This is a genomic window from Kribbella sp. NPDC055071 (assembly GCF_053608045.1).
The window spans coordinates 1-54,149 of the sequence record NZ_JBSGUS010000007.1 but is presented as its reverse complement, the minus strand read 5'-3'; the positions used below and the strand labels follow the sequence as shown (position 1 = coordinate 54,149).

Below are 54,149 nucleotides of genomic sequence, written 5' to 3'. Positions count from 1 at the left end.
CCGGCTTGCCCGGAGTACTGACCTGTAGGCAGCACGTCGATCCGAGAGGTCTGTCCGGTCCCCAGCTCGAACACCTGAATCGTCGCAGTGCCGGGCAGACAACCCGCCGAGCAGTCTCCGGTAGCGAAGACCACCTGTTGCCCGTTCGCCGAGACCTGCGGCGAGGCATGCGCTACGCCTTCCAGAGCAGGCCGCAGGAACGTTTCAGGTAGCGGAGCCTTGGGCTGTCCCGCCGCATCCTTGAGCACATGGGCGACAACCACGTCGGGTTGCGAGGCGCCGGGAGGTTGTTCGAGCCAGGCGATCACACCGCCGTCCGCGGATAAACTCGGGGCGGTCCCGGTCGTCGGTCCCGCATCGCCCGGGGGTAAGCCGACGTACAGATAGCGGTAGTCCATCGCGCCGTCCGGCCGCTGTTCGTCGAAGATTCCGTCGCCGTCGGGATCGCGATCGCAGAGCACGACGCGGCGGCCGAAATCGAAGTAGCCGTCCTGCAGATTCGTTGCCAGGCTGTCGAAAGCGACATAGCGGCCGTCCGCCGACATCGTCGGCCGCAGGCTGTCGGCGTTGCCGCCTTCCTCCATCGACGCTGCCACCTGGTACGGCGCGGAACTCCCGCGCGAAGCGGCGAAAGCCAGCGGCAGGCCGCGGCTGATCAATACGGTCCGCCCCGGCGCCCGCCGATCCCGGACATAGATGTTGTCCGGCGGATCGTCACTCGCCCGCACCACCGGATCCAATGCGTCGCGGGACTCGAAGGCGATCTGCTGCCCGTCCGCCGAGATCGCCGGTGAGCTCGCCGTACCGACCGGGTCGGTGCCTTCCGCGCCGACGGATACGACCTCGGTGCTGCCGGGCGAGACGGCTCCGGCGCGTGGCACCGTCGTACTCAGCCCGCTGACGCCGGCCAGCACGGCAATGGTCAGGACCAGTGCCCCGGGTAGGCGACGCTTTCGTCGGTTCACGATCCCCCCTCCGGCTGCTCATCGAGCGTAGGGGTCCGACTCCGTCGGGGGCTGCCCGATCGCGGTATCCAACGGCCTCTCCGGGGTGCCCGATGAGGCAAGAATCCTGACTCGTCGGGTTAACCTGCTGACGCTGCCTGGCCGCCGGGTCAACGAGCCAGTCTGAGGGGCATGGCAGCCACGATGACCTTGTCGACGGATTCGGTCGAAGTCGAGCCGGGGGAGACCGGCGGGTGTGAGGTCACCGTGACCAACACCGGCAGTCTGGTCGACCAGTTCTCGATCGACCTCGTGGGCGGCCTGCGTGAATGGGTGACGATCGAGCCGTCCACGCTCAACCTGATGCCGGCCACCAGCGGGTCGGTGACGGTGACCTTTGCCCCGCCCCGGTCGCCCGACCTGACCGCGGGGCGGCATGCGTTCGGCGTACGGGCCGAATCCCGCGAGGACCCCGGCACCTCAGTGGTGGAGGAGGGTGCCGTCGAGGTTGCGCCGTACCAGCAGATCGTCGCCGAGCTCGTTCCGGCCAAACGCCGGGCACGGCGGCACGCGAAGTTCAAGCTGGCCGTCGACAACCTCGGCAACAACGACGCCGAGGTCGGGATCGTCCTTCGCGATCCCGACGACGAACTTCGGCTCGAGACCAGCCAGGCATCGATCGCCACGAAGCCCGGTACGGCGACGATCGTGAAGCTGCGGGTGTCACCCCATCGCCGGTTCTGGCGCGGGGAACCGAAGCTGCTCCCGTTCGAGGTGGTCGCGAGCCCGCCCGTGGACGAGCCGATCCGGAGTAGCGGGGTCGTCCAGCAGGAGCAGCTGATGCCGAAGTGGCTGCTGCCCGCGATGGCGGCTGCCGCCGTCCTGGTCGTCGCGGCGGTCGCCGCCTGGTTCGCGCTGCTGAAGCCTGCTGTGGCGTCGGTGGCGACCGAGGAGACTCAGCAACAAGTTGCCAAGGCCGAGAGCGCCGCGTCCAAGGCCAGTGGTGCTGCCTCCCAGGCGACCGAGGCCGCGACCGTCGCACAACAGGCCGCGGGGATCGATTCCTCGCCGACGCCGGGCGTCTCGAACTCGACACCGAGCCCGACGTCGGCAGCGACCGGTACTCCGTCGGTCAAGAAGCCGGCCGCTACCCCGACCGGACCGGTTCCGTTGAGCTTCCGGGTAGCGACTGATGCCAAGGTGGTGACGGACGGCACGTTCCAGGCGTTCACCTACCAGGCGCCGCCGAAGAAGAAGATCCAGATCGCCGACCTCGTCCTGCAGAATCCCCGTGGTGACAGCGGGATCCTGCGGATCTCGATCGGGAAGAACATCCAGCTGGAGACCGGGCTGGCCAACTTCCGCGACCTGGACTATCACTACCTCGAGCCGCTGTTCGCGGCGGAAGGGCAGCCGGTCGTGGTGTCGGTGAACTGCACCGCACCGGGCGCCGGGTCGGACCGATGCACACCGTCGGTCTCCTTCTCCGGACAGCTGTCCTGACCTGGCTCAGATCAGGCCTTCCTTCAGCGCGTAGGCGACCGCGTGCGACCGGTTGCGGAGCTGGAATCGGGTGGTCACGCCATGGAGAACGTTCTTGACGGTGCGCGGCGAGTAGCTCAGGCGGATGGCGATCTCGTCGGTGTCGTAGCCCTCGGCCACCAACTTGAGGATCGCGGTCTCCCGGGGTGACAGGCCGGCCAACCGCAGTCCGCGTGGGGTCAGTACGTCGTTCTGCATGTGCGAGACCTGCCGGAACAGGCGGGTCAGCAGGTCGGACGGAAGCTCCGCCTCGCCGGCGGCGGCTCGCCCGACCAAGTCCGTCAGTTTGGCCGGCGTCACCTCGGCCCGGCGGATCAGCGCGCAGACACCGGCCTCGATTACCGAGATCAGGTCGGCGTCGTTCAGCGTCGCCACGACCAGGATGAGTTTCTCCACCCCTCGGCGCCGCAGCTCGGCGAGCGAGCCGAGCGTCGCCGGATCGGGCGATTCTGCCGCCACGACCGCGACGACGCTCTCGTCCAGCCGGTCGTCCTCGACGATCCGGACCTCCGGCTGGAACCTGAGCTGGCTCTCCACCCCCGATCGCGAGATCGAATCGGCGGAATACACATAGACCGGAATACGCTGCCCCATCGTTCCTCCCCAGCAAGCTGATGTGGTCATGACCACGATCAGTGACCGGTGCGTCACGCACCCCAGGGATACTCCCTAGGGCATGCCCCAGTGCCCGAACAGACGGACCGTCGGGGCACTGGGCTGAGCCGGAGAGTCGACCTGGCATCGTGATACCTACAGCGTGTAGGGGTCTCAGTTGTTGCTCAGGTTGGGGTGGGTAGGGTCTCGCTGAGGATTTCGGGCTGAGCTAGGAGAGCAGTTGACGCACGGGATTACGACCTGGGACTCGGTCGTTCTTGGGGTTGTCGAAGGGCTGACCGAGTTTTTGCCGGTCTCCAGTACCGGGCATCTGACGATCGTGTCGAAGTTGCTCGGGTTGGCCATCGATGATCCGGCGATCACGGCGTTCACCGCGGTGATCCAGGTCGGGGCGATCGCCGCGGTGGTTCTGTACTTCTGGAAAGACATCCGGCGGATCGTCGTCGCCTGGGTCAGTGGGCTCGCGAACCGCGAGCATCGCGACGAATTCGACTACCGGATGGGCTGGTACGTGATCGTCGGCTCGCTACCGATCGGGGTGGTCGGGTTCGTTGCCAAGGGCCTGATCTCCGGTCCGCTGCGGAGCCTGTGGTGGGTGGCCGGAGCGCTGATCGTCTGGTCGTTCGTGATGGTCGCGGCCGAGCAGTTCAGCCGCAAGACGCGCGCGCTGACCGAGACCACGATGCGGGATGCGGTCGTGATGGGCCTGGTGCAGTGCATCGCGTTGATCCCCGGAGTCTCGCGTTCCGGCGCGACGATCTCGGCCGGCCTGTTCCGCGGCCTCGATCGCGTCGCGGCGACGCGGATCGCCTTCCTGCTCGGGATTCCGGCGCTGGTCGGCGCCGGGCTTTACGAGCTCAAGGACGCGCTCAACGGCACTGTCGGCGCGGCGGCGTTGATCATCGGCACGGTCATCAGCTTCGTGGTGGCGTTCGCCTCGGTGGCCTGGCTGCTGCGCTTCGTCGCCAAGCACTCGATCGAGGTCTTCGCCCTCTACCGCATCCTCCTCGGTACGGTCCTGCTCGTCCTCCTCGCAGCGGGCACCATCAGCGCGACCTGAACAGGTCAGGCGAGGCCGATGTCGTACGCGAAGATGACCGCCTGAACCCGGTCGCGGGCGCCGATCTTGGCGAGAACCCGGCCGACATGGGTCTTCACGGTGGACTCGGACAGGTGCAGCCGGTCCGCGATCTCCGGGTTGGTCCACCCGCGGGTGATCGCGACCAGGATCTCGCGTTCCCGCTCGGTGAGCGTCTGGACCAAGGTGTTGTCGTCGGCCCGCGACAGGCGAGGGAGTTGCTGCGCGTACGCGTCGAGCAGCCTCCGCGTGAGGGTCGGCGCGATAATCGCATCGCCCGAGGCAACCGCGCGGATCCCGCCGAGCAGTTCCTCCGGCCGGGCATCCTTCAGCAGGAACCCGCTCGCGCCCGCCCGAAGCGCCGCGTGGGCGTACTCGTCCAGATCGAACGTCGTCAGCACCAGGACCCGCGAACGATTGCCACTAGCAACGATCCGGCGAGTGGCTTCGATCCCGTCCATCCCGGGCATCCGGATGTCCATCAGGACGACATCGGGATGGAGCTCGGCGGTTCGACGCACGGCCTCGGATCCGGAGCCGGCCTCACCCGCGACCTGCGTCTCCGGTACGGATTCCAGCAGGATCCGCAGCCCCAGTCGCTGCAGCGGTTGATCATCCACGATCAGGACCGTGGTCATGGCGTCCTCTCCTCGGCCGGCGCAAGTCCGAGCTCGGTTCGTACTGTCCAGCCGCCGCCCGGGGTTCGCCCGCACTGTACGGTTCCGCCGTACAGTGCGGCGCGTTCGCGCATGCCGATCAACCCCTGTCCGTCGCCCGAGCCCGCGGCCGGCTGGAAGCCCACCGACGGACCGGTGTCGTCGACCTGGATCCGCAGCCGTTCATGCGCGACCTCGAGCGAGACCCGGGCCTCGGTGTCGGGTCCGGCGTACTTCAGCGCGTTGGTCAAGGCCTCCTGAACGATCCGGTACGCCGCCAACTGCAGACCCCGATCCGCGGGGATCTCGCCCATGGTGCGATAGCTCACCCGAGGCCCGGCCGCGCGGATCCGCTCGCACAAGGCGTCGACGTCGGCGATCCCGGGCTGGGGTGCGAGGTCCGCGACGGCGGCGTCGTCGCGAAGGGCGCCGAGCGTACGGCGGAGGTCGTTGAGTGCCTCGCGTCCGGTCTCGCCGATCAGCGTCAGCGCTTCGGCCGAGCGGTCGGGATTCACCCGCACCGCGTACGCCCCGCCGTCGGCGAGCCGGATGATCACCGAGAGGTTGTGTCCGAGGATGTCGTGCATCTCGCGCGCGACCCGGGCTCGCTCGCCCGCGATCGCGAGCAGGCTGCGCTGGTCGCGCTCGATCTCGAGCTGGGTCGCGCGGTCGCGCAGGGCGGCCAGTTGGGAGCGGCGGATCCGGACGACCAGGCCGAGGGCCACGGCGGCCGTTGTGGCGCAGACGAGGAAGAAGGCGATCTCCGCCACCGACGCGAAGGCCGCGATCCGGCCGACGGCCAGGGCGAGAGCCGCGACCGTGATCGTGCAGGCCCACAGCAATCGGCGCAGGGAGCTGTGCAGGGTGAGGCTGTACAGCGCAATCAGGAGGGCGACGTCCGCGCGGAGAAAGACCAGCATCGACCACTGCACGATGAAGACGGCGGCGGTGATGGCGAAGGCTGTGAAGGGAGCGCGCCGACGCAGGAAGAGCGGGAGGATCAGTCCGGCTTGCAGGGCGATCGTCGTACCGAGCGAAATCTGGGTGAACACGCCGGCGAGTTCACGCGGCCCGTCGTCGTGCAGCAGATCCGGCAGACAGAACACCAGGAACGCCCCGACCACCACCAAGGTGTCGAGGACCCAGGGTCGTGCGTGGTCAGCCTGGCGCAGCCGTCGGCCGATCCTGCCGAGTCGGACCACCCAGGGGTGCTGCCACAACGGATCGGAATTGGGGATGTCCCGCGGGTCGACCGACCCCGATCCGTTGTCGCCAGTCACAGTGCCCACCTCTCCATTGTGACCGTCGCTCAACCCGAGGCTCAGGCGTCGCTCCGGGCAAGCCGCCACGCTGCGCCTGCCAGCGCGAGCGCCGTCCAGGCCGCGAACACCACGAAGCCTGCGATCGGTGACAGGGTGTGCGCGGCTTGGTGGAGCGAGTACATGGACTCGCCCGCCACGCTGGGCAGGTAGGGCTGAATGACGTTGTGCCAGGAACTCGGCAGCAGCGAGATCAGGCCGGGGACCAGCATCAATGCGGCGACCAAGGCCGAGATCGCACCGGCGACGGAGCGCAGCAGAGCTCCCAGAGCGACGCCAATCACTCCGACCATACCGAGGTAGACGGTCGCGCCGAAGAGGCTTCTGACCACGCCGCCGCTGGAAATCGTCAGAGCAGCAGGGGTGTTGCTCAGGATCCCGCTGTCGACGAAGAAGGTGACGAACGCACCGATCACCGCGATGACCAAGGCAACAACGCCGTACGAGAAAGCCTTGGACCAGAGCACGGGGAGACGCCGGGGTACGGCGGCGAGGGTGGATCGGATCAATCCGGTCGAGTACTCACCGGCGGTGACGAGTACGCCGAGTACGCCGATCGCCAATTGTGCGAGCGACACTCCGAACAACGACAAGCTGAGTGCTGTCGCGTCGGCGAAGTCCGGGTCGAGTTGCCGGCCGGAGGTGACGCTGGAGCGGTACCGGACCGCCGCGATGATGCCGAAGGCAACCAAGAACAGCAGGCCGAGACCCAGCGTGATCCAGGTGGACCGCAACGACCACAGCTTGGCCGTCTCCGAGCGGAGCACGCGACTCCCGGTGACCCGGTAGTCCGGCTTCGGCGCCGCTGTGGATTCGCCGTCCGAACGGCGGGGTGAGGTGATGACGCTCATGCCGCACGCTCCGCAAGTTCGGTGGTGCCGTGGTAGACGACGGTGTCCCGGGTCAGGTCCATGAAGGCGGCTTCCAGCGAGACCGTCTTGGTGGTGAGCTCGTACAGCGTGATGCCGTGCTCAGCCGCGGTGATGCCGATGGAGCGTGCCGGGAGACCGGTGACGTCGAGTTCCTCGGAACCGGCGCGTCCGAGGATCTCGACGCCCGGCCCGGCCAGGGCATCACGCAACCGCGCTGGGTCGTCGGTTGCAACCCGTACGGAGTCACCGCCGGCCTGCAGGACCAGCTCGTCGACGGTGGTGTCGGCGAGCAGCCGACCGCGGCCGACGATGATCAGCCGGTCGGCCACCAGGGCCATCTCGCTCATCAGGTGCGACGAGACGAACACGGTCCGTCCTTCCGCGGCGAGCCCGATCAGCAGATTGCGGATCCACAGGACGCCCTCGGGGTCCAGGCCGTTCACGGGTTCGTCGAGCATGATCGTGGCCGGATCGCCGAGGAGTGCGGCGGCGATGCCGAGGCGCTGACCCATGCCGAGCGAGAACTGGCCGGCCCGCCGCTTCGCGACCGACTGCAGCCCGGTCAGCTCGATGACCTCGTCGACCCGTTTGCGCGGGATGCCGTGCGTGTACGCCAATCCCAGCAGGTGATTGAACGCCGACCGGCCGGGATGGGCGGACTTCGCCTCCAGCAAAGCGCCGACCTCCTGGAGCGGGGCCGCGTGCTCCCGGTAGGGCTTCCCGTTCACGGTGACCGATCCGCTGGTCGGCGCGTCCAGGCCGATGATCATTCGCATGGTCGTCGACTTGCCGGCGCCGTTCGGGCCCAGGAAGCCCGTGACGGCGCCGGGCTGGACGGTGAACTCCAGCCCGTCGACCGCTGTCGTCTCGCCGTACCGCTTGGTGAGTTGTCGTGCCTCGATCATCTGCGTCGTCCCTCGAATCCTTGCCCGGTCCTTCCGGGCCCTCGACGACCAACCTAGGAATCGAATCACGCCAGAACGTGGTACCGCGGCCCGATCTTCGCGCGACCTGTCGTACCGCGGTACTACGTCCTGTGCGGTCAGTTCGAAGTGGTCAACCCAGCGTGGTCAGCAGGGCCTGGATCGCCTGCTTCTCGGCCGCCGGGTCCTTGGTGTCGCGGACCGAGGTGAAGAGGGCGTCGTTCTGGCTGTCGATGTAGTCCCAGGCCTTGCCGTCGAGCGGTTGGAGCTTGCCCTGGTCGTCGTCCCAGGCCTTCTCGTACGCGTCGACCTTGCCGCTGAGCGCACCCTGGTCACCCTTGGCGAGATCGGCGTTCATGCCGGTGACCAGCGTGCGGAACTGGGCCACATCGGAGGTCGGGAAGTGCGCTGTCGCCTCGGCGGAGGTCAGGTGCTCGTTCGCCGCGGCCGTGTTCGGACCTTCCTTCTCGGCGGCCGCGTTTGCGTGCGGCTGCGCGGAGGCCCAGTTCAGGAGGATGCCGGCGGCAACGGCCGCTGCCAGCATGACGCCGGCGAGTGCCCACTCGCGGCGCGGCTGGTGGTACTTCGCCGTACGTTCGCTGTGCTGGTGACCCTCGATCACATCGGTCTTGGTCAGGGTCAGGTAGACGACCGTGGCCAGAATCGCGCTCAGGAAGATGAGACTGGTGACGAGCGTCCCCAAGCCGAGACCCTGGTCGGGGACCTTGGGGGAGGCCAGCCAGTCGCCCAGGTTCGCTCCGAGCGGCCGGGTCAGGATGTAGGCGAGCCAGAACGCGAGTACCGGGTTCGCGCCCATGCGCCAGCAGCCGACGATGATCGCGATCAGGGCGAGCGGAAGCAGCACGGAGACGCCCGGACTCCAGCCGGTCAGCTCGAGGGTCCAGTCGCCGGCCGCGGTGCCCAGCGCGAAGGTGACCAGAACGGCCAGCCAGTAGAAGGCTTCGCGGGGCCGGGTGACGATGCTGTGGATCGAGAGTGTGCGTTCACGCGCCCACCAGATCCCGAACACCACGGCCAGTGCGACGCTGAAGACCGTCGTACTGATCCACAGCGGGACGCCGAGTTGGTCGGTGAGGATATCCGTGTACAGCGTGCCGGTCACGCTGACGACCACGACGGTCGACCAGTACGCGGCCGGCCGGTACCGGGTCGTGCTCACCTGCCAAGCCAGGACGGCAGCGAAGACCACGGTGAAGATGATCGCGGTGGGAACGAGTCCGAATCCGAGCTGCATGTTGATCCAGTCGGCGAAGCTTTCGCCGACGGTGGTGCAGAGGATCTTGATCAGCCAGAACCAGATCGTGACCTCGGGCACCTTGTTCAGCAGCACCCGGGGCGTGGCTGTTCGGGATGCGGTGTTGGTAGTCATGCGGGCCAGGCTTGCGCGCCCCACCTGCACACAACCTGACTGCTACCTGCTCAAGCGAGGGGAAAGCGCACCTCGACGTGCCCACGGCCGTCCGCCACCGCCCGGACGCCGATCCCGGTCGCGGTGGCGATCCGCCGTACGACGGCCAACCCCAGCCCATGCCCGTCCGTGCCGCTGTGGCCGGGCGCGAAGACCCGATCCAGCTCGTCCGGCGCGAATCCCCGTCCGTCGTCCAGGACCTGGACCAGGACGTCGTCGCCACTCGTTGCTGCCTGCAACGAGACGGTTGTCCGCGCGTGCCGCGCGGCATTGTCGAGCAAGGGACCCAGGACCGCGGTGACGACCTCGGCGGGCACGGCCACCTCGAGATCTCCGGGCGCGTCGATCTGTACGTCGCGGCCCTCGGAGAGCCTCCGCAGGACCGGCGCCAGTCGGCAGCTCGCCTCGCCGCGCGTGCGCAGCCGGGCCGCATCGAGGATCGCGCTCACCGCCGCGCTGAGCCGATCCGTCTCGGCGAGGACGACCTGCGGCTCGACCTGGCTGTCCGAGAGGTCGGCCAGTTGGGCCTCACCGCGCAGTACGGCCAGCGGCGTCCGTAGCTCGTGCGCGATCTCGTCGGTCAGCCGCCGTTCGTCGGCGATGGTGTCGGAGACCCGTTCCAGGAGTCGATCGAAGGTCTGTGCCAATTCGCCGAACTCGTCCTTCGGCGGCCCGAGCCCGAACCGGCGGTCTTGGTCGTTGTCACCCCATTCATCGGCCAGCGCCGACATCTGGTGTACGACGCGCAGCGCTCGATGCACACCGACGTACGTGACGGCGCCGGCGAGCGCGACCGCGAGAGCGCCGAGCAGCAGCGACATCAGCAGACTGTGGTGCTCCGAGCGTTCGTACGGCGTGAGATCCACCAGCACGACGACCGTCACCTGATGCCCGCGCACCGGCAGCGGTTCGGCGTACAACAAGGTGCTCCCGAAGGTCCGGAACTCCGTCCGTCCGGCCGTGCCGAGTTGATCGATCGGGGTCGCAACACTCGGGTGCAGAACGCCGTCGATGAGACGTCCGTCGGCGTAGACCCACGCAACCGTGTCGAAGGCGTCGCCTGCGCCCTCGACCAGCTTGATCGTTCCGTTGCTCACTTCAACGGTCGCCGCGACGGCGTCGGCCCGCGTACGCGCCAGCGTTCGGGAGTCCGTCTCGCCCGCCCGGGTCAGCAGCACATGACTGAGTACGACGAGGACCGCGACGACCAGCGTCGCCGTCAGGACCGCGAGCGAGACGATCCGTCCCCGGAAGCCGGTCAGTCCCACCGGTAGCCGACCCCACGGACGGTGGCGACGCGGTCGGCGATCCCCAACCGATCGAGCTTCACGCGAAGCCGCCGGAGGTAGGAGTCCAGCGTGTTCTCGCTGACGGAGGCTCCGTGTGGCCAACCGGCCGCCACCAAAGAGTGCCGCCGGACAACCTTGCCGGGCACAGAGATGAGCCGACCGAGCAGTCTGAACTCGGTCGGCGTCAATGCTTCCCCGGCTTCGCCCCGGCGAACCTCATGACTGGTCGGGTCGAGCACCACCTCGTCGATGGTCACGGCAACCGTTGTCCGGCGCAACAGTGCGCGAATCCGCACCAACAGCTCCGGGATGTCGAAGGGCTTGGTGAGATAGTCATCGGCTCCGGCCTCGAACCCACTGACCTTGTGATGCATGCCACCGAGTGCGGTGAGCATCAGGACCGGCGCGTCCACCCCATGTGCCCGCAACGCCAGGCAGACATCACGCCCATCGGCATCCGGCAGACCGACATCCAAGATCACCACATGCGGCACCGGCTCGAGCTGTGCCAGCAACTCAGCACCTCGCGCGGTAGCGACGACAGAGTGCCCATCACCCTCCAGAGCCCGCCGCAGCACCCCGCGCAGCGCGCGATCGTCTTCGCACACAGCAATCCTCGCCATATCGCGACCTATCGGCCCGGAGTCTCGATAGGGCTCCGAGGCTTGGTGAAGTGGATGAACGTCGCGAGCAGGGACAGCCAGGTGAGGGCGGCGGTCCAGCCGGCCAGGACGTCGGTTGCCCAGTGGTAGCCGAGGTAGATGCGGCTGAGGCCGATGGCAAGGCTTAGCAGGAGGGCGGCCGTCGTACCGGCGATCTTGGTGGCGCGCGACGCGCTTGAATACCAGAGCAGGCCGGCGAGCAGGAGGAAGAAGACGGTCGAGCTCAGCGTATGGCCCGAGGGGAACGAGAAGCCGTTGCTGACGGCACCGAGCACGACGCTCGCGTCGGGTCGGTGCCGGCCGATGAGGACTTTGAGTCCGTAGGTGAGGCCCGCGGCGCCGGCCATGCCGACGGCCAGGATGATGGCCGGTTGCCAGCGTCGGGTGCGGAGGCGGAGCACGATGGCGATGATCACCGTGAGGGCCGTGAGCACCGGAACCTCGCCGATGAACGTGATGGCCTGTGCGATCTTGCTGACACTGGCGACCCGGTGCGCGACGACGTCCGCAGTCAGCCGGGGGTCGAAGGCCGCAAGGCCGTCACCCTCGACGGCTGCGTCTGCCTGAACGACGAACGCGATGGTCCCGAGCGCGGTTGCCAAGAGGCCGAGCAGGGTTCGTGGCACCGCGGATCAGCCGCCGTCGGGGTCGATCCGGTACCCCATGCCGCGGATGGTTTGGATCGCGTGCCGGTCGAACGGCGCGTCGAGCTTGAGCCGTAGGTACCGGACGTAGACCTCGACGACGTTCGGATCGCCGTCGAAGGCGGGGTCCCAGACGTTCTCGAGGATCACGGTCTTGCTCACGGTCTCGCCACGATGCCGCATCAGGAACTCCAGCAGACCGTACTCGCGGCGCGTCAACGTGATCTCCTGGCCGGCGCGCTCGACGTGTCGCCGAACCGGATCGAGCCGGAGGTCGCCGGCCGCCATCACGACCGGACGCTCCGGTGCGCCCCGGCGGATGAGCGCCCGCAACCGGGCCACGAGGATCAGGAAGCTGAACGGTTTGGTCAGGTAGTCGTCGGCCCCGAGGTCGAAGGCGTCGGTCTGGTCGTACTCGCCGTCCTTCGCGGTCAGCATCAGGACCGGGGTCCAGACACCGCGCTGCCGCAATTGTTCGAGCACCTTGTAGCCGTTGACCTTGGGCAACATGATGTCGAGCACGATCACGTCGTACTTGTGCTCGGTTGCCGCCCACAGCCCGTCCTCGCCGTTGTGGACCACCTCGACGACGAAGCCGTCCTCGGAGAGCCCGTGCCGAACCGTCTCGGCCAGGGGCACCTCGTCCTCAACGATCAGCACTCGCATGGTCTCAGTGTCGTCCGAGCCAGCTGAGAGCAACCTGAGAGGGTCGGATCAGGCACTCACCGCGCCTCATCAGGACAGGGGGAGGGTGACCGTCGCGATGGTGCCGCCGGCGGGGGCCGCGGTCAGGACGACTGTCCCGTGATGCGCCTTGATGATCTCTTGGACGATGGACAGGCCCAGGCCTGAACCGCCGCTGGCTCGGGCTCGGCTGGTGTCGAGGCGGACGAAGCGGTCGAAGACCCGGAGGCGGTCCGGCTCGGGGATGCCGTCGCCGTCGTCCTGGATGGTGACGATCGCGGTGCCGTCGCGTTCGGTAGTCGTGAGGCGGACTGTGCTGTGTGCTTCGCGGGCTGCGTTGTCGACCAGGTTGCGGATCAGCTGACCGAGTCGCATTGGATCGCCCACGACCCGGACGGGCTGTACGTCGCGGACGATCGTGAGGTTGGTCCCGCCTTCGCGGAGCCGCAGGGCCTCGGTGTCGACCAGGTCGTCGAGGTCGACGTCGGTCCGTCGCATCGGCAACGCCGCGTCGTCGGCCTTCGCGAGCAGGAGCAGGTTCTCGACCAGGTGCCGCATCCGCTCGGCTTCGCCCTTCATCAACCGGTGCAGGTCCTGCCACGCCTGCCCGCGGGCGCTCGGCTCGATGACGTCCAGTCCGGCGGCGACCGTCGCGAGTGGTGACCGCAGCTCGTGGCTGGCGTCGGCGACGAACCTGCGCTGGTTCGCCTGGCCGGCCTGGAGCCGGTCGAGCATCTCGTTCATGGTCGCCGCCAGCCGGGCGATCTCGTCGTTCGTCTGCGGGACCGGGACCCGCTCGGTGAGGTCCTTGGACTCGATGCCCTGCACGCGGGTCCGGATCCGCTCGACCGGCCCGAGCGCCCGTCCCACCAGCATCCAGCTCGCGATCCCGACCACGACGAGGAGAGCCGGGAAGCCGATGGCGAGGTACTTCGTCACCGTCGCCACGGTCGCCCGTTGGGTCTCGACCGACGATGCGACCACCACGGTGTAGGTCTGACCGCCGTACTCCGCTCCGCGCGCGACGATGAGGTAGTCGTGATCGTCGTCCAGCAGCGGCATCTCGCCGACCTCGGCCCGCTCGATCGTGCCGTCCGCGGGACGCAGCGTGGTCAAGACCGTGTTGTCGGCTCGCGGCGACGACGCCGCGACGATGCGCCCTGAGGCGTCCAGGATCTGGATGATCTGGCTCGCTCGCGTCGATTCGGCCAGATCGGTGTTCAGGCTGGCGACGCCTTCCTCGCTGACCTGGTTGGCGATGTCCGATGCGCGCCCGTCGGCGGCGTCGGAGACGGTGGTGATCAGCGCCCGCTGGAGAAGAAGCAGGAGTACGGCGGCGCCCAGAGCCATGGCCACCGCGACCACGACGACGGCGGCCGCGGTCGACCGACTCCGCACGCTGGCCCGGCGCAGTCTCAAGCTCATCGCGCGCAATCCGGACACCATGCGCTCCTTCCCGCCTCAGCGAAGTGTCGCGAATATATCGTCCAACGGCGCTCCGGGAGCCCTGCCGTGCTCGACATACCACTCCCGTCCGAGCATCAGGGTGAACAGCCGTCGCGGCAGCTTGAGCAGGAGCCCAAGGGTCCGAGCGCCGTCGTCCGAGCTCGCCTGGCTGGCGTGGGCCTCGAACGACCGCCGCTTCTGATCGATGTACGCGCGAACGTCGACGCGGTGCGTGATCGCCGTCGTGGCGGAGTAGGCCTCGTCGTAGTCGCCGGCCCGGACCGCGGGCAGGATCCGGGGAATCCGCTCGACGACACGGACCAGTTGCTGGATCCGCCGCCGGTCGATTGTTGCCTCAAGCACCAACTTCGTGCCCGCCCGGGACGCAGCATAGGTCCCGGCGGTGTGGACCTGCCGATGATCGGGGTGACCGTAGCCGCCGGCCGGGTCGTAGATCGTCAGCGCGTCGGCGTGTTCTTCCCGCAGCAACGCGATCAGCGGTGCGGCCGCGGTGTCGACCGGGAGCGTGCTGAAACCGCCCGCCGCCGGCGATCCGGACGAGCCGGAGTCGGCGAATCCGAACCGTACAACGCGCGCACACCCCAGCGCCGCGGCAGACCGGTCGAGCTCGTCGCGCCGGTACGACGCGAGCCCGCCGTCAGTCTGGTACGACGCCGCAGCCGCGCCGGCCTCGCCGTCGGTGGCGACAGCGAGCACGACCCGGTGACCTTCCGCGGCGAGCCGGGCCAACGTACCGCCCATCAGCAGGGCCTCGTCGTCCGGATGCGCATGGAAGGCCACGAGCGTGAACCGGTCCTCCATGCGTTCAGCATCGCACGCCGGTCAACGACCGCACCGCGAACACCAAAGAAGACAGCGCAGAGAAGAAGCCTCAAAGAAGAAAGCAAGAGAAAGGAAGGCAGGGAGAGAAAAGATAGAGTTGCTGGGCGCGTGGCGGGCTCGGTGCGTAGGTGTGGGCGGCCTGTGGTTGGCGTGTCGGGACTGCGACGACCGCGGCGCGTGAGGGATCGGGGCCGTCGAGGACCAGTGGCTGAGTGAGCGGTCCTGCAGCCCCGGGTGCGGATGCCTTGCGTGCCCGCTGCGTGGTTCGAGTCGTGGATTATGGCGCGGTGGGGCGTGTCTGACCGACCGCGATCCACGACTCGATGCCTGCACATACTCTGACCCGCCGTCCACCACCGGCCAGCCCAGCCAGGCACCCAACACCCTCTCTATTTTCCCTTTCCTGCCTTTTTAACGCTCTTGCTCTTGTTCTTTGCTCTGGGTCTTCAGAACTTCTGAATAACCCTCAAGCCCTCCGCGAATCGTCCGTTCCACGCCCAGAAACCCGCCACCCGGACAACACCGTCCACCTGCTGATCCGTCGGCCTGGAACAGTCAGGTTCGGGGATGATCTCTTCCCTGATCAGGCGCGATATCCTCCCGAACCTCCTGCCCGCCGCCGACCTCAGCCAGGACCCAGTTGTTCTCAGCATGCTCTCAGCGTGTGCCTTCCAGGCTGGGGTGCGATGAGAGATCTCGACTGTGGCCGGGAGTGAGGATGGATCGGGTACGACGGCGGCGGCTGGTGACGTCTGTCCTGAGTGGGTTGCTCACCGCGGCGCTGGTGGTGTTCCTGCCACTGGCGGTCGGCTCCAGTTGGAGTCAGGTCGGAGTTGTCCTCGGCCGGGTGTCGGTGGGTTCGTTGGTGTTGCTGGCGGTCGTGTGGATCGCCGGACTGTGGGCGCACTCGTTCGTCCTGGCGGCGTCGCTGCCGGGGCTCACGAAACGACGCGGTCTGACCCTCAGCTTGACCGGTAGTGCGGTTGCCAACGTGCTGCCGCTCGGCGGTGCGGCCGGCACCGCGCTGAACTTCGCGATGGTGCGCCGATGGGGCTTCAGCCCTGGCGCGTTCGGCGGGTTCATTGCGGTGACGACACTGCTCAACGTCGTGTCGAAGCTCGGCGTGATCGCGGTGGCGCTCGGTCTGGTACCGCTTCTGCACAGCGCGTCGGCCTTCGGGTCGACGAGTTTGCTGTTCCTGCCGGTTCCCGTCGCCGTCGCGGTCGGCGTGTGGATTCTCGTCGACGAGCGTGCGGCCGTTGCCGTTGGCGGCGTACTCGATCGGCTGATCCGGCGGACTCGACTGCGGGAGCAGTTGCCCCGCCTGCGACGTTCGATGCTCGGCGTACTGAGGACCGGATGGCGTCCGATGAGCGTCGGGATGGTCGCGTACCTCGCGTTGCAGCTCGCGCTGCTGTGGCTCTGCTTCCAGGTTTTGCACGTGCCGTTGGCTCTGCCGGTGCTCTTCACGGCCCTGGCGGTGGAACGGCTCTTGACCCTCGTGCCGATCACCCCCGGCAGCGCGGGCGTCGTCGAGGTCGGGACCACCGCGGCGTTGGTCGCCCTCGGCGGCGATCCGGCCGGAGTCGCGGCGGGTCTGCTGCTGTTCCGCGGATTCACGTACTTGATGGAGATTCCGGTCGGTGGCGTCATGCTCGCGATCTGGTCCGGGCTCCAGCGTCGTACCAGCCGGCTCGAGGCGGTGTCGGGATGAGGATCGCAATGGTCAGCGATTGCTACCTGCCACGACTCGGCGGCATCGAACTCCAGGTCCACGATCTTGCGCTGCAGCTGATCCGGGCCGGGCACGACGTCACGGTCTTCACGATTACGGACGGTCCGTCACCAGTTGACGCCGTACGGGTGGTGCGACTGCCGGCTGTTGCAGGCGTTCCGTTGCGGTCGGCGGTCGACCGACTACGGGCAGAGCTGCCGCACTTCGACGTCGTGCACTGTCATTCGTCGCTGCTCTCTCCGCTGGCCTGGCGGGCGGCTCGACTGATCGAGGGAGCCATCGTCACGCTGCACTCGCTGCCGAGCTCGTCGACGCCGTGGCCGGTGGAGCGCATCGATCGGTACCTCGGTGCCGTCCAGTGGACTGCGGTCAGTGAAGCGGTTGCCGGCGTACTGCGGCGGATGTTGCCCGATCGTTCGGTCGAGGTCCTGCACAACGGGGTCGATCCGGTCAGGTGGCGCTCGCCGCGTCGGGCCGACCATCCGCTGACCATCGTGAGCACGATGCGGCTGGCGCGGCGGAAGCGTCCGATGGCCTTGCTGCGAACGCTGCGGCAGATCCGCGAACTCGTACCGGCCGAAGTCCCGCTCAGGGCGGTGATCGTCGGAAGTGGGCCGCAGGCGAGTGCAGTGGCCAGGACCGCTCGGCGCTGGGGACTGAGCGAGTGGGTCGACCTGCCGGGACGGCTGACGCGGTTCGAGATCCAGCAGTTGTACGCCACTGCGGACGTGTACCTGGCGCCGGCGGAGCTCGAGTCGTTCGGGGTTGCGGCGCTCGAAGCGCGCTGCGCAGGCCTGCCCGTTGTGGCGATGGCCTCTGGCGGGGTCGGCGAGTTCATCCGGCCAGGGCTCGAGGGATATCTGGTCGACAGCGACGCGCAGATGGCCGCCACGGTGGTCGCCCTGCTCACCGACGGTACGACGCTGGCGCGACTGCAGGCGTTCAACCAGGCGACGGATCCGGTGATGACGTGGGACCACGTGATCCGGCAGCATCTCGCGGCGTACCGGACTCAGCATGCTCTCAGTGCCCAGTCCTTAGCGTCGGCATCATGACCCTCGAAGATCCCGGTACACAGGACTTGTCAGGCTGGGGGAGGACGGTACGTCGCACCACGCGGGTACGGCGACCGACGTTCGACGGCGGCCTGGTCGAGGCAGTACTGGCCGAGCCGAGGATCACCGTGCGCGGCGCCGGCCGGAGCTACGGCGATGCGGCCTTGCCCGGTGGCGGGGTCGTGCTCGACATGACCGCTCGCGATCGCATCGTCTCGTTCGACGAGGGCAACGGCGTGCTCGTGGTGGAATCGGGCGCGCTGCTCAAGGACATCATCGACCAAACCCTTCCACTCGGGTGGAAGCTTCCCGTGGTTCCCGGCACCGAACGCATCACGGTCGGTGGCGCGATCGCCGGCGACGTGCACGGCAAGAATCATCCGGGTGCCGGATCCTTCGGCCAGCACATCGTGTGGCTCGCATTGCTCCGATCGGACGGGACCATCGTCCAGCTGTCGGCAGGGCAGGACGCCGACGGATTCTGGGCGACGATCGGCGGCATGGGCCTGACCGGCGTCATCCTCCAAGCGGCCATCCAGCTGCACCGGGTCGATACCGGGTGGATGATCCGGAATCGGCGTCGCACCCACTCGTTCGACGGGACGGTCGAGGCGATGCGGTGGCTGGCGACGCGACAAGAGCTGGATCCAGGACAGTATTCGATTGCCTGGCTGGACGCGCATGCACAGGGAAGCCGACTCGGTCGCGGGGTCGTCGACGAGTACTACGGTGCCTCGACGCTCGATCTCCCCACCGCAGTCGGGCCGTTCCCCGCGGCACGGGTCGCGAGTACGCGCCACCTGCGGTCCCTGCCGGGCCCAGGCGTGGTGTCCAAGGCAACGATCGCCGCTGCGTCCGCGACTCGTTGGCATCTGAGCAGATCGGGGAACTCACACCTCGTCCCGCTGCGATCCGCGCTGTGCCCGTTGGACCGCGCCGAGGCGTGGCCGGCGGCGTTCGGGCGACGGGGATTGGTTCAGTACCAGTTCGCCGTACCGTCGGACGAAGTCGGCGTGGTGCTCGAGGTGCTGGAGTTCCTCGGCCGGCACGGCATCGTGCCGGCGCTGGCGACGCTGAAGAACTTCGGCTTCGGTACGGCGGGTCCGCTGTCGTTCCCGATCCCGGGCTGGACGCTGGCGGTGGATCTGCCGGCTCGCTGGCTGCACCACCGCGATACGTTGCGGCCGGTCGACAAGATGGTCGCCGGTGCGCGGGGGCGGGTCTACCTGGCCAAGGACGCGGTGACCGATCCGGAACTGATACCGCTGATGTACCCGCGGCTGTCGACGTGGCAGCGAACCCAGCGGCGACTGGACCCGGTCGGACGCTGGACGTCCGGACTCGCGGAGCGACTGGGCCTGCTGCCATGACCCCGGGTTCGGTTCTGCTCGTGGGTGGATCGTCGGAGCTCGGCATCGCCGTACTGCTACAACTTCTCGGGCCGCTGCCGCGTCGCGTCATCCTCGCCGGCCGCCCGAGTGGTGAGCTCTGGCTGAATGCCGAACGACTCCGTGACGCGGGCTACTCCGTCACCACCACGCAGTACGACGCGGGCCTCAACGTCGACGAGATCGACGGGATGCTCGCCCATGCGAGCGCGGAGCATCCGCTGGAGCTCGCGATCGTCGCGGTCGGATCGATGTCCTCGAAGACCTTCGAAGAAGGCGTTGTCGTGAACGGACTGGCGGTCTCGTTGCTCTTGCGGGCCTTGGTACAGCGGAAGCCCGAGCAGATCGTGTTGTTGTCGTCCGCGGCCGCGCTCCGCCCACGGCAGTCGATCGCGGCGTACTCGCTCGGGAAGCAGTTGGCCGACTCCACGGCTGTGCTCCTCGCTCGGCAGGCGGCGGAGACCGGGGTGCGAATCCTTGTCGTGCGTCCGGGATTCGTCGCGACTCGGATGACCGCGGGTCTGCGCGTGCCGCCACTGGCGACGAGTCCCGAACGAGTAGCCCGAAAGGTCGCGGCGGCTGTGGAGAGGCGGAAGACGGTCGTGTGGGTGCCGAGCGTGATGGGCGTGGTCCTACGGGTTCTGGGGTTGATTCCCCGCCGCCTCCTGCCGGCGGTGTGGCGATGAGTCTCCGACGGCGCCGAGTGCGGAAGCGCTGGATCGCCTTGGTGTGTTGTCTGTTGCTGGTCGTGCCGGTGGTGTCGTACGTTCGGGCGCTGCTCTATCCGGGCAACGCGAGCTTTGCGGTGCGCACGGTCGAGTGGTTCCGCGATCACGGCGGCGGAGCGGTGATCGACACCGTCGAGACGTGGAAGTACTCCCACCAACAGCCGCCCGCGACCGGCCAACCGAGCGACACCACGGCTCCGAGCACTGCGCAGTCACCGAACATCGCGCCGCCGAGCGTTCGTCCGGCTGCAACCGGGCTGCCCGCGGTGCAACTGCTTCCGGGAATCACGCCGTTGCCGGCGGAAGGCACTTGGTCGATCGCTCGACAGACGAAGGCCGGAACGCCGTTGCTGTGGACGAGCTGGTTCCGGGCCGATTCCGCGCACCTCCCGGTCTCGGTCGCAGCAGCGCTGATACCGCGCGACACGTATCGCCTGCACCTGATGCCCGGGACCCGGGAGCCGGTCGTCGGAATGTCATCCAGCAACGGATACTCCGTGCCGAGCGCGGATCGTGCCGCGCTGGTCGCGACCTTCAACGCCGGCTTCAAGCTGAACGACTCGCACGGTGGCTGGTGGACGACCGCCTCTCCGGCTGTGCCGCTGGTGGACGGCCGAGCGTCGGTCGTCATCCTCCGCGACGGTTCGGCGCAGGTGGGGACCTGGAACCAGACAGTCCGGATGAGCCCCGACGTCGTCGCGGTCCGGCAGAACCTGGATCCGGTGATCGTCAACGGCCGCGTCGTCGACGGGTTGACCACGAACGCGAACGGCCGGTGGGGAACGGTCCGCAGTCAGTTCCAGTACACCTGGCGGTCCGGCCTCGGAACCGATGCCCACGGCAACCTTGTGTACGTCGCCGGCAACAAACTGACCCTGGCGACGCTGGCCAGTGCGATGCATCAGGCCGGCATCGTGCAGGGGATGGAGCTGGACATCCACGCCGCGATGGTCAGCTTCACCATCGAGACGCCCACCACTGCCGGCGTCAGCAGCAAACGACTGCTCGACTCGATGAACTCGCCGACCGATCGCTACCTGGTCGACGATCAGCGCGACTTCTTCTACCTGACCAGCAAATGACGGCCAGCAAATGACGGCCGGCAAATGACGGACCTGCAGACGTCGACGGCCGTCGTACCCCGGGAGGCGGTGGGGCGCGCGCTGCTCCGGCTCAGCCGGCCGAGGCAATGGCACAAGGCGGTCATGGTGTTCGCCGCGCCGGCCGCGGCCGGGGTACTCGCGTCGCCGGCGGTGCTGTTGCGGGCGACGATCGCGGCCGTGGGCTTCACTTTGTTGTCGGTGGCGATCTACGCGTTCAATGACATCCGGGATGCTCCCGATGACCGGCGGCATCCACGCAAGCGCCTCCGGCCGGTCGCGTCGGGAGCACTTCATCCGGTCGTTGCCGCGGTCTTCGGTATCGCGGCGGCTGTGCTCGGTCTCGTCGTCACGGGTCTGCTGGGATGGTCGACGTTCGGGCTCGGGATCGCTTACCTGGTGGCACAGGTGCTGTACGTCTTCGGTCTGAAGCATGTTGCGGTGGTTGACCTGATCATCGTTGCTCTTGGCTTCGTACTGCGTGCAGCCGCCGGTGGGACCGCCACCGGTCTGCCGGTGTCCCACTGGTTCCTGCTCGTTTCCCTGTTCGGGGCGATGTTCTTGGTGACCGGCAAGCGAAAGGCCGAGCACACCAGGGCTGGGAATGCGGTCAGCCGGCCGGTCCTCGCGGCGTACCCGTCGTCCTGGCTGGACCAGGTCATGACGGTGGCTCTGCTGGGCTCGGCGCTGTCCTACGGGATGTGGGCGTTCCAGTATCTCGGCCACGACGCCTACCGGGAGCTTCTCGCCGTTTCGTTCCTGCCATTCCTCACCGGTCTCCTGCGGTACGCCCTGCTGGTCTCGACCGGCCGCGGCGAGGAACCCGAGCACGAGATCTTCCGCGATCGCGTCCTCCTGGTCGCCGGCCTCACCTGGGTCGGCCTGCTCGGAGTCGGCTTGTACTGCGCCTGATCCAACCGGCGACCCAGATAGGCTTCGGCTGTGACGCGAAAGGGCGCTGGCGAGCTGGAAGCCGAGGTGATGGCCGCGCTGTGGGCCGCGGGCACTCCGATGACCACGGCCGAGGTTGCCGCGCAGCTCGAGAACGACCTGGCGTACAACACTGTCCAGACGATCCTCACCAGGTTGACCGCAAAGGGTGTGCTGCAGCGCACCGAGCGTGGTCGAGCGCATGCGTACTGGCCGACGACGGATGAGGCGTCGTCCGTCGCGCAGCGCCTCCGCTCCACGCTGAGCGGGGTTCAGGACCGGGCGCGGGTGCTGCGTGAGTTCGCGGCGACGCTTGACGAGGACGAGGCGCAGGTCCTGCAGCGATGGCTTTCCGCGCGGTCAGGGGACTGAGATGACCGTCTGGGTCTACCTGCCGTTCCTGCTGAGTCTGCTGCTCCCGTGGGCGGCAACCTGGACGGCTCGGCTGGTCCAACCGGCCGTGGCGACGGGGGTCGTGGTGGTGGCCACGGTCGTCACGACGTCGGCGTACGTGTGCAGTCTGACCGTGCTGTCGCTCACGCTGTTCGATGATCTGCCTCCGCTGTCGGCCTTGGATCACCGTCCCGGGCTGGGTCTGCCGGAGCCTGTGCCCGACTGGCTCGCGGTGATCGCCGTGGTGGTTCTCCTGGTCGGCGGCACCCGGCTTGTGCACAGGCTGGCCGGTCGGCAGCGCGTTGTTCGCGAGCTTCGCGCCGGCGGTACTCCACGCGGCGGGCTCGCGGTGGCGGATCTCCCGGAACCCTTCGCGATCGCCGTTCCGGGACGGCCCGGTCATGTGCTCGTGACGTCCGGGATGCTGCGCCTGCTGACCGGACCCGAGCGGAAGGTGATGCTTGCGCACGAGCGATCACACCTGAACCGTGGGCACCATCGACTGGTTGGCGCGGTGGACTGCGCCGCCGCGATGAATCCCTTGTTGTCGAGGCTGGTGGACCTGACGGCGTATCTGGTCGAGCGTGCCGCCGACGAGGACGCGGCCGAACAAGTCGGCGACAGGGAGGTGGTCGCCCGCGCGGTGGCGCGGGCGTCCTTGGCAACCGCCGGCGCGACGCCGGCACGCGGCCTTGGCTTTCACGGCACGCACGCGATGGAGCGAGTCTCGGCGATCGCCGAGCCCCGCGGCGACACCCACTGGCGCGGACTCATCGGTGTCTCAGCCCTGAGCTGTGGACAGCTTCTGGTCGCAACAGTCGCCGTGGTGAAGTTCATCGACGTCGCCCACGCCTGGCTCGCGCACTCTCGCTAGGCCGTTGGCTGCGAGACTGTCGGGTATGGAACCCGAAGTCTGGCTGCTGCTGATCTACAAGGTGCCGAGCGATTCGTCGCGGGCGCGGGTGGCGGTGTGGCGGGACCTGAAACGGCTTGGGGGGTTCTACGTGCAGCAGGCGGTCTGCGTGTTGCCGGACCGCGAGGAGCTGCGAGCGGGGTTGGTGAGGGTTCGCGAGCGGATCGTGGAGCTGGGCGGCTCGAGTGTGTTCCTGACCTTGACCGACGTCGAGGACGAGGCGCGCGCGCAGTTCGTCGAGGGGTTCCGGAGTCAGTCGGCCAAGGAGTACGACGAGATCGTCGAGGAGTGCGAGACCAAGTTCTTCAAGGAGATCGAGTTCGAGCGGTTCCGGGAGAACTACACCTTCGAGGAGGCCGAGGAGATCCGGCAGGATCTGGAGAAGCTCCGGCGCTGGCTGGCCAAGGTCGAGGAGCGCGACTGGTTAGGTGCCGACGGCAAGGAACTGGCCAGGTCGAAGGTGGCCGAGTGCGAACGCCAGCTCGAGGACTTCGAGGCCGACGTCTACGAGCGGACGCAGGGCAGCCTCTGACCGGGGACGTTGACACCTGGGTCCTATGTAACTAGCGTTACATGCAACAGATGTTTCTCCCAGCTCGAGGATGTCGGCGATGGATGCGGCAACGTGGGGTGTGCTCGTCGCGGCGTTCGCCGCGTGTTTCGTGGAGATGGTCGAGGCCACGACCATCGTGATGGCGATGGGCTTCACCCGCGGCTGGCGCTCGGCGCTGGCGGGGACGGCCGCGGCGCTGGCCGTGCTCGCGGTCGTGACGGTGCTGGCGGGCTACGCGCTGTCGACCTGGCTCCCGGAGTCGGCGCTGCAGCTCGTGATCGGGACCCTGCTGCTGATCTTCGGCCTGCAGTGGCTTCGGAAGGCGATCCTGAGATCGTCCGGGCGCAAGGCGACGCACGACGAGGACGCGATCTACCGCGAGGAGGTCGAGACCGCGAAGGCGGCCGGCGAAGCCTCGCGGAGCGGGATCGACCTGTTCGGTTTCATGATCTCGTTCAAGGGCGTGTTCCTGGAGGGCATGGAGGTCGTGTTCATCGTGCTGACCTTCGGGCTGAACGCGAACAACATCCCCGTCGCTGCGCTCGGCGCGGCCGCCGCGGTGGTCGTCGTACTCGCCATCGCGGTCGCCTTGCGCCGGCCGCTGTCGATGATCAACGAGAACCTGCTCAAGTACGGCGTCGGCCTGATGCTCGCCTCGTTCGGTACCTACTGGTCGGTCGAGGGCATCGGCATCTTCCGCGCCGGCCGCGAGAGCCTCGGCTGGCCGGGACATGACCTGATGATCCTGGTCCTGCTGGCGGTCTGGTTCCTGGTCAGCCGGATCTTCATCGCCGCCCTGCGGCGACCGGCGGCCGAGGCGACGGAGGTGCGCGCATGAAGTACGTCAAGGCATTCGGCCGCTTTTGGTACGACTTCATCATCGGCGACGACTGGAAGATCGCCGCGGCTGTCCTCGTCGCCCTGATCATCCTGTTCGCCGCGATGACCACCGGCCTCTTCAGTGACACCGCCCTCACCCTGCTCGGCGCCGCCCTAGTCATCGCCGCCTTCACCATCAGCCTCCTCCTGGACATACGCCCCAAACGCTGATCAGACGTCCCGGCGCCGGAGGACTACCAGGGCGACCGCGAGTGGTGTCACGGCGTACGCGACGCAGCTGAGCAGTGCCTGGGTGAGGGACGGGGAGTTCGCCGGAAGCGGTTGGGTGGTGATGAGCGCATTGCCTGCGGACCAGAGGTTCCACTTGGTTGGCCAGGTCGCCCAGCTGGAGAGGTTGGCGGCGACGACCGGGAGGATGAAGACGATGGCGAGCAGGGTGCTGATCGCTCCCGCGGTGTGGCGGATCAACGCGCCGAGGCCGACGCCGAGGAGGGTGACGGTCAGCAAGTACAGGCTCGCGCCGGCGACGGCTCGCAGTGCGCCGGGCGAGCCGAGCGAGACGTTGACGTGTGCACTTCTCAGTCCGGCTTGAGCGACGAAGAAGCAGGCGAAGGCCAAGATGCCACCAACCACGACGGTGACGACCGCGCTGACCGCGGCTTTGGCCAGGAGGACCGTCGTACGACGAGGCACGGCGGTGAACGTCGTACGGATCTGGCCCGTGGTGTACTCCGCGCTCATCGCCAGCACCCCGAGAACCCCGAAGGCGAGTTGCGCGAAGGCCAGCCCGTCGAAGCTCAGATTGACCGGGTCGAACGCGAGTTTGTCGGCGGCCGAGAGGTTGGCGTAGTCGTGGGCGCGGCCCGTCGCCGAGAACAACGCGCCGGCCACCGAGACCCCGACCGCGGCGATCAGGCTGAGAGCTGTCGAGCGGACGGACCGGAGCTTGGTCCATTCCGAGGTGAGCACAGGAATCATCAGTGGCTCCCGAAGTCCGAGTCGGCGAGGTCGAGGTAGACGTCTTCCAGCGAGCGCCCGTCGCGGGTGAACTCCGCGAGCGGGCCGTCGGCGACCAGCCGGCCGCGGCCGATCACGACGAGGTGGTCGGCGACGAGTGCCATCTCGCTCATCAGATGGCTCGAGACGAAGACCGTGCGGCCGTCGTCGGCCAGTCCCCGCAGCAGTCCCCGGATCCAGCGGATGCCCTCCGGATCGAGTCCGTTCATCGGTTCGTCCAGGAGCAGGACGGCGGGGTCACCGAGCAGCGCGGTCGCGATCCCGAGTCGCTGCCGCATCCCGAGCGAGAACCCACCGACTCGGCGACGCGACACCTGCCCCAGCCCGACGCGTTCCAGGACTTCGTCGACCCGGGACCGCGGGATCCGGCCAGTCTGGGCGACGGACAGGACATGGTCGTACGCCGAACGCCCGCCATGGACTCCATTGGCGTCGAGCAAAGCCCCGACTTCCCGCAGCGGATCGCGGAGTTCGGCGTACGCGGATCCTTGGACGTGCGCCGTACCGGCGTCAGGCCGGTCGAGACCGAGGAGCAGACGGAACGTGGTGGACTTGCCGGCGCCGTTCGGACCGAGGAACGCGGTCACCCGGCCGGGGTGGACCGTGAGTGTCAGGTCGTCGACGGCGCGCACGGATCGGTACTGCTTGCTGAGGTTGCTGAGTTCGATCATGGCTTCACCTTCCAGGCAGGGCCTGGGCTACCGCGTCTGTCCGCGGAGAGATCTTCCGGCTACGACTTCTGTCTGCGGATATCTGTCTGGAGGATGACGACGCGGGCGGGTCTGACCGCCTAGCGTCGGTGTCATGTTCATGCGCCTCCGGCTTGTTGCCGTCGAATGGTTCGGCGCGGTCCTGTACGGCGTGCTCACCTGGACGATGTTCGCCCACATAGGCCCGATGCCGGCGGCTGCGCTGGGGACGGTGCTGGCTGCTGGTGGTCTTGGCCTCGTGCGCCGGCGACCTCAGGCAGCGGTCGTTCTTTGCCTCGGACCGCTGGCGTTGTCACCGTTCCTGCCGTCCTTGGGATTCATCGCGATCCCGGTCGTCTGTCTGGCAATCTTCCGGCTTGCGGATCACCGTCGGGCGACGGTCCTGGTCGTCGTGGCCGAGATCGGCGTACTCGCAACCGCGTTGCCGGACTTCCGGCATGCCGGGGCCGTTGTTCCGTTCGGTCTGCTCGTGGTGGGAGCGTCGATCGCGGGCCGGGTGGCGGTGCAGTACCGGCGGCAGACCGAGGAGCTTGCGGTGCAGCGCGAGCGGATCCGGATCGCCCGGGAGCTGCACGACATCGTTGCCCACAGCATGGGTGTGATCACGGTCCAGGCCGGGTACGGCGGGCTGGTGATCGATCAGCAACCGGATGAGGCCCGGTCGGCGCTGGCGACGATCGAGCAGACCGGTCGCCGGACTCTCGGGGAGTTGCGCCGGCTCCTCGACGTACTGCGCTCCGACGAGGCCGACCTCGCGCCCACGCCCGGACTGGCTCAGCTCGACGACCTGGTGGTGCAGACGGCCAAGGCGGGGGTGAGGGTGGATCTCGCGATCACCGGGTCACCTGCCGAGATTCCAGCAGGTATTGAGCTTTCGGCGTACCGCATCGTTCAGGAGGCACTGACGAACGTGGTGAAGCACGCGTCGACCGGCTTTGCCGAGGCCAGCATCGACTGCCGGCCCGACGCCTTGTCGGTCCAGGTTGTCGACCACGGGACCGGTTGTCCCGGAACACCTCGACCCGGCCATGGATTGACGGGACTCCGCGAGCGAGTCGCCCTGTACGGCGGGGTCCTGGAGGCAGGACCCCTTCCGGGCAAGGGCTTTCGCGTACGCGCCGAGCTGCCGCTGACCGGGGCTCGGGCATGACGGTCAAGGTGCTCATCGCCGAGGACCAGGTGCTGGTGCGGGCCGGGTTGAAAGGGATCGTCGGCACTGCGGCCGACCTGCACGTGGTCGGTGCGGCCGGCGACGGTGCAACTGCCATTGAACTCGCCGCCCAGACCCAGCCCGACGTCGTCCTGATGGACATCAGGATGCCTGGCGTGGACGGTCTTCAGGCGACTCGGGTCATCACCGGATGCTCCGCTGCCCGCGTCCTGATCCTGACCACCTTCGATCTCGACGAGTACGTGTACGCCGCTCTCCGCGGCGGCGCGAGTGGGTTCCTGCTGAAGGACACGCCACCGACCGACCTCCTCGCCGGGATCAGGGTGGTCGCCGCCGGCGACGCGTTACTCGGCCCGTCCATCACTCGCCGGCTCATCGACGAGTTCACGACCAGGGCGCCGGCTCCCGTCGTACGGCGGTTGCCGGCGATCACCGAACGCGAACGCGACGTCCTGCTCCTGGTCGCCGACGGACTCTCGAACGCCGAGATCGCCCAGGCCCTCCACATCGAGATCGGAACCGTGAAGACGCACATAGCCCACCTCCTCACCAAACTGGACGCCCGCGACCGCGTCCAACTGGTAATCCTCGCCTTCCGAACCGGCCTGGTCAGAACCGCTTGAGCTTGACTGGTTGTCAAGCGGCTGCTTGAGTAGTTGGGTGAGCGCAGGTCGAGTGGATCAGCGGCGTGAGACGGGGCGGCGGACCCGTGAACGGTTGTTGGCGGCTGCGCTCGAGTTGCTGGCGCAGCGGGGTGCGAGCGGGGTGACGCTGCGGGAGATCACGGATGCCGCGGACGCCAATGTCGCGGCGGTGAGTTACCACTTCGGCTCGCTCGGATCGTTGTGTGATGCGGCGATCGCGTCTGCGCTCGAGCAGTACCTGGACGCTCAGATTCAGTCGATGAGCACGCTTGCGCCCGGGTCATCGATCGAGCAACTGGCGGCTGCGTTCGCTCGTCCGATGGTGCGCGCGCTGTCGGCGGACGGGGACGAGCTGGCGATCATGCGCACCGTTGCGCGGGTCGCGGCGGACCCGCCTGAGGGTTGGGATCGGCTGGCGGGCAAGTTCGACCGGACGCGCAAGGACGCGGTTGCGGTGCTGGCGGTGAAGCTCCCGGGTGTCGGACGGGCCGAGCTGAACTTCCGGACGCGGTGCGCGGCCGGTCTGTTGAACTGGCTTGCCCTGGCTCCGCTCGGTGCCGAGATCGCCGGCAGGTCGGAGCGGCAGATCGAGAACCTCTTGCTCCCGGTCGTGCTCGGCGCGTTTCGCGGCGGCTCCGACGCCCGCTGACGCGGTTTCCTGAATCACGGACTTGATAGTCAAGCTGCTGCTTGACAACTTCGGCGCGACCTCCTCATGCTGTTAATCAAGCATCGGATTAACTTCTTTGAGGAGTCGAGGCAATGTCTACCGACGTCGAAGCTGTCGTTCGCGCCGCTTACCACGCGGCCGAAGGCAGTGTGCTGGATGTTCAAGGGTTCATCGAGCTGTTCACCGAGGACGGCGTATTCAACAATGTCGTCGCGCAGGAGAGCTACCGCGGCGAGCACCTGGGAGACCTGGTCGTCTTCATGGCCAGTTTCGCGCCGGACGTCCATCGGGAGTTCCACAAGTTCCACGTGATGGGGAACGTCGTCGCGGTCGAACTCTCGATCCAGGGAACGTTCACCGGGCCGTTCCCGAGTCCGGACGGGGTGATCCAGCCGACCGGAGCCAAGCTCGACATCCCGACCGCCGACTTCTGGTACGTCGAGAACGGCAAGATCAAGGAGTTCAACTGCTACGTGGGCCTCAGCATCATGCTCGCCCAACTCGGCGTCACCCCCGACTTCACATCCGCCGTCACGACCCCCGCAGCCGCCGGCTGAACGGATTTCAGGTCACCTTGAACGACAGCAGCGAGGCTTGTGCGCGGGCGCGGAGGGCCGGGAAGCTTGCGGCGGTGCTGGTGAAGGTGACTGTGTACTGCTTACCGCTGGTGATGAGGAAGAGTTGCAGATTCTCCAGGTGACCCGACTCGGTCCGGTCGTAGGTACCGCCGAGGAAGTGAGCATCCTGCCCGTCCGCGGTGGCCGGCTCGTCGATCACCACGCGGTAGTGCGTCAAGGCGGTGGGAAGTGCCCGCTTCGTCTCCGCGATCGTCGTGCCGAGGTCACTGCGATTCTTGGTGATCACCACGTTGATGTTGTCGACGAACTTCGCGGCCGGATCAAGACTCGGCGCGATCAGTACCCCGGACAACACGCCCACCTCACCGTCGGGGTACTCCCTCCATCCAGCCGGCGGAACGAGCGAGTACCCATCGGGTGAGGTGAACCGGGCCGACGTGGTAGATGCCGACTCCGACGGTGTGGCGGAGGTCTCGGGCGCATGGGTGGTGGTAGGCGCCGAGCTGCTCGTGCCCGCGGTCGAGTGCGCCGAGCAGCCGATCAGTGCGGCGCTCAGGGCGGAGGTGGCGAGGAGAAGCGCCAGGTGACGCATATTCAGGTTTATACCAGATCTGTGATCTCAGCACAGGGGTGAAGGCGGTTCAGGGTGTGGTTGACGCCTGATTGCGGCGGGTTGGTGGTCGGTGGCGGGGATGCCAGGTGCCTTCGGCCCGGAGGGTCAGGTAGGTGAGGCCGGCGACCGGGACCGGGGCCCAGAACTGGATGAGGCGCCAGGAGAGGACAGCCAGGACGGCGGTCGGGCCGGGGACGCCGAAGCCCAGCAGGGTGGAGATTGCTACCCCTTCGATGAAGCCGAGGCCGCCTGGGGTGAGCGGGATGACGCCGGCGAGGTTGGCGGCGCAGTAGGCGAGGAGGAGGGGGACCGGGTTGATCGTCTCGCCGAAGGCGGCCAGGAAGAGCCAGAGGACGGCGGCGTCGAAGAGCCAGTTCAGGGTCGCCCAGATGAGGAACGCCTTGCGCACCTGCTGGTCGGCGAGCAGGTCGCGCATCCGGATCGCGACCGCGGTGATCCACGGCCGGACGCGCTGGGGGAGTCGCCGTACGGCCGCCTGCACCAGACGTGCGGACAGCCGGGCGATCCAGGAACGCCGGCGGCCCGCGAGCGCGCCGACGACCAGGGCCACCAGGCCGATCAGGAACATCAGCAGATAGGCCGGCCGGGCCTCGCGGAACAGCACGGCCGGTATCAAGGTCACCCAGCCCACCAGCGCCAGTGCGAGCGGCGAGCCGATACCTTCCGCGGTCACGGTCGCCGTCACGTCGCTCGTCCGCGCGCCACCTTGTACGAGCAGGCGGAACCGGACCGCGGTCGCCGTCGCCGCGCCACCGGGGATGACGTGGCTGACGCCGTACCCGGTGAGGTCGGAGCGCAGGATCCAGGAGAACCGGACCCGATCGCTGGCCAGCAGAGCGCGGCTGAAGAGCGAGTAGGCGACCAGGCTGCAAGCCTCCAGGACGACGGCCCCGATGACCCAGACCGGGTTGAGCTCGGTCACGCGCTGGAGCGACTCCCGGGCGAGCGTGAGCTTCGGGAGTACGACGTACTCGACGACGCCGATCAGGATGAGTAACGAGACGACCGCCCACAGTCGCCGGTACCACGCGGGCCTGGACCCGGTCGTGGGTCCCGACCGGGATGTCTCCATGCGGTCGCACTCCTTTCACCTCCAAGCTTGCCTCACCGATCCGAACGCACCGGATCCGGGGATACAAGAGGGGGCCGAAGGCACCGTTCAGTCGGCCTGCGGAAGGCGGCGGGTGTCGATCAGCTCCTGGGCGACGTCACGGAGTTTGCGGTTGTTGTGCTGTGAGTAGCGCTTGAGGACTTCGAAGGCGCGATCGCCGTCGAGGTCGTAGCGCTCCATCAGGATGCCCATCGCCTGGCCGACCAGCTTGCGGGCGTCGACCGCCTGGGCCATGGTGGCCTCGTGGCGCGCCGACGCGATCGCGACGGTGGCGTGGCGGGCCAGGATGTGGGCGACGGCGATGTCATCGGCGTCGAAACCGCCGGGATGTTCGCCGTACAGGTTCAGGACCGCTTGGGGCCGGTTGCCGAGCATCAGCGGCAGATGCAGCGCGGAGCGGATCCCGGCGCCGAGGACCTGCTCGACCCACTGCCGCGACCATCGGGTCTCGGCGGCGACATCCGGGATCAGGACGACTTGTTGCTGCTCGATCGTGGTCAGCAGCGGCCCGGCGCCGACGTCGATCTGCTGCTGGTAGAGGTTGGCGAGTGCCGGGGCGGTCACCGCCAGCACTTCGGGGCGTCGACCTTGAGCGATCAGTACGACGGATGCTTGCTTGCACCGGACCGCCTGGAGCGCGAACTGAACGACGGCGTCGACCGTCTCCTCGACGCCGTCCAGACCGGACAGCTCGATGGCGAACCGGCCGAAGGTCTCGGCCAGGGGGTCGAACGGCATGGGTAGCTCCAGGGGTCGCCAAAGAGGTGCGAACCCACTGGTTGGAGCCAACGCGAGACTCATGATGCACCAGATCGCGGTCCGGTGCGAGATCAGGCCGATTTCTCCTCGGCGCCGCAGTCGTGAACGTCGACGAACAGCTCGTCGCTCACTCGTCGCTCACTCGTCGCTCACCGGTGGTCGCCGCGGAGCTTCCGGGTGTCGACCAGTTCCTGGGCGACATCCCTCAGCTTGGTGTTCGTCGACTGCGAGTACCGCCGGAGCATCTCGAAGGCGCGAGTGTCGTCGAGGTCGTAGCGCTCCATCAGGATGCCCATCGCTTGACCGATCAGCTTACGGGCGTCGATGGCCGCGGCCATGGTCTCGTCGGCCCGCGCCGAGGCGACCGCGACGGAGGCGTGACGGGCCAGGATGTGCGCGATCGCCACATCGTCGGCCGTGAACGCATTCGGCTCGCGATGGTAGAGCGACAGGACGCCGAGCAGCTCTTCGCGAGCCCACATCGGCACGTGCAGCACGGACCGGACATCGTGGGTCGCCACGAGGTGCGCCCAGGCAGTCCAGCGGGTCTCGGCCTCGACATCCGGGACCTCGACGACGGTTCCTTCGGTCAGAGCTTCCAGCAAAGGACCTTCGCCGGAGTCGAACTGCAACTGATACAGCTCGGCGACCAGCGGATCGGTCACCGCCGCGATTTCGCGCTGACCACGCAGCGTCAGGGCCACTCCGGCGTACACACAGGCCTCCGCCTGCAAGGCGAATTGCACCACGGCCTCGACGGTCTCCTGCATGGTGTCCGCGTCGTGAAGCTCGAGCGCCAGTTGAGCGAAGGTGTCGGCGCCGACCTGTTCCATGGCCACATCATGCACTGGCATGACCCGACTGGGCAGTGAATCCTCGCAGTCGGCCGCGACAATCTGGTCGGGAGCAGCGGTTCCGGGTGCTGGCAGTCTCAACACCCGGAACCTCGGACCGCTCCGACCCTCGAGAACCCGGGCCGTCCTGCCACTCCAGTGCCCCATCGGTAGTTGCCTAACCCCTTGATCTCGGGCTCGTTCCACCCATCCGCCGGCGGGTGGTCAACGAAGCTTCGATGGTGGGTCGAATCTCGGAGTGAACGATGAGTGTTGAAGTGAGATTGCGCGAACACGTGGAGCGGTTGGGAGCACAACATCCGCCGATCCCGGTGGACAGCGCCGACTATTCGATGGCGCGGCCTGCCCTGCTGGCGGAGCGGTTCGGGCCGGTGCTGACGTACATGTCCCGGGTCGAGCTCGAGGTCGAGCGGAACGTGCTCGAGCTGAATCTGCTGCTGCCGGACCCGCCGGAAGTGGATCGCTTGTTCTATGCCGATGTGTGGCTGCCGCAGGAGATCCATCACGGCCTGCTCCTGGACCGGCTGCAACTGTTGGTCGGGCTGCCGGCCTCGACCCCGGATCTGACCACCATCGACATCCGGTTGCGGTTGCTGGGCGTGCTCGGCCGGACGAGTGCGGTGCAGGACATCAGCCGGATGCTCTACTACCTGACCGGCGCGGCAACCGAGCAGTCGGCGATCCTGGCGTACAACAGGCTGCACAGCGGCCTGCTGGAGCTGGGGGAGAAGGCGATCGCGGAAACGGTCGTCGGCCCGATCAGACGGCAGGAGCCAGGACACTTCGCGTACTACAAGATCGCCGCGCAAGGCCTGTGGGCCGAGTTGGCGGCTTGGCAGAAGTGGCTGGTTCGGGTGATCCGGCGCTGGTCGTTCGAGCCCGTCGGCGCGTACGACGAGACCCAGCGCGGCGACTTCGGAGTCGTGATGGAACGGCTCGAGATCACCTCGGACGGTGATGTGGGTCTGCGGAAGTACGCGGAGCAGATCGGACGCGTCGAGACCGAGTTGCTGTGGGCTCAACGCCAGGGTCTGCGGGTTCCGTCGTACGTCGTCAACAGCCTCCGCCACGCCGCGTCCCTCGCCGGCCGGCGCTGACGGCTCAGCTGTAGTGCGGTTCGAGGTCGATGTCGACGATGCGGACGCGAACCGTCGGCACTCGACCGGTAGCACCCTCGACCGCGGCGACCACGGCGTCGTGGACGGCCAGCCCGACGTCCGCGGCCCGGTGATCGGCCCCGGCCACGATGCGTACGCCGATCTCGAGCGCCGCACCTGCTCCGACCTCGACCCCAGCCACATCGGGAAGCTCCCGGCCGGTCGCGCGCTCCCAGGCCTCGGCCGCGAACTGCTTCAGCAGCCCCTTCAACCCCGGCTGCAACCGAATCACCCCCGGCGCCGACCGCGCTGCCTCAGCGGCAGCCGCCGCGATGGCAATCTGCTCGACGGTCCGTCCCGGTACGGCGCTCTGCCGCGTGGACTCGTCGTCGTCCGGGTTCACCGCTCGTCCGTCCACACGTCGACCACCTCGAAGTCGAGGGTGTCGAGCTCGAGGCCGATCTGCCCGCGCAACGCCAGGGCGACCCGGCCGCGCGCCTCCTCCAGCTGGTCCACCTGCCCGGATCCGAACCGCAACGACACCGACATCCAGACCTGGACGGCACCGGGCCGCTCCGGTGAGACCTCGACCTTGCATTGCCGCGCCCGGATCCCGGGCACACCGTCGACGGCGTACCGCAGGACGGCGGCCAACGCGTGCACGGACAGCTCGACCTGTGCATCCCCGGTCGGCAACGGAATCGTGCGGCCGAGATTGAGGTCGGCGCGTACCGCGGTCATGATCCGGTCCAGCAGTCCGCTGGGCACCTGGACCGGATCGTCGATCAGCTGGCTGGTCGCCTCGACGAGTTGCTCGAGGCTCGCCCGAGCGGTCTGGCAGTGCGGGCATCCGGCCAGGTGTGCACCCGCCGCACCGGCTTCGAGCTCGTCCCAGACGTCCTCGACCGTGCGACCACAGGGCAGTGCGTGCAGGTCTGTCTGGTCGGTCGGATTCATCTCCATGGCTTCATCACCTCCGCGAGCTCGGCGCGGGCTCTGGCTATTCGTCCTCGGACGGCGGTCGGCGTCGTACCGACCAACTCGGCGATCTCCTGGTACGAGCGGCCGTGGACCTCACGGAGCAACCAGCAGGCGCGCTGCGATGGTGGCAGTTGGCGCAGCGCCTCGGCCAGAGCCTGCATCGCCGCGCTGTTGTCGGCGGTGCGGGCCGGGTCGCCGACGACCGTAGGCTCGATCGGGTCGCCGTGCTCTTCGAGGTCGACGGTCGGCTTGCGTCGTTGCAGCAGCGTCAGGCACTTGTTGGTCGCGGTCCGATACAGCCACGCCCCGAACGCGGCGTCGTGCTGGATCTCGGGCAGTCGCCGCCACGCGGTCACGAAGGTCTCCTGTACGACGTCCTCCGCATCACCGGACGCGCCGTTCAGCATCCGCAGGCAGAGCGTGTAGATCCGGCGCTGATAGCGCCGCACCAGCAGCTCGAACGCCGCCGGATCGCGATCGCGGGCCCGCGCGACCAGCGTCGCCTCGTCCAGCTCGATCACCCCGGGAGACGCCACCATGCCATTTAGACGACACGAGGCACGTCGATGTCACGCTGAACCGCCCGGCCCGCTACGGTGACGTACGTCACGCCACCCGAGCCGATCACGACCGTGACGACTGTTTCGGTCAGGGTGTCCATCCAGGGAACGGCTCCGAACACCACTCGAAGTCCGCCGACCAGAAGGGCACCTGCTGATGACCGAAACCATGACGAACAAGGGCACCGCGAAGCGGGCCACTACCGCGGTCGTTGCCGAAGGCACCGGCCTGACCGAGGTTGCCCAGGGCAAGACCACGATCGCGGACGTCGTCGTGTCCAAGATCGCCGGGATCGCGACCCGCGAGATCGAGGGTGTGCATGCCCTCGGCGGCGGTGCGGCCCGGGCCGTCGGCATGCTGCGCGAGCGCATCCCCGGTTCGCGGACCAACCTGTCCCAGGGCGTCTCCGTCGAGGTCGGCGAGAAGCAGGCGGCCGTGGACATCGAGCTCGTCGCCGAGTACGGCGTGAGCCTGGCCGACCTAGCCGACGCGATCCGCGGCAACGTCATCTCCGCGGTCGAGCGGATGACCGGTCTCGAGGTCACCGAGGTGAACATCGCGGTCAGCGACGTACACCTGGAGGGAGACGACGATGACGACACCGATGAGGCTCCGGCCGAACGCCGGGTCCAGTAAGCGCACTCGAGGAGACTTCGTGACCACGTCTGTCATCGGCCTGTTCGCCGGCCTGTTGATCGCCATCGCCGCCGCGGCCGGCGGATTCCCCGGCTTCCTGCTCGCGCTTGTGCTCGGGGCGGTCGGGTTTGTCGTCGGCCGGTTCGTGTCCGACGGGACGAAGGGCCTGGACGACCTCATCTCGCGCCGTGGCCGTGGCTGAGCCGGCTGTCGCCGACGCGGGCCTGGTTCCAGTCGCGGAGACGGTCGCGCAAGGGGGCGATCGTGGCCGGCTGGAGATCGCGCAGCGGGCGGTCGAGCGGATCGCGGAGATCAGCGCGCGGAACCACTCGGCCGTCGTCCGGCAAAGCGCCGTACTGGGTCGTGGTCTGCCGAAGGCGCGTGCGGTGATCGCCGGGCGCCGGGTTCGCATCGAGGTCCAGGTCGCGGGGGCCTGGGGACACTCGCTGGCGGAGGTGGCCGACGGTGTACGTGCGCGGGTTGCGGCGGATGTCGAGCAGTTCACCGGGCTTGGCGTCGACCGGGTGGACGTCGACATCACCGGCGTCGAAGCCGGTGTTGCCCGGCCGGTCGACCGAGCGGTGGCTGCCGATCCCGTTGCTGGTAAGGGGCCTGCGGCCAATCCGGCGGCGACGGTGATCGGGCTCGTTGCGGCGGTCTTGGTGATCGGTCTTGGGGTGGTCGGGTTCGGTGAGATGTTGAGCGTCACTGGCCTCCTTAACGGGCCGGCGATCCCCACGGAGTGGTTCGATCGGAGCGTCGTACTGACGCCGCACAGCTGGATGATCGCGGCCGGTATCGGCGCCGTGGTGATCGGACTCGTCCTGCTGGCCGTCACCCTCAAGCCACGCAGGCGTACGCATCTCGCGGTCGGCGATCCCGACACGATGATCTGGATCCGTGCCGCCGACGCGGCTCGCCTCGCCTGCGACAGCGCGCGGCACGTCGACTCCGTCACGGAGGTGTCTGCGGTCGCGAAGCGGCGCAAGCTGCGCATCAACGTGGTGACCTTCGGCGATTCCGCCCGGGTGATCAGCGAGACGACCGCGGCGGTGGACGATCGGCTGCAGCTGATCACGCCGCGGCTGCGGACCCGGATCTCGGTACGGGAGGACTGACATGCGTCGGGGAATCATCGTCGTCGACCGTTTCGTCGGGACCGTCGTCGCCCTCGCGCTGATCACAGCGGGTGGGCTGGCGCTCGGTTGGTGGTACGACGTCCTGCCGGATGCACCGGGTCGAGTCACCTTGACCGGGCCGGCGGATCCGGCCGAGGCAGAATGGTGGCCGTGGGCAACGGGTGCAGGCGGGGTGCTCCTGCTCGCCCTCGGTCTTTGGTGGCTGACCAAGCATCTGCCTCGTCGGGTCGGAGGCCGTTTCAAGCTGGCCGGCGCCGACCGTAGCGGCCAGCTGACGGCCGACGCGAATTCGGCCGCGAGCGCGGCCGCAGCCGCACTGACGAACTGTCCGGCGGTTCGCGACGCATCCGGCCGAGTGGTCGCCGATCGCGGCGAGCTGGTCGCCGAGCTCCGCTGCACGATCGAGCCGAGCGCCGACCTCGGCACGGTCTACGCCGCCGCAACCCGCGTCGCCGCAGACCTCCATCACGTCATCGGCCTGCCAGACCTGCGCCACCGGATCCACCTCCGCGTAGCCCGCACCGACAAGACAGCACCACCTCGCCGCACGATCTGACCTCCTACTTGACGACGCGGTAGCGGAGGTGGGTGACGCCGCTGCCGGCCTCGACGACGCGGTCGCGGTCGAGCGTGACCGGCTTGCGGCCGAGCAGGTCGAACAACCGGACACCGCTACCGAGCAACACCGGAACCAGGTGCACCTGGATCTCGTCGAGCAATCCGACCGCCAGTGCCTGCTGCGCCGCGGTGGCACCGTGCAAGCCGACGGTCTTGTCACCGGCCACCTTCTGTGCCTGAGCGATCGCGCTCTCGACGCCATCGGTGACGAAGGTGAACACCGCCGGCGCCTCGGCCGGGGGATTGTGCGTGAGGACGAAGCACGGAACCTGGCCGGCCGGACCGCCGTCGCCCCAACCGCCGTCGCCGACGGAGATGTCGTACGAGCGTCGCCCCATCAGGATCGCTCCGGCACCGTCCACCATCTCCTGAAGCACCGCCTGGTCGGCAGCGGTGGACGTCTTCCAGAGCCAGTCGTGCAGGACGTCGCCACCCTCGCCCAACGGGTCCTTCCGGCTGACGTGCGGTCCGGTGACGAACCCGTCCAGCGACATCGACATCCCAACGGCGACCGTGCCCATGATTTCCTCCTACGGCTGGTGACCCGCTCCAGCGGGGTTGTCACCAGCCTCGCCGTCAGCGGCCGCCCAGACATCCGTGGTCACTACTGAATCCGCGGCGCCGTCGCCCCGAGCAGGTCGAGTTCGGCACGCCCTGCAGCGGCTCGCGCCGGCACCAGCAGCAGCGTGACCGCGCGTTCGAATCGAGCGCCGAGGCGCTCCCACCGGTGCACGGATTCGAGCATCAGCTCCGGATCGCCGGCGTGCCGGGCGGTAGCGCGTGCGAGGCAGGCCGCCGCCCAGTCGTTCTCGGCCGCGGCAGGCTCCGCGGCCTTCAGCTGGTCGGCCGCGTCGGGCAGGCCCGCGACCACCGCGAGCTCGGCCCCGGCCGCGTGGGCGTAAGCCATCCACCACTTCTCCGGGAACGACGCGAGCGCGGCGGCGACCAGCTGTGGTGCGTCCTCGTACCGGCCGGTGTGTACTGCGACGCGCGCGTCGGCGAATGCCGCAGCGGCGGCCAGTCCGAGGGAGTCCGCCGCTTTGTCGACGTGCGCGATCCGGCGGGCGCGTGAACGCCATTCCTCGGACGACGGGAGGTCGCCGCGGAGGCCGTGGACCATCGCCACGATCGCCCCGGCGGACGACGGCCAGTCGCCGCGGAGCGAGGAGAGCTCGGTGGAGGTCGTGGCCGCCAACCAGCCGTCCCACAGCACATCGGCCTGAAGCAACGCCTCGTCGAAGCGGCCGGTCAGGCCGTAGAGCCGGATCAACCGCGGCGCGACGAGAGCCGGGTGGGTGCCGACAGTGTCGTGCCGGGCCGCCTGCTCCGCGATGGCGGCAGCGGCGGGCAGATCTCCGGCGGCGATCGCTGAGGTCGACGCCACGTGGAAGAGATCGACGAGCTCGGCTGCGATCGCGGGCTCGTGGCGGGCGGCGGTGGCGGCCAGCCGGAGCCGCTCGTCGGAGAGCCGATGAGCGCGGCGCAGTTGCCCGTCGTTGGCCAGTGCCGTCCCCAAGACGTCCAACGCGCCCAGCACGAGTGCGTCGTCCCCGGAACGCCGGGCGGCCGTCACCGCCATCTGCGCCACCTCAAGGTCCGGGTCGAGTGGCGTCCGGCCCGACATCCACGCCTGGGCCATCGCGAGTACGGCGGCAGCCCGCGGGTCGGTCGGATCAGCCAGAGCCGTTGCCTCGGTCAACAAGGCGACCAGACGATCCCGCGGAATCGGGTCGGTGAAGGACGTCGAGAAGCGAGTGGCGGCCAGTACCGCCGAGGCTTGTGCCACCGCCTGCCTGGTCCGGTCGCCCGCCGCGGCCGCGCGATCGATTGCCTCCAGCAACAACCCGAAGCTGGTGTCCCCGGCGGAGATGGCGAGGGCGACGGCGGCCGCCGTACCGAGGTGGTCGGCCGCGGCGGCCGGGTCGGGGGCTAGCTCGGCGGCCCGGCGGTAGAGGTCGCGGGCTGACACGACGAGCCCGCGCCCGAAGCTGAGGTGGGCCAGCGACAGCGCCAGCCGGTACGCCGTACCGTCCGGGACAGCCTGGGCGAGCGCGTTGCGCAGGTCATTGGCGACGGCGTCGAAGTCGGCCGGCGGAAGGCAATCGATGCGAGCCTCCAGTTGGGCAGCCGTGTCCGCGGCCCACTGCACGTATCTGGCCGTGAGGTCCGAGTCGTTCAGATCCTGTACGGCGACCGCGCGAACGGTTTCCAGCAGCGACCATCGGGTGACTCCGCACATTTGCCGGTGGACGACGAGACTCCGGTCGACGAGCCTGCCGACGAGGTCCGCGATGGCCCCGGCGCTCTGGTCCGGGGTGACTGCCGCGACAGCGTCGAGGGTGAAGCTGCAGACGAACACCCCGAGCCGACCGAAGAGTCGCCGTTCGTCGTCGGCCAGCAGGTCGAGGCTCCAGCCGATCACGTCCTGCAATGAGTGGTGCCGCTGATCCGGCCCACGGCCACCGGAGATCAAACGCAAGGGGTCGGCCAGCGCGACGGCGACGCCGTCAACACCTAGCGACACGGTCCGCGCGGCGACCAACTCGATCGCCAACGGCATGCCGTCGAGCGTCTCGCACAGCCGCTCGACCGCCGTGGGCTCCGCGACCAGGCTGGGCTCGGTGGCTCGGGCGCGGTCCAGGAAGAGCTTGTGAGCTTCAGCGCCGAGGGATGGCACCTGGACGAGTCGTTCACCCGGTACGGCGAGTCGTTCGCGGCTGGTGGCGAGGATCGTGACGTGCGGACACGAGCGCAGGATCCGTGCGGCCAACTGTCCGACTTCGGCGATCACGTGCTCGCAGTTGTCCAGCAGCAGGAGAACCCGCTCTCCGCGCAGCCGGTCGATCACCGCGTCGGTGGGGGTCCCGGTGGGTCGCTCGACGACGCCGAGCTCCTGAGCCACCGCCTGGCCGACGCCGTCGGTCCGGATCGGCACGAGGTCGACGTACACGACGTCTCGATCCAGGCTCGCGGCCACCTCGACGGCCAGCCGGGTCTTGCCCATCCCGCCGGTCCCGAGCAGGGTGACCAGCCGCGCGTTGTCGAGCGCCGCGGACACTGCGATGCACTCGTCGTCGCGTCCGACGAATGACGTCGGGAAGGCGGGCAGCCTTGACGAGGTGGTGGTGTCGGCGAGGGTGGCGAGCGTACGGCGATCGGGGACACCGGCCTTGCGGAGGAGTGACGCGACGTGGCTCTCGACCGTGCGAATGGACAGGTGCAGGTGTTCTGCGATCTGCGCGTTCGACTGGTGCCCGCGGATCGCCGCCAGCACCTCGGCCTCCCGCGCCGAAATCCGATCCCGCCAGTCCATTCCTGCACACTAGCTTCAGTGGTGGCCACGGATGTGGGCCAATCGTCGCCGGGCCACGCTGGCCACATGAGCGCACAAGAGGCAGCTCGACGAATCGTCGAGGCTAACAACTACCTGACCCTTGCGACGGCCGACCGCGACGGTCGGCCGTGGGCGACGCCGGTGTACTACACGCCTGACGGCGGCATCGACTTCTACTGGGTGTCTCGGCCGGAGAGCCGGCACTCCCGGAACCTTGCCGAGCGTCCCGAGGTCGGCATCGTCATCTTCGATTCCCAGGTCCCGCTGCTGACCGGCGAGGCGGTCTACCTGACCGCCTACGCCGAACAGGTCAGCGACCCCGACCTCGACCGCTGCACGGAGATCTTCCGCAGCCGCCTCCCCGAACTAGCCTCCTTCGAAGCCAAGCGACTCCGTGCGCCCGAGCCACTCCGCCTCTACCGCGCGCACGCGCTGGAAGCCTCCGTCATCCTGTCCGACGAGGCTGACATCCGCATCCCGATCGAGCTACCACTCAGCTGAGAGCCAGTAGCGGGCGATGGCCGCGATCGACCGGGGTCTCGGACCGGAGGAGGAGGTTGAGGGAGCTGTGGTTGGCGAGGCCGCCGAGTGAGCCCAGGGCTCGGAAGGTGAGGGTGATGTCGACGACGGCTGGCTCGGCGAACCGGACCCGGAATTCGCCCTCCTGGCGGGGCTCGCCGGTGAGGTCGTGCAGGGGGAGGTCCAGCTCGATCCCGGGGACCGGGTCGCTCTCGATCGCGAGCTGGCCGGTGACGTAGCCGAAGTTGGCGATCGTCAGGGGGATGGGCTGCCATTCGCCGGTGGCGAGGGTCTGGATCCGGGTTGCCGTTCGGGCGACGTTGACCCGGGCTTCGGGGTTGATGCTCACGGAGATCGGTGCGGTGGTGTCGACCGGACCACAGCAGCCGGCGGGTTCGCCGTACATGATCAGTCCACCTCGCACTCGTCGCGGCGGGTCAGGTAGGCGGCCTGTGCGGCGTCGTACGCCTCACGTGCCGCCGCTTGCTCGGTCTCGCGGATGAAGCCGGACTTGGCCTTCCACAGCGCGTCGACCGAATCGTGCAGCCATTGCGCGCTTCGGCGCGATGCCCGGATCGGTTGGCCGGCGATCTCGACGAAGATCGGCTGGGTGTGCACGCTGCGCAGGATCCGCAGCGCAACCCAGGACGAACGCTCCAGCGGTACGTCGAACTCGACCGCATGCTCGTTGCCGTCGGCAACCAGCTGCTGAGAGCCGACCGGCACGCCGTTCACCAGCACCTCGACCAGCACCGACCGGGACCGGTCGATCCGGGCTCGCTCGAGGTGCCAGCCGACGGGTGCGCTGTATGCCGGTTGTCCCGCTGAAGGCAACGTAGGTGGCTCCTCGGGCAGCCAGGCGGCGAGGGTCGCGGTGACCCGGACCGGTCCAGCGGCTTCCGCCGTACGCTCGCGGCTGGTGTCGCCGTCGATGGCGAAGTCGTAGACGTGACTGCGGCCGTCCCCGAAGTACGACGCTCCGTCCCTCAGTCCACCGAGCCATGACTCCAGGGCTCGCTCGCCGCGCGGCGGCTCGGGCAGCTGGACGTACGTGCGCCCGATGCCCGGGCCGTCGTCGTAGATGCAAGGGTAGTCGGTCTCGCCGAGCATCAGGGTGCGGTAGCCGACGTTCAGCAGGTGGTACCAGATGTTGAGCTCGACGGCCGGCGAGAACTCGGCGCCGCATTGGAAGTCGGCGGCACCCAGCGGTACGTCGACGATGATCTCGTTCGAGCCGATCGACTGGAAGCCGGGGATGAGGTAGTTCGGTAGCTCTTCGGTGCCGACCGACAGGCCGAGACCGCAGTGGGCGTAGCCGGCCAGCGCGTTCTGGTCGTGGGCCCAGCGCATGATCGGGAGGTTCCAGGACGGCCAGTCCTCGATGATCTTGGTCCCCGGGTAGTCCTGGTCGGTCAGCCCGAGCAGGATGACGTGACCGGAGTGGCTCGACGGGAAGCCGGACACCTCGAGGTCGTACCTGAGCACGCTCTGGTTGTCGCGATCGGTGTCCTGCGGCTTCCAGGTCATCCCTTGCGCCCGCTGCATGTCGGCGTACTCGAGCTCGGCGCGCGGGCTGATCGACGAGCCGCTGAAGAACTGCTTCTGGTGGTAGTAGCAGGGACCCCAGGTGAGCACGCTGCCCATCCAGAGACCTTCGCCACGGACGTGCCGGATCATCGTCTCCGGCGTGACGCCCTCGGTCGGCACGCTGTAGTGCGAGCAGCCGCCGGCGTGGATGTGTGGGTCGCCCGAGTAGTAGCCGTGGGCCGCCGGATCGGTCCAGCGGTCCAGCTCGATCGCCACGGCCTCGGTGTCAGCGGCTACAGCCACGTCCAGGCGGACCTCGCGGTACTCCGGGCCGCGGCGCGCGGTGATCTCGTACTGTCCGGCCGGAAGCGCGATCATTTCGCCGGTCGCGCGGTAGACGTGATCGTGGAAGAACATGTCGGGCGCCAGCCGCATCGCCCTCGACGGGTAGATCCGCCGCTGCGTGTCGCTGACGGTCAGTGTCGCGACGGAGCTGCTGCCGTCGGGTTCGCGGATGTCGAACCTGATGTCGCGCGCCGGCAGACAGTCGAACTCGATGACAGCGCCGTACTGGCGGCTCTCGAACCCCATCCGCTGCCAGGTGTTCACACCCTCCGCCGTGCGGAGGAAGGTGACCTCACCCCGGTGAGTGCCGCTGTCGCGCCCGTACAGGCTGATGACCTTGTACTCGGCGTCCAGACCGGACAGATCGGTCGGACCGGCGAGTTGTGTCTCCAGCCAGGCGGTCTTGATCCGCGGCACGCTGGTCAGCGTGTCCGGCATCGCAATCCGGGCGGCGTGGCTGTGGCTGTCGATCACATTGAGTACGCCGCCAGGTCCGACGGCCAGCCCGCCCTGCAGCTGCTGTGGGTTGGCGACTCGAACCAGGAAGCTCCGCCAGCCGTGCTGGACCAGCTGCGGCGTTGCGGCACCCGCCGTACTGATTGCCATGCCTTGCTCGTCGACCTCTACCTCGATGAGGACGTACGGACGGAGTAGCTCGTCCAGCTCGGCCGCATCGGCGAGATTGGGGAGGCGAGTGGTGACGTCGTCCGGGAGTGGATCACCAAGGTCGCGGAGTTTCTCGACGGCTCGAGTGGCGGATGCAAGCAGCGGCTGGAACACGGGGCCTCCTGTTGGTACGCCGGACCCCGAGCCTATGGCCGAGGTCCAAGCCGGTCATCACCTTTTTCAGGAGGTCACTGTGCTGACGAAGGCCGCGGCGGTTTCGTAGGTGAGGGCGGGCTCGGGGTTCCAGGGGAGAACCTTGCCCGCGGCTACGGCCGGCAGCTCGGACCACGCGGGGATGGTGGCCAGGCTCTCCGCATTCAGAGAGTTGGGGCGCTGGTCGTAGAGCAGGACGTCGGCGGGGTGGCTGGTGGCGAGGTCGGCCCACTTGACCACCTCCCAGCCGCCCGCAGTGGTGGTCGGGGCGAACGGGACACCTGCGTCAGCGAGGAGTCGAAGACTCGGCCAGTACGCCGGGTTCGCGACGTACGCGTCCGTGGGAGTGCCGCCGGAGAGCGCCACGACCTGTGCTGTGGTGGTGAGTCGGGCGATGGCTGTGGTGAGGGCTTCCTCTGGGTCGTCTACCTCTGCGCCTAGCGAACTCGCGAGGTCGTGGAAGCGCTGGATGACCGAGGTGAGCGTGCGGTTGCCGGCGATGCCGATCAGCAGGATCGGTGCGATCTCGCCGAGGCTGGTGGCCGCGTCCGCCGAGACGCCGTACGTCTCGCCGCCATAGGTCACAGTGACGATGAGGTCCGGCTGCAGCGACTTGACCAGGTCCAGGTCGATCGCATCGCCCGAGCCGACCAAGGGAACGTCCAGCCCGGCTGCCGCACTGCCGCCGGCGTCTGCGTGGTGCTGAGAGCCGAAGTAGCCCACCACTGGCACTCCGAGCCGCGTCAGCGTTTGCGCCGCCTGAGCGTAGGCAAGGATCCGCCTCGGTCGCTCCGCCACCACCACGGACTGCTGCCGGTCATCCTCGAAGGACCAACCATCGGACACCATGCTGCCGCCTTCCACCCAGACGTCGCGAGCAGCCAACCCTACCGAGGCGCCCGCGCCGTGTCGCCCGATACGGTCAGTCGTGAGATCCGTGGCAGGGAGGTCTGGTGACTGCATCAGTTGACGTGGATTCGCCGTACGTGCTTGGTGCGGAAGCCGTCCGGGAGTTCGAGCGGGACGGGTTTGTTCGGTTGTCCGGGGTTTTCGATGCGGCGACTGTTGAGTACTTCGGGCCGGAGATCACGTCCAGGGTGATCGAGCTGAATACGATGCACCTGCCGTTGGCGGAGCGTTCGACGTACGCGAAGGCTTTTCTGCAGGTGACGAACCTCTGGCGGCACAGTGAGGTCGTCCAGCAGCTCGTGCTGTCCGAGCGGCTCGGGCGGATCGCGGCAGAGCTGATGGGTGTCGATCGGGTGCGGCTGTATCACGATCAGGCGCTGTACAAGGAGGCCGACGGCGGTATCACGCCCTGGCACGCCGACCAGTACTACTGGCCGTTCGGTAGCGATCGTGCTTGCACCGCGTGGGTGCCGTTGCAGGAGACGCCGACCGGGATGGGCCCGCTGGAGTTTGCCGTCGGCAGCCAGTCCTTCGCGTTCGGCCGGGACGTCCCGATCAGCGATGAGTCCGAGGCCGCACTGCGGAAGGCGTTGGCCGAGCAGGGTTTCGAGGTCTCCGCCGAGCCCTACGCGCTCGGCGACGTCAGCTTCCACAGCGGGTGGACGTTCCATCGTGCGGGACCCAACACCACCGAGGTCCCACGCCGGGTGATGACCATCATCTACATCGACGCCGACATGCCGATCATCACTCCGACGAACGACCACCAACGCTCCGAGCTCGACCACTGGCGGGCCGACACGGCTCCGCACCCGCTTCCCAACACACCCCTCAACCCAGTGATTTACCGGAACCCGACCGTCGGGATCTGAGTCCGGCGGGCGCGCACCAGCGCGGCGGTCGCGAGCAGTCCGGTGATGAGGGAGACGAGGACGAGGAGTGCTACGCGGTCGAGGCGAGCTTCTTGGCAGTCGGCGGTGACCTTCTGTTCGAGCTGGGTGACGAGCTTCTCGGAGTTGTCGCCCTGGCCGGCCTTCTGCAGTTGCCCGGCGAAGGTCTGAGCGGCCTGGCGCCCGTCGAAGCTCGAGTGGTCCATCTGCAGCCGAGAGGTCTCGAGGCTGCCGAGTGGAGTGCAGTTGACGGAGATCTCGGCGTCGTCCGAGCGGTAGCCGTCGTACGTGACGTCCGCGGAGTTGAAGAACAGGAAGAGCATCCAGACCCCGCCGAGTACGGCCAACGCGGCGGGCAGTTTGGACAGGATGGGCTGCATGGGTCGTCCCGTCTGAATCAGCTGTCGAGCAGGTGGAGGGCTTCGGTGATGGAGTTGGTGACCGGGGCACCGGTAGTTTCCAGGGCCGCGCGGGTCATCGAGCCGGTGGTGACGAGGATGCAGTTAGCGCCGGCGGACCGGGCGGCTACGGCGTCGTCGACGACGTCACCGATGAGTACGACGTCGGCCGGGTCGAGGTCCTGGGCCGCGAGGTGGCGGATCAGACTGTCCGCCTTCGACTCGCCGCCGACCTGGCTGGTCAGGCCGTCGACACGAGTGAAGTACTGCGTGAGCCCGAACTGCTCGACCGTCGGGACGAGCCGCGCCTGGAACCACATCGACAGCAGCGACTGGGTCCGTCCGCTCTCGCTCAGTCGGCGCAGGGCGTCCGGCGCATCGGCCGCGAGACCGCTCGTGGACAGGAGAGCGTCGTACCGCTCGTGGTAGAGCTTGTCGACCCGCGCCCACTCCTCGTCGTCCAGGACACGGGCCAGGATCGCCTCGTACGAGACGCGCATCGGTCGCGCGTACACCGCTTGCAACTCGGCCCAAACCAGGTCAGCCCGACCGAACCCCGCGCACACCTGGTTGACCGCTGCCAGGACGATCTGGTTGTCGTTGAGCAACGTCCCGTTCCAGTCCCAAACCACATGCGAAACCTTGTTCATTTGCGTCACTCTAGGCGGAGCCATGGTCAACCGATTGAGGAGTGCAGTGGAGTTCAGGAGCGCGCGGGAGGTCGGTGTCGGGTTTCACGCCGAGGTGATCCGACCCTTGGTGGGAGACGTCGCGTACGCGGCCGGACTGCTCGGCTGGGGATCGGACGTGCTCGGGTACGACACCGAGCGATCGATGGATCACGGGTGGGGACTGCGAGCCGTGGTGTTGGTGGATTCCGCTGAGGTCGAGCACGTACGGGCGCGGGTGGACGCTGGTCTGCCGGAGAAGTACGACGGGTTCCCGATCCGATTCGGCTGGGACGACGTCGAGCCCATGCACCATGTGACGGTCACAACGGTGGGGGAGTGGCTGACAGGTCAGTTGGGGTTCGATGCGAGCCAGGGGATCGGTCTGGTGGACTGGCTGGTGACACCGCAGCAGCAGCTCCTCGGTGTGGTGGCCGGACGCGTGTACGCCGACGACGGCCGCCTCGCTGCGGTCCGCGAGGTGTTGCAGTGGTACCCGGATGAGGTGTGGCGCTGGCTGATGGCGTGCCAGTGGTCCCGGATCTCGGAGGAGGAGGCGTTCGTCCAGCGGACCTTTGAGGCCGGGGACTCGTTGGGGTCACGCGTCGTGGCTGCCCGGCTGGTGCGGGACGTCATGCGGCTGGCGCTCCTGCAGGCGCGGACGTATGCGCCGTACTCCAAATGGCTCGGTACGGCGTTCGCCCGCCTGGACCACGCGGATGGGCTCGACCAGGCCGTGGCCGACGCGCTGGGGGCCGATGACCTGGCGGCACGCGAGCACGCGCTGGTCACGGCGTACGAACTGGTTGGTCGGCGGCACAACGCACTGGCGATCACCGACGAGGTCGACCCCAGCCCGCGTCCGTTCCACACCCGCCCGGCCATGGTTCTGGGCGCCGAACGATTCGCCGGCGCCTGCCTGGAGACGGTGACCGACCCGGACCTCCGCCGGTACGGCCTGATCGGCTCGATCGACCAGTTCGCCGACAGCACCGAGGTGCTGAGCAACCCACCGGTGTGCCGGCGGCTGGTCAGCCTTTACCGCTGAGCGATCTCCCGGGCGCACAGGAAATAGTCATCGGTGGGCCGATGAGTTTTCCGGCCGGGCTGCGTTACATGGTCAGCAGCGTCGGTCAGACTGAGGCCGACCCGACCGCAGGAGGCCGTCAATGGACTGGAAACTCGAACTCGTCATCGTCCCGGTATCGGACGTCGACCGGGCGAAGAAGTTCTACGCCGAGCAGCTCGGATTCACCGTGGACGTCGACCACAGCATGGGTGACTCGTTCCGCGTCGTCCAGCTGACCCCGCCGGGGTCGGCGTGTTCGATCAGCATCGGTATCGGGCTGACCAAGGCGGCGCCGGGGACCTACCAGGGCACGCATCTGGTGGTGAACGACATCGAGGCGGCCCGGGCCGAGCTGGTCGAGCGGGGCGTGGAGGCCAGTGAGCCGTTCCACTTCACCGCCGAGGGGCAGCAGCCCGGCGTCAGCCCGAAACGGCAGAACTTCGAAAGCTTCTTCACCTTCTCGGACCCCGACGGCAACGGCTGGACGGTCCAGGAGGTGGGAAAGAACCCGTCATGACGACTCTCGAGGAGGCGGCGTTCGCGGGCGACGAAACCGCGTTCGCCGACCTCGCCGGGCGGTACCGGCGCGAGCTGCACGTGCACTGCTACCGCATGCTCGCGTCCTTCGACGACGCGGAGGACGCCGTCCAGGAGACCCTGCTGCGCGCCTGGCGGCGGCGGGACTCGTTCGACGGGCGGACATACTTCCGCGCCTGGTTGTACCGGATCGCGACCAACGTGTGCCTCGACGTTGCCCGCCGTACGACGTCATCGGGCGAGGTCGCGTGGTTGCAGCCGTACCCGGACCGGATGCTCGACGAGATCGCCCCGCCCACCGACCAGCCCGACTCGGTCGCCGTGGATCGGGAGACGATCGAGCTCGCGTTCCTGGTCGCCCTGCAGGCCTTGCCGGCTCGGCAACGGGCCGCACTGATCGCCCGCGACGTCCTCGGCTGGTCGGCCGCGGACACCGCCGTACTCCTCGAGACCAGCGTGGCGGCGGCGAATTCCGCCCTGCAACGAGCCCGGGTGACCATGCAGCAACGGTTGCCGGCTCGCCGTAGCGACTGGACCGCTGCTCGGCCCACAGCCGAGGAGCGGGACGTCCTGGGCCGATTCATCGACGCACACCAGCGGTGCGACGCGGCCGCAGCGATCGCCATCGCGGCCGAGGAACTGCGCGTGTCGATGCCGCCGAACCCGATGGTCTTCGACGGGCTCGAGTCCATCCGGCCGCTGTTCGAGCGTGCCTTCGGGCCGGAGCGGGACGGCGACTGGCGGTTGGTGCCGACCTGGGCGAACCGGTTGCCGGCGGCCGGTTCCTACCTGCGCAGGCCCGGGGACACCGTGTTCCGGGCGTTCAAGCTGGATGTGTTGCGGGTCGGCGACGGCAAGATCGTCGAGATCATGACGTTCGGCTACTCCCGTTTCCCGGCCTTTGGCCTTCCGGACCGATTGACCCCCTAGTGTGGGCCACATGCTGGGACTGCCTTCCGAGATCCAGGTGTGTCTGTTCGACCTGGATGGTGTGCTCACCGATACCGCGGCTGTTCACGCCGCCGCCTGGAAAGAGATGTTCGACGTGTTCCTCCGGGATTATTCGGAGCAGCACGGCATCCCGTTCCGGCCCTTCGACGCCAGAGCGGAGTACGACGCCTACGTCGACGGCAAGCCGCGCGCGAGTGGCGTCCGGGACTTCCTGACCTCCCGCGGGATCACGCTGCCCGAGGGCACGCCGGACGATCCGCCGGGCGCGATGACGGTGAACGGACTCGGCAACCTCAAGAACGACGCCGTCCAGCGGCGGATCCGGACCGACGGCGTACATGTGTTCGAGGGATCGCGGCGGTACCTGCAGGCCGCCGAGCAGGCCGGGCTGCGGCGGGCCGTGGTGTCCTCGAGCGCCAACACCCGGGAGGTCCTCGAGGTCACCGGGCTCGCGCAGTACATCGAGGAGATCGTCGACGGTGTGACGATCCGGACCGAGGGGCTGGCCGGCAAGCCGGCACCGGACACGTTCCTGCTCGGGGCCAAGAAGTTCGGTGTCGAGCCGTCCGCGGCGGTCGTGTTCGAGGACGCGCTGGCCGGGGTCACGGCGGGCCGGTCCGGGCACTTCGGGTTTGTGGTTGGTGTCGACCGCGTCGGGCAGGCCGACGCGTTGAAGGTCCATGGTGCCGACATCGTCGTACGCGACCTGGCCGACCTGCTGGAGGACTGATGATCGACCGCGGACACCACCCGATCGAGCCATGGCAGCTGCGGGAGACCCGCCTGGCGCTCGACAAGCTGGCGCAGTCTGAGTCGTTGTTCGCCTTGTCGAACGGCCACATCGGCCTGCGTGGCAACCTTGACGAGGGCGAGCCGTACGGGATCCCGGGCACGTACCTGAACTCCTTCTACGAGCAGCGTCCCCTCCCGTACGCCGAAGCCGGCTACGGCTACCCGGAGTCCGGCCAGACGCTGGTGGACGTCACCAACGGCAAGCTGATCCGGCTGCTGGTCGACGATTCGCCGTTCGACCTGCGCTACGGCTTCCTGAGCAAGCACGAGCGGTCCCTGGACTTCCGGACCGGCATTCTCGAACGGGACGTCGACTGGACGTCACCGAGTGGCAAGCGGGTCAAGATCAGCAGTCGCCGGATCGTCTCGCTGACCCAGCGGGCGGTGGCCGCGATCGAGTACACCGTCGAGGCCGTGGACCAGCCCGCGCGGTTCGTGATCCAGTCCGAGCTGGTCGCGAACGAGGCGCAGCCGAAGCTGTCTGACGATCCGCGGGTGGCCGCCGTACTGGACAACCCATTGAAGCCGGTAAGCCACGACGGTGGTGAGCACGGCGTCACCCTGATCCACCGGACCACCCGCAGCCGCCAGCTGATTGCCGCTGCGATGTGCCATGAGGTGGACACCACGGTCCGGTTCGCGCAGGACCAAGACGTCCGTGAGGACTGGGCGCGGTCGACGTTCATCGCGCAGCTGCAGCCGGGCGAGAAGTTGCGAGTGGTGAAGTACCTGGCCTACGGCTGGTCCAGTCTGCGGTCGGAAACGGCTGTTCGGGACCAGGTGGCCGCTGCGCTGGCCAGTGCGCGCTTCTCCGGCTGGGAAGGGCTGCTGAAGCAGCAGGTCGAGTTCCTGAACGACTTTTGGGACGGTGCCGACGTCGAGGTCGAGGGACACCCGGAGCTCCAGCAGGCGGTGCGATTCGCGCTGTTCCACGTCCTACAGGCCGGCGCGCGGGCGGAGCGGCGAGCCATCCCGTCGAAGGGGCTCACGGGCGCGGGGTACGACGGGCACACGTTCTGGGACACCGAAGGGTTCGTCCTGCCGGTGTTGACGTACACACTGCCCGATGCGGCCGCTGACGCGCTGCGATGGCGGCACTCGATTCTGCCGTTGGCCCGCGAGCGAGCCGACGTGCTGGGCCTGCGGGGTGCGGCCTTTCCCTGGCGGACGATCCGCGGCCAGGAGTGCTCGGGCTACTGGCCGGCCGGTACGGCGGCCTTCCACCTCAACGCGGACATCGCCGAAGCGGTGATGCGGTACCACCGAGCGACGGGGGACGAGCAGTTCCTCGAAGAGGTCGGACTCGAGTTGCTGGTCGAGACGGCCCGGTTGTGGATGTCACTGGGCCACCACGACCGCGACGGTCGCTGGCACCTGCCGGGCGTGACCGGACCCGACGAGTACAGCGCTGTTGCCGACGACAACGTTTTCACGAACCTGATGGCGGCGCGCAACCTGCGTTCGGCGGCTGCGGTCGCGGCGCAGCTCCCGAGCATCGCCCGTGAATTAGGTGTCGACGCGGAGGAAGAGGCCGCGTGGCGGGACGCGTCGGCCGCTGTGTATGTGCCGTACGACGAGAACCTCGGCGTACATCCGCAGTCCGAAGGGTTCACCGGCTACGCGGTATGGGACTTCGAGGCGTACAAGGACAAGTATCCGCTGCTGCTGCATGCGCCGTACTTCACGCTGTATCGCACGCAGGTGATCAAGCAGGCTGACCTGATCCTGGCGACGTTCTGGTGTGGCGACTCGTTCACCGCGGAGGAGAAGGCGCGGAACTTCGACTACTACGAGCGGCTGACGGTTCGGGACTCGTCGCTGTCCGCTTGCGTGCAGGCCGTGATGGCGGCTGAGGTGGGTCACCTTGATCTGGCCTACGACTACGCGTACGAGGCCGCGCTGATCGACATGCGCAACCTGCACCACAACACCGGCGACGGCCTCCACATGGCGTCGCTCGGCGGGGCGTGGAGTGCCCTGGTGGCCGGCTTCGGCGGACTGCGCGACCACGACGGCGTTCTGTCGTTCGACCCCGCGCTGCCGCAGGGGTTGTCGGGCCTGAAGTTCACCATCCGCTGGCGCGGGGCCCGCCTGCGGGTCGCGATCGACTCGATGTCGGTCCAGTACTCGGTCCACGACGGCGACGACGCCCGAGTCACCTTCATGCACCTCGACGAGGAAATCACCGTAACCACCGACAAACCAGTAATCCGAACCCTCCACAAACGCCAGCCCCTCCTACCCCGCCCACCCCAGCCCCTCGGCCGCGAACCAAGATCCGCCATGACCCTCAACGACAAAGAAACCTGAACTCCCGATCTCGGCGGGAACAGCTCGTGTGAAGGAGGTGTGGGTTTGATCGGGACACCGCTCCGCGGCGGCTGTCTTGTTGCCGCCTTCGGCGGGGCGCGGATGGTGGATCCGCCGCTCGCATGGTGTGCGCAGAGCGAGTGTGATTCGGTCGGGCCTTCCGGACTGTGGTTCGGGTGGGCGTTGCGGAGGGACTGTGGTCAGGGGCGGGCCTCGCGGAGGAACTGTGGTCAGGGCTTTGCGGAGGGACTGTGGTTCGCGGTCTCCGCTGCGTGATCGTGCTAGTCACGGCGGCGTGCGTCAAGGGCGCCTTCGGCGTCGCTGCGCGATCTTCGACCCTTGACCCACACCACCGCGACCAGGGAAGGACGCAGCTACGCGGATCCCGCGGGGGGCTGTGAGCCGGGTGGTGTGGATCCGGTTGGTCGGCGTGGAGCTGTGCGCCGGGGTTGAGGTGGGTCGGGTTGGTCGGTGTGGTGACGGGCTGGTCTGGTTCGGTGTGATTCGGTGCGGAATCTGGTGAACGGGCCGGTCCTGGTCTGCTGGTGTGCACGTGTCGGTTGCGCGGGGGCTGTCCCGGTCTTGGGATCTCGCGATCCGGGCAGATTCATCCACTCGCTGGTGCGGTAGCGCGTGTCTCGCGGGCTGGGGTGGATCTCTTCCCGTTGCGGGTAGAAGATCCTCCCGGTCCCCTTCCCTGCCAGGCGAATCCCGCCACCCGGACAAACCCGGCCACATCCCGAGACCCCGGCCCGTCCCCCGGCCACCACCGCGAGGGTTCTCCCACGAGATGGCCGGTTCTCCGGTGAAATCCCGGTGGGGGAACGGACAAACTCATGGGAGAACCCATGAGATGAACACCGCCCGGGCGGGGCAACCTCACCACGTCATCGACCGACCGCCCCGAGGGGTTTGGCCAGCGGCACCCGGACCGCTGCCCCACAGCGATCCACCTCCCCACCGGCCCACTACGAAGGGATAACCTCGTGGGTTGCGGGTTCACCCTTCTAGTACCAGCAGAGAACCCGCAACTCGCGGGGATATCCTCCGCCGTGATCACCCCCACCCGAAACGGACCCTGATCGTCAGCCTCACCACGTCCCGCCCCACGGACCGAAGGCCTCACCAGATTCCGCCCCGGTGATCACATCCGCTGTGCGACCACTCGGGTGAGCGGCTCCGGGATAGACGGTATGGAGTGACGCACGGGTTGGCGGGTGTTCTGGGGGGCCTGGTGTTTCCTCGCTCGGTGATTGTGTGCCGGCGCTGGTCGGTGTCAACGTCGTTCATGCTCGCTGCGCTGCGCGTGCTCCACGTTGA

At 68.1% G+C, this 54,149-nt stretch carries 59 protein-coding genes (1 of these 59 running past the window's edge); 29 read left to right on the top strand and 30 right to left on the bottom strand.

From position 1 onward, the window contains the following. A protein-coding gene (locus ACWF4Z_RS13885) for a choice-of-anchor D domain-containing protein (RefSeq protein WP_452243376.1) crosses the window boundary here: on the bottom strand, positions 1-965 show its start. It extends 1,546 nt beyond the left edge of the window; only the first 965 of its 2,511 coding nucleotides appear in the window; its start codon is at positions 963-965; the stop codon falls past the left edge of the window. A 171-nt stretch (positions 966-1,136) separates the two neighbouring features. Here ACWF4Z_RS13885 and ACWF4Z_RS13880 point away from each other — a divergent pair, with 171 nt between their 5' ends. Further along, the gene (locus tag ACWF4Z_RS13880) at positions 1,137-2,447 is read left to right on the top strand and encodes a COG1470 family protein (protein ID WP_452243375.1); all 1,311 of its coding nucleotides are present in this window, start codon (positions 1,137-1,139) and stop codon (positions 2,445-2,447) included. A gap of 6 nt (positions 2,448-2,453) precedes the next feature. Here ACWF4Z_RS13880 and ACWF4Z_RS13875 read toward each other — a convergent pair whose 3' ends face one another. Continuing rightward, positions 2,454-3,080, bottom strand: a complete 627-nt coding sequence (locus tag ACWF4Z_RS13875; protein WP_452243374.1) for a helix-turn-helix transcriptional regulator — start codon at positions 3,078-3,080, stop codon at positions 2,454-2,456. 253 nt (positions 3,081-3,333) lie between these two features. Here ACWF4Z_RS13875 and ACWF4Z_RS13870 point away from each other — a divergent pair, with 253 nt between their 5' ends. After that, the gene (locus tag ACWF4Z_RS13870; RefSeq protein ID WP_452243603.1) at positions 3,334-4,161 is read left to right on the top strand and encodes an undecaprenyl-diphosphate phosphatase; all 828 of its coding nucleotides are present in this window, start codon (positions 3,334-3,336) and stop codon (positions 4,159-4,161) included. A 5-nt stretch (positions 4,162-4,166) separates the two neighbouring features. On the opposite strand, the gene ACWF4Z_RS13865 is transcribed toward ACWF4Z_RS13870, so the two are convergent. The 12 genes from ACWF4Z_RS13865 to ACWF4Z_RS13810 all read right to left on the bottom strand — a co-directional run bounded on the left by ACWF4Z_RS13865 (position 4,167) and on the right by ACWF4Z_RS13810 (position 15,599). Then, positions 4,167-4,817: a response regulator gene (locus ACWF4Z_RS13865; RefSeq protein ID WP_452243373.1), complete on the bottom strand. Its 651-nt coding sequence runs from the start codon at positions 4,815-4,817 to the stop codon at positions 4,167-4,169. Continuing rightward, entirely contained in the window at positions 4,814-6,124 is a 1,311-nt protein-coding gene (locus ACWF4Z_RS13860; protein ID WP_452243372.1) for a sensor histidine kinase, read from the bottom strand. Before ACWF4Z_RS13860 ends, ACWF4Z_RS13865 begins: the two co-directional genes overlap by 4 nt. A gap of 32 nt (positions 6,125-6,156) precedes the next feature. After that, on the bottom strand, positions 6,157-7,005 hold the full coding sequence (locus ACWF4Z_RS13855; RefSeq protein WP_452243371.1) for a hypothetical protein: 849 nt from the start codon (positions 7,003-7,005) through the stop codon (positions 6,157-6,159). Continuing rightward, the gene (locus ACWF4Z_RS13850) at positions 7,002-7,931 is read right to left on the bottom strand and encodes an ABC transporter ATP-binding protein (RefSeq protein ID WP_452243370.1); all 930 of its coding nucleotides are present in this window, start codon (positions 7,929-7,931) and stop codon (positions 7,002-7,004) included. Before ACWF4Z_RS13850 ends, ACWF4Z_RS13855 begins: the two co-directional genes overlap by 4 nt. A 151-nt stretch (positions 7,932-8,082) precedes the next feature. Beyond that, positions 8,083-9,339 carry a COG4705 family protein gene (locus ACWF4Z_RS13845; RefSeq protein ID WP_452243369.1) on the bottom strand — a complete coding sequence of 419 codons (1,257 nt, stop codon included), beginning with the start codon at positions 9,337-9,339 and terminating at the stop codon, positions 8,083-8,085. A gap of 50 nt (positions 9,340-9,389) precedes the next feature. After that, positions 9,390-10,646 (bottom strand): ATP-binding protein, encoded by a 1,257-nt coding sequence (locus ACWF4Z_RS13840; RefSeq protein ID WP_452243368.1) that lies wholly within the window; start codon positions 10,644-10,646, stop codon positions 9,390-9,392. After that, a complete protein-coding gene (locus ACWF4Z_RS13835) occupies positions 10,637-11,290 on the bottom strand; it encodes a response regulator transcription factor (protein WP_452243367.1) in 654 nt (217 codons plus the stop codon). The genes ACWF4Z_RS13840 and ACWF4Z_RS13835 overlap by 10 nt, the downstream gene beginning before the upstream one ends. Positions 11,291-11,298: 8 nt before the next feature. Continuing rightward, positions 11,299-11,955: a phosphatase PAP2 family protein gene (locus ACWF4Z_RS13830; protein ID WP_452243366.1), complete on the bottom strand. Its 657-nt coding sequence runs from the start codon at positions 11,953-11,955 to the stop codon at positions 11,299-11,301. Between the two features lie 6 nt (positions 11,956-11,961). Continuing rightward, positions 11,962-12,639, bottom strand: coding sequence for a response regulator (locus tag ACWF4Z_RS13825; RefSeq protein WP_452243365.1), 678 nt, complete (start codon positions 12,637-12,639; stop codon positions 11,962-11,964). A 69-nt stretch (positions 12,640-12,708) separates the two neighbouring features. Further along, positions 12,709-14,082: an ATP-binding protein gene (locus ACWF4Z_RS13820; RefSeq protein WP_452243364.1), complete on the bottom strand. Its 1,374-nt coding sequence runs from the start codon at positions 14,080-14,082 to the stop codon at positions 12,709-12,711. Positions 14,083-14,118: 36 nt separating this feature from the next. Then, complete coding sequence (locus tag ACWF4Z_RS13815; RefSeq protein WP_452243363.1) at positions 14,119-14,925, bottom strand: PIG-L deacetylase family protein; 807 nt, start codon at positions 14,923-14,925, stop codon at positions 14,119-14,121. 467 nt (positions 14,926-15,392) lie between these two features. Then, a complete protein-coding gene (locus ACWF4Z_RS13810) occupies positions 15,393-15,599 on the bottom strand; it encodes a hypothetical protein (protein WP_452243362.1) in 207 nt (68 codons plus the stop codon). Positions 15,600-15,664: 65 nt separating this feature from the next. Between ACWF4Z_RS13810 and ACWF4Z_RS13805 the strand changes: the two genes are divergently transcribed. The 11 genes from ACWF4Z_RS13805 to ACWF4Z_RS13755 all read left to right on the top strand — a co-directional run bounded on the left by ACWF4Z_RS13805 (position 15,665) and on the right by ACWF4Z_RS13755 (position 24,791). Further along, positions 15,665-16,660 (top strand): lysylphosphatidylglycerol synthase transmembrane domain-containing protein, encoded by a 996-nt coding sequence (locus ACWF4Z_RS13805; RefSeq protein WP_452243361.1) that lies wholly within the window; start codon positions 15,665-15,667, stop codon positions 16,658-16,660. Continuing rightward, complete coding sequence (locus ACWF4Z_RS13800; RefSeq protein ID WP_452243360.1) at positions 16,657-17,736, top strand: glycosyltransferase family 4 protein; 1,080 nt, start codon at positions 16,657-16,659, stop codon at positions 17,734-17,736. The genes ACWF4Z_RS13805 and ACWF4Z_RS13800 overlap by 4 nt, the downstream gene beginning before the upstream one ends. Then, positions 17,733-19,106, top strand: coding sequence for an FAD-binding oxidoreductase (locus tag ACWF4Z_RS13795; RefSeq protein ID WP_452243359.1), 1,374 nt, complete (start codon positions 17,733-17,735; stop codon positions 19,104-19,106). The genes ACWF4Z_RS13800 and ACWF4Z_RS13795 overlap by 4 nt, the downstream gene beginning before the upstream one ends. Next, positions 19,103-19,810, top strand: coding sequence for an SDR family NAD(P)-dependent oxidoreductase (locus tag ACWF4Z_RS13790; RefSeq protein WP_452243358.1), 708 nt, complete (start codon positions 19,103-19,105; stop codon positions 19,808-19,810). Before ACWF4Z_RS13795 ends, ACWF4Z_RS13790 begins: the two co-directional genes overlap by 4 nt. Then, positions 19,807-20,934, top strand: coding sequence for a phosphodiester glycosidase family protein (locus ACWF4Z_RS13785; protein WP_452243357.1), 1,128 nt, complete (start codon positions 19,807-19,809; stop codon positions 20,932-20,934). Before ACWF4Z_RS13790 ends, ACWF4Z_RS13785 begins: the two co-directional genes overlap by 4 nt. 24 nt (positions 20,935-20,958) lie before the next feature. Continuing rightward, positions 20,959-21,864, top strand: a complete 906-nt coding sequence (locus tag ACWF4Z_RS13780; RefSeq protein ID WP_452243356.1) for a decaprenyl-phosphate phosphoribosyltransferase — start codon at positions 20,959-20,961, stop codon at positions 21,862-21,864. Between the two features lie 30 nt (positions 21,865-21,894). Next, positions 21,895-22,254, top strand: a complete 360-nt coding sequence (locus tag ACWF4Z_RS13775) for a BlaI/MecI/CopY family transcriptional regulator (protein ID WP_452243355.1) — start codon at positions 21,895-21,897, stop codon at positions 22,252-22,254. Position 22,255: 1 nt separating this feature from the next. Beyond that, on the top strand, positions 22,256-23,149 hold the full coding sequence (locus tag ACWF4Z_RS13770; protein WP_452243354.1) for a M56 family metallopeptidase: 894 nt from the start codon (positions 22,256-22,258) through the stop codon (positions 23,147-23,149). Between the two features lie 25 nt (positions 23,150-23,174). After that, positions 23,175-23,720, top strand: a complete 546-nt coding sequence (locus tag ACWF4Z_RS13765; RefSeq protein WP_452243353.1) for a Chromate resistance protein ChrB — start codon at positions 23,175-23,177, stop codon at positions 23,718-23,720. Between the two features lie 79 nt (positions 23,721-23,799). Beyond that, entirely contained in the window at positions 23,800-24,579 is a 780-nt protein-coding gene (locus ACWF4Z_RS13760) for a COG4280 domain-containing protein (RefSeq protein ID WP_452243352.1), read from the top strand. Next, positions 24,576-24,791 carry a hypothetical protein gene (locus ACWF4Z_RS13755; protein ID WP_452243351.1) on the top strand — a complete coding sequence of 72 codons (216 nt, stop codon included), beginning with the start codon at positions 24,576-24,578 and terminating at the stop codon, positions 24,789-24,791. Before ACWF4Z_RS13760 ends, ACWF4Z_RS13755 begins: the two co-directional genes overlap by 4 nt. Here ACWF4Z_RS13755 and ACWF4Z_RS13750 read toward each other — a convergent pair whose 3' ends face one another. Further along, entirely contained in the window at positions 24,792-25,559 is a 768-nt protein-coding gene (locus tag ACWF4Z_RS13750; RefSeq protein ID WP_452243350.1) for an ABC transporter permease, read from the bottom strand. Then, positions 25,559-26,269: an ABC transporter ATP-binding protein gene (locus ACWF4Z_RS13745; protein ID WP_452243349.1), complete on the bottom strand. Its 711-nt coding sequence runs from the start codon at positions 26,267-26,269 to the stop codon at positions 25,559-25,561. The genes ACWF4Z_RS13750 and ACWF4Z_RS13745 overlap by 1 nt, the downstream gene beginning before the upstream one ends. 133 nt (positions 26,270-26,402) lie before the next feature. On the opposite strand from ACWF4Z_RS13745, the gene ACWF4Z_RS13740 reads away from it, so the two are divergent. The 4 genes from ACWF4Z_RS13740 to ACWF4Z_RS13725 all read left to right on the top strand — a co-directional run bounded on the left by ACWF4Z_RS13740 (position 26,403) and on the right by ACWF4Z_RS13725 (position 29,350). Then, positions 26,403-27,458: a sensor histidine kinase gene (locus ACWF4Z_RS13740; RefSeq protein WP_452243348.1), complete on the top strand. Its 1,056-nt coding sequence runs from the start codon at positions 26,403-26,405 to the stop codon at positions 27,456-27,458. Continuing rightward, positions 27,455-28,102, top strand: a complete 648-nt coding sequence (locus ACWF4Z_RS13735; protein ID WP_452243347.1) for a response regulator — start codon at positions 27,455-27,457, stop codon at positions 28,100-28,102. Before ACWF4Z_RS13740 ends, ACWF4Z_RS13735 begins: the two co-directional genes overlap by 4 nt. Positions 28,103-28,139: 37 nt before the next feature. Then, positions 28,140-28,772 carry a TetR family transcriptional regulator gene (locus ACWF4Z_RS13730; protein ID WP_452243346.1) on the top strand — a complete coding sequence of 211 codons (633 nt, stop codon included), beginning with the start codon at positions 28,140-28,142 and terminating at the stop codon, positions 28,770-28,772. 113 nt (positions 28,773-28,885) lie between these two features. Further along, positions 28,886-29,350, top strand: a complete 465-nt coding sequence (locus ACWF4Z_RS13725) for an ester cyclase (protein WP_452243345.1) — start codon at positions 28,886-28,888, stop codon at positions 29,348-29,350. 7 nt (positions 29,351-29,357) lie between these two features. Here ACWF4Z_RS13725 and ACWF4Z_RS13720 read toward each other — a convergent pair whose 3' ends face one another. The 4 genes from ACWF4Z_RS13720 to ACWF4Z_RS13705 all read right to left on the bottom strand — a co-directional run bounded on the left by ACWF4Z_RS13720 (position 29,358) and on the right by ACWF4Z_RS13705 (position 32,708). Then, positions 29,358-29,963 carry a hypothetical protein gene (locus tag ACWF4Z_RS13720; RefSeq protein WP_452243344.1) on the bottom strand — a complete coding sequence of 202 codons (606 nt, stop codon included), beginning with the start codon at positions 29,961-29,963 and terminating at the stop codon, positions 29,358-29,360. Positions 29,964-30,012: 49 nt separating this feature from the next. Next, positions 30,013-31,077: a lysylphosphatidylglycerol synthase transmembrane domain-containing protein gene (locus tag ACWF4Z_RS13715; RefSeq protein ID WP_452243343.1), complete on the bottom strand. Its 1,065-nt coding sequence runs from the start codon at positions 31,075-31,077 to the stop codon at positions 30,013-30,015. An 87-nt stretch (positions 31,078-31,164) separates the two neighbouring features. After that, positions 31,165-31,854, bottom strand: coding sequence for a GAF and ANTAR domain-containing protein (locus tag ACWF4Z_RS13710; protein ID WP_452243342.1), 690 nt, complete (start codon positions 31,852-31,854; stop codon positions 31,165-31,167). Positions 31,855-32,024: 170 nt separating this feature from the next. After that, positions 32,025-32,708: a GAF and ANTAR domain-containing protein gene (locus tag ACWF4Z_RS13705; protein WP_452243341.1), complete on the bottom strand. Its 684-nt coding sequence runs from the start codon at positions 32,706-32,708 to the stop codon at positions 32,025-32,027. A gap of 266 nt (positions 32,709-32,974) precedes the next feature. Here ACWF4Z_RS13705 and ACWF4Z_RS13700 point away from each other — a divergent pair, with 266 nt between their 5' ends. Continuing rightward, entirely contained in the window at positions 32,975-33,826 is an 852-nt protein-coding gene (locus ACWF4Z_RS13700; RefSeq protein ID WP_452243340.1) for a GTP-binding protein LepA, read from the top strand. A gap of 4 nt (positions 33,827-33,830) precedes the next feature. Here the strand turns inward: ACWF4Z_RS13700 and ACWF4Z_RS13695 are convergent, their stop codons facing one another. From ACWF4Z_RS13695 to ACWF4Z_RS13685, 3 genes are read right to left on the bottom strand one after another with little or no spacing between them, the layout of a single operon-like run. Next, entirely contained in the window at positions 33,831-34,244 is a 414-nt protein-coding gene (locus tag ACWF4Z_RS13695; RefSeq protein WP_452243339.1) for a hypothetical protein, read from the bottom strand. Then, a complete protein-coding gene (locus tag ACWF4Z_RS13690; protein WP_452243338.1) occupies positions 34,226-34,789 on the bottom strand; it encodes a hypothetical protein in 564 nt (187 codons plus the stop codon). The genes ACWF4Z_RS13695 and ACWF4Z_RS13690 overlap by 19 nt, the downstream gene beginning before the upstream one ends. After that, positions 34,780-35,346 (bottom strand): RNA polymerase sigma factor, encoded by a 567-nt coding sequence (locus tag ACWF4Z_RS13685; protein WP_452243337.1) that lies wholly within the window; start codon positions 35,344-35,346, stop codon positions 34,780-34,782. The genes ACWF4Z_RS13690 and ACWF4Z_RS13685 overlap by 10 nt, the downstream gene beginning before the upstream one ends. A gap of 178 nt (positions 35,347-35,524) precedes the next feature. On the opposite strand from ACWF4Z_RS13685, the gene ACWF4Z_RS13680 reads away from it, so the two are divergent. From ACWF4Z_RS13680 to ACWF4Z_RS13665, 4 genes are read left to right on the top strand one after another with little or no spacing between them, the layout of a single operon-like run. After that, the gene (locus tag ACWF4Z_RS13680; protein ID WP_452243336.1) at positions 35,525-36,004 is read left to right on the top strand and encodes an Asp23/Gls24 family envelope stress response protein; all 480 of its coding nucleotides are present in this window, start codon (positions 35,525-35,527) and stop codon (positions 36,002-36,004) included. 19 nt (positions 36,005-36,023) lie between these two features. Continuing rightward, a complete protein-coding gene (locus tag ACWF4Z_RS13675) occupies positions 36,024-36,206 on the top strand; it encodes a hypothetical protein (RefSeq protein WP_452243335.1) in 183 nt (60 codons plus the stop codon). Beyond that, positions 36,193-37,122: a DUF6286 domain-containing protein gene (locus ACWF4Z_RS13670; protein WP_452243334.1), complete on the top strand. Its 930-nt coding sequence runs from the start codon at positions 36,193-36,195 to the stop codon at positions 37,120-37,122. Before ACWF4Z_RS13675 ends, ACWF4Z_RS13670 begins: the two co-directional genes overlap by 14 nt. 1 nt (position 37,123) lies before the next feature. Further along, positions 37,124-37,699 (top strand): hypothetical protein, encoded by a 576-nt coding sequence (locus ACWF4Z_RS13665; protein ID WP_452243333.1) that lies wholly within the window; start codon positions 37,124-37,126, stop codon positions 37,697-37,699. Between the two features lie 4 nt (positions 37,700-37,703). Here ACWF4Z_RS13665 and ACWF4Z_RS13660 read toward each other — a convergent pair whose 3' ends face one another. Together ACWF4Z_RS13660 and ACWF4Z_RS13655 are read right to left on the bottom strand one after the other, a co-directional pair. Continuing rightward, positions 37,704-38,282: a dihydrofolate reductase family protein gene (locus ACWF4Z_RS13660; RefSeq protein WP_452243332.1), complete on the bottom strand. Its 579-nt coding sequence runs from the start codon at positions 38,280-38,282 to the stop codon at positions 37,704-37,706. A gap of 83 nt (positions 38,283-38,365) precedes the next feature. After that, on the bottom strand, positions 38,366-41,074 hold the full coding sequence (locus tag ACWF4Z_RS13655; RefSeq protein WP_452243331.1) for an ATP-binding protein: 2,709 nt from the start codon (positions 41,072-41,074) through the stop codon (positions 38,366-38,368). 66 nt (positions 41,075-41,140) lie between these two features. Between ACWF4Z_RS13655 and ACWF4Z_RS13650 the strand changes: the two genes are divergently transcribed. Next, positions 41,141-41,596 (top strand): pyridoxamine 5'-phosphate oxidase family protein, encoded by a 456-nt coding sequence (locus ACWF4Z_RS13650; protein ID WP_452243330.1) that lies wholly within the window; start codon positions 41,141-41,143, stop codon positions 41,594-41,596. Here ACWF4Z_RS13650 and ACWF4Z_RS13645 read toward each other — a convergent pair. The 3 genes from ACWF4Z_RS13645 to ACWF4Z_RS13635 all read right to left on the bottom strand — a co-directional run bounded on the left by ACWF4Z_RS13645 (position 41,589) and on the right by ACWF4Z_RS13635 (position 45,154). Beyond that, entirely contained in the window at positions 41,589-42,020 is a 432-nt protein-coding gene (locus ACWF4Z_RS13645) for a hypothetical protein (RefSeq protein ID WP_452243329.1), read from the bottom strand. The genes ACWF4Z_RS13650 and ACWF4Z_RS13645 overlap by 8 nt on opposite strands. A gap of 2 nt (positions 42,021-42,022) precedes the next feature. After that, positions 42,023-44,266, bottom strand: a complete 2,244-nt coding sequence (locus ACWF4Z_RS13640) for a CehA/McbA family metallohydrolase (RefSeq protein WP_452243328.1) — start codon at positions 44,264-44,266, stop codon at positions 42,023-42,025. Positions 44,267-44,332: 66 nt separating this feature from the next. Next, the gene (locus tag ACWF4Z_RS13635) at positions 44,333-45,154 is read right to left on the bottom strand and encodes an ABC transporter substrate-binding protein (RefSeq protein ID WP_452243327.1); all 822 of its coding nucleotides are present in this window, start codon (positions 45,152-45,154) and stop codon (positions 44,333-44,335) included. 104 nt (positions 45,155-45,258) lie between these two features. Between ACWF4Z_RS13635 and ACWF4Z_RS13630 the strand changes: the two genes are divergently transcribed. Then, a complete protein-coding gene (locus ACWF4Z_RS13630) occupies positions 45,259-46,086 on the top strand; it encodes a phytanoyl-CoA dioxygenase family protein (protein WP_452243326.1) in 828 nt (275 codons plus the stop codon). Here the strand turns inward: ACWF4Z_RS13630 and ACWF4Z_RS13625 are convergent. Both ACWF4Z_RS13625 and ACWF4Z_RS13620 read right to left on the bottom strand, forming a co-directional pair. Then, complete coding sequence (locus tag ACWF4Z_RS13625) at positions 46,059-46,484, bottom strand: hypothetical protein (protein ID WP_452243325.1); 426 nt, start codon at positions 46,482-46,484, stop codon at positions 46,059-46,061. The two genes, ACWF4Z_RS13630 and ACWF4Z_RS13625, sit on opposite strands and share 28 nt — an antisense overlap. 17 nt (positions 46,485-46,501) lie before the next feature. Next, positions 46,502-47,152 (bottom strand): HAD family hydrolase, encoded by a 651-nt coding sequence (locus ACWF4Z_RS13620; protein ID WP_452243324.1) that lies wholly within the window; start codon positions 47,150-47,152, stop codon positions 46,502-46,504. 46 nt (positions 47,153-47,198) lie between these two features. Between ACWF4Z_RS13620 and ACWF4Z_RS13615 the strand changes: the two genes are divergently transcribed. From ACWF4Z_RS13615 to ACWF4Z_RS13595, 5 genes are all read left to right on the top strand, one after another. Continuing rightward, entirely contained in the window at positions 47,199-48,218 is a 1,020-nt protein-coding gene (locus ACWF4Z_RS13615; RefSeq protein WP_452243323.1) for a DUF4037 domain-containing protein, read from the top strand. A 121-nt stretch (positions 48,219-48,339) separates the two neighbouring features. After that, the gene (locus tag ACWF4Z_RS13610; protein WP_452243322.1) at positions 48,340-48,756 is read left to right on the top strand and encodes a glyoxalase superfamily protein; all 417 of its coding nucleotides are present in this window, start codon (positions 48,340-48,342) and stop codon (positions 48,754-48,756) included. After that, complete coding sequence (locus ACWF4Z_RS13605; protein WP_452243321.1) at positions 48,753-49,706, top strand: sigma-70 family RNA polymerase sigma factor; 954 nt, start codon at positions 48,753-48,755, stop codon at positions 49,704-49,706. Before ACWF4Z_RS13610 ends, ACWF4Z_RS13605 begins: the two co-directional genes overlap by 4 nt. 10 nt (positions 49,707-49,716) lie before the next feature. Beyond that, a complete protein-coding gene (locus ACWF4Z_RS13600) occupies positions 49,717-50,457 on the top strand; it encodes a beta-phosphoglucomutase family hydrolase (RefSeq protein ID WP_452243320.1) in 741 nt (246 codons plus the stop codon). Further along, positions 50,457-52,829 carry a glycoside hydrolase family 65 protein gene (locus tag ACWF4Z_RS13595; RefSeq protein ID WP_452243319.1) on the top strand — a complete coding sequence of 791 codons (2,373 nt, stop codon included), beginning with the start codon at positions 50,457-50,459 and terminating at the stop codon, positions 52,827-52,829. Before ACWF4Z_RS13600 ends, ACWF4Z_RS13595 begins: the two co-directional genes overlap by 1 nt. Positions 52,830-54,149 lie beyond the last annotated feature (1,320 nt).

Bases quoted from the DNA above. Each gene is read 5' to 3' on its own strand.
- ACWF4Z_RS13665 (WP_452243333.1), top strand. From the start codon at position 37,124: ATGCGTCGGGGAATCATCGTCGTCGACCGTTTCGTCGGGACCGTCGTC.
- ACWF4Z_RS13800 (WP_452243360.1), top strand. From the start codon at position 16,657: ATGAGGATCGCAATGGTCAGCGATTGCTACCTGCCACGACTCGGCGGC.
- ACWF4Z_RS13845 (WP_452243369.1), bottom strand. From the start codon at position 9,339: ATGACTACCAACACCGCATCCCGAACAGCCACGCCCCGGGTGCTGCTG.
- ACWF4Z_RS13645 (WP_452243329.1), bottom strand. From the start codon at position 42,020: ATGTACGGCGAACCCGCCGGCTGCTGTGGTCCGGTCGACACCACCGCA.
- ACWF4Z_RS13880 (WP_452243375.1), top strand. From the start codon at position 1,137: ATGGCAGCCACGATGACCTTGTCGACGGATTCGGTCGAAGTCGAGCCG.
- ACWF4Z_RS13720 (WP_452243344.1), bottom strand. From the start codon at position 29,963: ATGCGTCACCTGGCGCTTCTCCTCGCCACCTCCGCCCTGAGCGCCGCA.
- ACWF4Z_RS13650 (WP_452243330.1), top strand. From the start codon at position 41,141: ATGAGCGCACAAGAGGCAGCTCGACGAATCGTCGAGGCTAACAACTAC.
- ACWF4Z_RS13725 (WP_452243345.1), top strand. From the start codon at position 28,886: ATGTCTACCGACGTCGAAGCTGTCGTTCGCGCCGCTTACCACGCGGCC.
- ACWF4Z_RS13705 (WP_452243341.1), bottom strand. From the start codon at position 32,708: ATGGAACAGGTCGGCGCCGACACCTTCGCTCAACTGGCGCTCGAGCTT.
- ACWF4Z_RS13660 (WP_452243332.1), bottom strand. From the start codon at position 38,282: ATGGGCACGGTCGCCGTTGGGATGTCGATGTCGCTGGACGGGTTCGTC.
- ACWF4Z_RS13855 (WP_452243371.1), bottom strand. From the start codon at position 7,005: ATGAGCGTCATCACCTCACCCCGCCGTTCGGACGGCGAATCCACAGCG.
- ACWF4Z_RS13680 (WP_452243336.1), top strand. From the start codon at position 35,525: ATGACCGAAACCATGACGAACAAGGGCACCGCGAAGCGGGCCACTACC.
- ACWF4Z_RS13810 (WP_452243362.1), bottom strand. From the start codon at position 15,599: ATGCTGAGAACAACTGGGTCCTGGCTGAGGTCGGCGGCGGGCAGGAGG.
- ACWF4Z_RS13755 (WP_452243351.1), top strand. From the start codon at position 24,576: ATGAAGTACGTCAAGGCATTCGGCCGCTTTTGGTACGACTTCATCATC.
- ACWF4Z_RS13875 (WP_452243374.1), bottom strand. From the start codon at position 3,080: ATGGGGCAGCGTATTCCGGTCTATGTGTATTCCGCCGATTCGATCTCG.
- ACWF4Z_RS13605 (WP_452243321.1), top strand. From the start codon at position 48,753: ATGACGACTCTCGAGGAGGCGGCGTTCGCGGGCGACGAAACCGCGTTC.
- ACWF4Z_RS13820 (WP_452243364.1), bottom strand. From the start codon at position 14,082: ATGAGCTTGAGACTGCGCCGGGCCAGCGTGCGGAGTCGGTCGACCGCG.
- ACWF4Z_RS13715 (WP_452243343.1), bottom strand. From the start codon at position 31,077: ATGGAGACATCCCGGTCGGGACCCACGACCGGGTCCAGGCCCGCGTGG.
- ACWF4Z_RS13770 (WP_452243354.1), top strand. From the start codon at position 22,256: ATGACCGTCTGGGTCTACCTGCCGTTCCTGCTGAGTCTGCTGCTCCCG.
- ACWF4Z_RS13745 (WP_452243349.1), bottom strand. From the start codon at position 26,269: ATGATCGAACTCAGCAACCTCAGCAAGCAGTACCGATCCGTGCGCGCC.
- ACWF4Z_RS13655 (WP_452243331.1), bottom strand. From the start codon at position 41,074: ATGGACTGGCGGGATCGGATTTCGGCGCGGGAGGCCGAGGTGCTGGCG.
- ACWF4Z_RS13805 (WP_452243361.1), top strand. From the start codon at position 15,665: ATGGATCGGGTACGACGGCGGCGGCTGGTGACGTCTGTCCTGAGTGGG.
- ACWF4Z_RS13760 (WP_452243352.1), top strand. From the start codon at position 23,800: ATGGATGCGGCAACGTGGGGTGTGCTCGTCGCGGCGTTCGCCGCGTGT.
- ACWF4Z_RS13780 (WP_452243356.1), top strand. From the start codon at position 20,959: ATGACGGACCTGCAGACGTCGACGGCCGTCGTACCCCGGGAGGCGGTG.
- ACWF4Z_RS13865 (WP_452243373.1), bottom strand. From the start codon at position 4,817: ATGACCACGGTCCTGATCGTGGATGATCAACCGCTGCAGCGACTGGGG.
- ACWF4Z_RS13850 (WP_452243370.1), bottom strand. From the start codon at position 7,931: ATGATCGAGGCACGACAACTCACCAAGCGGTACGGCGAGACGACAGCG.
- ACWF4Z_RS13685 (WP_452243337.1), bottom strand. From the start codon at position 35,346: ATGGTGGCGTCTCCCGGGGTGATCGAGCTGGACGAGGCGACGCTGGTC.
- ACWF4Z_RS13690 (WP_452243338.1), bottom strand. From the start codon at position 34,789: ATGGAGATGAATCCGACCGACCAGACAGACCTGCACGCACTGCCCTGT.
- ACWF4Z_RS13785 (WP_452243357.1), top strand. From the start codon at position 19,807: ATGAGTCTCCGACGGCGCCGAGTGCGGAAGCGCTGGATCGCCTTGGTG.
- ACWF4Z_RS13790 (WP_452243358.1), top strand. From the start codon at position 19,103: ATGACCCCGGGTTCGGTTCTGCTCGTGGGTGGATCGTCGGAGCTCGGC.
- ACWF4Z_RS13625 (WP_452243325.1), bottom strand. From the start codon at position 46,484: ATGCAGCCCATCCTGTCCAAACTGCCCGCCGCGTTGGCCGTACTCGGC.
- ACWF4Z_RS13815 (WP_452243363.1), bottom strand. From the start codon at position 14,925: ATGGAGGACCGGTTCACGCTCGTGGCCTTCCATGCGCATCCGGACGAC.
- ACWF4Z_RS13600 (WP_452243320.1), top strand. From the start codon at position 49,717: ATGCTGGGACTGCCTTCCGAGATCCAGGTGTGTCTGTTCGACCTGGAT.
- ACWF4Z_RS13795 (WP_452243359.1), top strand. From the start codon at position 17,733: ATGACCCTCGAAGATCCCGGTACACAGGACTTGTCAGGCTGGGGGAGG.
- ACWF4Z_RS13735 (WP_452243347.1), top strand. From the start codon at position 27,455: ATGACGGTCAAGGTGCTCATCGCCGAGGACCAGGTGCTGGTGCGGGCC.
- ACWF4Z_RS13835 (WP_452243367.1), bottom strand. From the start codon at position 11,290: ATGGCGAGGATTGCTGTGTGCGAAGACGATCGCGCGCTGCGCGGGGTG.
- ACWF4Z_RS13710 (WP_452243342.1), bottom strand. From the start codon at position 31,854: ATGCCGTTCGACCCCCTGGCCGAGACCTTCGGCCGGTTCGCCATCGAG.
- ACWF4Z_RS13700 (WP_452243340.1), top strand. From the start codon at position 32,975: ATGAGTGTTGAAGTGAGATTGCGCGAACACGTGGAGCGGTTGGGAGCA.
- ACWF4Z_RS13825 (WP_452243365.1), bottom strand. From the start codon at position 12,639: ATGCGAGTGCTGATCGTTGAGGACGAGGTGCCCCTGGCCGAGACGGTT.
- ACWF4Z_RS13635 (WP_452243327.1), bottom strand. From the start codon at position 45,154: ATGGTGTCCGATGGTTGGTCCTTCGAGGATGACCGGCAGCAGTCCGTG.
- ACWF4Z_RS13610 (WP_452243322.1), top strand. From the start codon at position 48,340: ATGGACTGGAAACTCGAACTCGTCATCGTCCCGGTATCGGACGTCGAC.
- ACWF4Z_RS13595 (WP_452243319.1), top strand. From the start codon at position 50,457: ATGATCGACCGCGGACACCACCCGATCGAGCCATGGCAGCTGCGGGAG.
- ACWF4Z_RS13620 (WP_452243324.1), bottom strand. From the start codon at position 47,152: ATGAACAAGGTTTCGCATGTGGTTTGGGACTGGAACGGGACGTTGCTC.
- ACWF4Z_RS13750 (WP_452243350.1), bottom strand. From the start codon at position 25,559: ATGATTCCTGTGCTCACCTCGGAATGGACCAAGCTCCGGTCCGTCCGC.
- ACWF4Z_RS13740 (WP_452243348.1), top strand. From the start codon at position 26,403: ATGTTCATGCGCCTCCGGCTTGTTGCCGTCGAATGGTTCGGCGCGGTC.
- ACWF4Z_RS13765 (WP_452243353.1), top strand. From the start codon at position 23,175: ATGGAACCCGAAGTCTGGCTGCTGCTGATCTACAAGGTGCCGAGCGAT.